Annotated in this window: 50 protein-coding genes and 1 tRNA gene (1 of these 51 running past the window's edge); 29 read left to right on the forward strand and 22 right to left on the reverse strand. The window is 63.6% G+C overall.

What is annotated here, in order from left to right:
* Window positions 1-23 precede the first annotated feature (23 nt).
* The 8 genes from hutC (at window position 24) to JAB1_RS21215 (ending at window position 10589) form a co-directional block, all read left to right on the forward strand.
* On the forward strand, window positions 24-743 hold the full coding sequence (hutC, locus tag JAB1_RS21180) for a histidine utilization repressor (protein ID WP_070254615.1): 720 nt from the start codon (window positions 24-26) through the stop codon (window positions 741-743).
* 330 nt (window positions 744-1073) lie between these two features.
* Window positions 1074-4397, forward strand: coding sequence for a PAS domain-containing hybrid sensor histidine kinase/response regulator (locus tag JAB1_RS21185; RefSeq protein ID WP_070281653.1), 3324 nt, complete (start codon window positions 1074-1076; stop codon window positions 4395-4397).
* 70 nt (window positions 4398-4467) lie between these two features.
* Entirely contained in the window at window positions 4468-4926 is a 459-nt protein-coding gene (locus JAB1_RS21190; protein ID WP_070281875.1) for a response regulator, read from the forward strand.
* Between the two features lie 312 nt (window positions 4927-5238).
* Window positions 5239-5565, forward strand: a complete 327-nt coding sequence (trxA, locus tag JAB1_RS21195; RefSeq protein WP_034780502.1) for a thioredoxin TrxA — start codon at window positions 5239-5241, stop codon at window positions 5563-5565.
* A 155-nt stretch (window positions 5566-5720) separates the two neighbouring features.
* Window positions 5721-6983 carry a transcription termination factor Rho gene (gene rho, locus JAB1_RS21200; protein ID WP_034746249.1) on the forward strand — a complete coding sequence of 421 codons (1263 nt, stop codon included), beginning with the start codon at window positions 5721-5723 and terminating at the stop codon, window positions 6981-6983.
* Window positions 6984-7261: 278 nt separating this feature from the next.
* Entirely contained in the window at window positions 7262-7531 is a 270-nt protein-coding gene (locus JAB1_RS21205) for a type B 50S ribosomal protein L31 (protein WP_034746247.1), read from the forward strand.
* A 154-nt stretch (window positions 7532-7685) separates the two neighbouring features.
* Window positions 7686-9410, forward strand: a complete 1725-nt coding sequence (locus JAB1_RS21210; RefSeq protein ID WP_034780504.1) for a glycosyl transferase — start codon at window positions 7686-7688, stop codon at window positions 9408-9410.
* 198 nt (window positions 9411-9608) lie between these two features.
* Entirely contained in the window at window positions 9609-10589 is a 981-nt protein-coding gene (locus JAB1_RS21215; RefSeq protein WP_070281654.1) for a choice-of-anchor A family protein, read from the forward strand.
* 74 nt (window positions 10590-10663) lie between these two features.
* Here the strand turns inward: JAB1_RS21215 and JAB1_RS21220 are convergent, their stop codons facing one another.
* Window positions 10664-12343 carry an AMP-binding protein gene (locus JAB1_RS21220; RefSeq protein WP_070281655.1) on the reverse strand — a complete coding sequence of 560 codons (1680 nt, stop codon included), beginning with the start codon at window positions 12341-12343 and terminating at the stop codon, window positions 10664-10666.
* A 133-nt stretch (window positions 12344-12476) separates the two neighbouring features.
* Here JAB1_RS21220 and JAB1_RS21225 point away from each other — a divergent pair, with 133 nt between their 5' ends.
* The 3 genes from JAB1_RS21225 (at window position 12477) to JAB1_RS21235 (ending at window position 16671) form a co-directional block, all read left to right on the forward strand.
* Complete coding sequence (locus JAB1_RS21225) at window positions 12477-14840, forward strand: DNA polymerase II (RefSeq protein ID WP_070281656.1); 2364 nt, start codon at window positions 12477-12479, stop codon at window positions 14838-14840.
* Window positions 14841-15113: 273 nt separating this feature from the next.
* A complete protein-coding gene (locus JAB1_RS21230; RefSeq protein ID WP_034780514.1) occupies window positions 15114-16430 on the forward strand; it encodes a hypothetical protein in 1317 nt (438 codons plus the stop codon).
* Window positions 16431-16584: 154 nt separating this feature from the next.
* Window positions 16585-16671, forward strand: a tRNA-Leu gene (locus tag JAB1_RS21235).
* Between the two features lie 63 nt (window positions 16672-16734).
* Here JAB1_RS21235 and JAB1_RS21240 read toward each other — a convergent pair.
* The 3 genes from JAB1_RS21240 to JAB1_RS21250 form a co-directional block, all read right to left on the reverse strand.
* The gene (locus tag JAB1_RS21240) at window positions 16735-17310 is read right to left on the reverse strand and encodes a GNAT family N-acetyltransferase (protein ID WP_070281657.1); all 576 of its coding nucleotides are present in this window, start codon (window positions 17308-17310) and stop codon (window positions 16735-16737) included.
* Between the two features lie 16 nt (window positions 17311-17326).
* A complete protein-coding gene (locus JAB1_RS21245) occupies window positions 17327-17905 on the reverse strand; it encodes an NnrU family protein (protein ID WP_070281658.1) in 579 nt (192 codons plus the stop codon).
* A gap of 68 nt (window positions 17906-17973) precedes the next feature.
* Window positions 17974-18366, reverse strand: coding sequence for an Imm10 family immunity protein (locus JAB1_RS21250; RefSeq protein ID WP_052140012.1), 393 nt, complete (start codon window positions 18364-18366; stop codon window positions 17974-17976).
* Window positions 18367-18513: 147 nt separating this feature from the next.
* Between JAB1_RS21250 and JAB1_RS21255 the strand changes: the two genes are divergently transcribed.
* The 3 genes from JAB1_RS21255 (at window position 18514) to JAB1_RS21265 (ending at window position 20249) form a co-directional block, all read left to right on the forward strand.
* Entirely contained in the window at window positions 18514-18930 is a 417-nt protein-coding gene (locus tag JAB1_RS21255) for a GNAT family N-acetyltransferase (RefSeq protein ID WP_070254836.1), read from the forward strand.
* 31 nt (window positions 18931-18961) lie between these two features.
* Window positions 18962-19684, forward strand: a complete 723-nt coding sequence (locus JAB1_RS21260) for a M56 family metallopeptidase (protein WP_175445089.1) — start codon at window positions 18962-18964, stop codon at window positions 19682-19684.
* A 64-nt stretch (window positions 19685-19748) separates the two neighbouring features.
* Entirely contained in the window at window positions 19749-20249 is a 501-nt protein-coding gene (locus JAB1_RS21265) for a hypothetical protein (RefSeq protein ID WP_034780522.1), read from the forward strand.
* Between the two features lie 3 nt (window positions 20250-20252).
* Here JAB1_RS21265 and JAB1_RS21270 read toward each other — a convergent pair whose 3' ends face one another.
* Window positions 20253-21059 (reverse strand): class I SAM-dependent methyltransferase, encoded by an 807-nt coding sequence (locus JAB1_RS21270; protein ID WP_092607514.1) that lies wholly within the window; start codon window positions 21057-21059, stop codon window positions 20253-20255.
* A gap of 290 nt (window positions 21060-21349) precedes the next feature.
* Between JAB1_RS21270 and JAB1_RS21275 the strand changes: the two genes are divergently transcribed.
* The 4 genes from JAB1_RS21275 (at window position 21350) to JAB1_RS21290 (ending at window position 27801) form a co-directional block, all read left to right on the forward strand.
* Window positions 21350-24703, forward strand: coding sequence for an MHYT domain-containing protein (locus JAB1_RS21275; RefSeq protein WP_070281661.1), 3354 nt, complete (start codon window positions 21350-21352; stop codon window positions 24701-24703).
* On the forward strand, window positions 24700-25713 hold the full coding sequence (locus JAB1_RS21280) for an HD domain-containing phosphohydrolase (RefSeq protein ID WP_070281662.1): 1014 nt from the start codon (window positions 24700-24702) through the stop codon (window positions 25711-25713). The genes JAB1_RS21275 and JAB1_RS21280 overlap by 4 nt, the downstream gene beginning before the upstream one ends.
* A 312-nt stretch (window positions 25714-26025) precedes the next feature.
* The gene (locus tag JAB1_RS21285) at window positions 26026-26862 is read left to right on the forward strand and encodes a universal stress protein (protein ID WP_034780539.1); all 837 of its coding nucleotides are present in this window, start codon (window positions 26026-26028) and stop codon (window positions 26860-26862) included.
* A gap of 69 nt (window positions 26863-26931) precedes the next feature.
* The gene (locus tag JAB1_RS21290; RefSeq protein ID WP_139144108.1) at window positions 26932-27801 is read left to right on the forward strand and encodes a hypothetical protein; all 870 of its coding nucleotides are present in this window, start codon (window positions 26932-26934) and stop codon (window positions 27799-27801) included.
* A 53-nt stretch (window positions 27802-27854) separates the two neighbouring features.
* Here the strand turns inward: JAB1_RS21290 and JAB1_RS21295 are convergent, their stop codons facing one another.
* The 4 genes from JAB1_RS21295 to JAB1_RS21310 form a co-directional block, all read right to left on the reverse strand.
* Entirely contained in the window at window positions 27855-30173 is a 2319-nt protein-coding gene (locus JAB1_RS21295) for an NADP-dependent malic enzyme (RefSeq protein ID WP_034780543.1), read from the reverse strand.
* A gap of 192 nt (window positions 30174-30365) precedes the next feature.
* Complete coding sequence (locus JAB1_RS21300; protein WP_217494309.1) at window positions 30366-30725, reverse strand: hypothetical protein; 360 nt, start codon at window positions 30723-30725, stop codon at window positions 30366-30368.
* Window positions 30718-31311, reverse strand: coding sequence for an SMI1/KNR4 family protein (locus JAB1_RS21305; RefSeq protein WP_070281663.1), 594 nt, complete (start codon window positions 31309-31311; stop codon window positions 30718-30720). Before JAB1_RS21305 ends, JAB1_RS21300 begins: the two co-directional genes overlap by 8 nt.
* Window positions 31312-31355: 44 nt before the next feature.
* Window positions 31356-32564 (reverse strand): MFS transporter, encoded by a 1209-nt coding sequence (locus JAB1_RS21310; RefSeq protein WP_070281664.1) that lies wholly within the window; start codon window positions 32562-32564, stop codon window positions 31356-31358.
* 121 nt (window positions 32565-32685) lie between these two features.
* On the opposite strand from JAB1_RS21310, the gene JAB1_RS21315 reads away from it, so the two are divergent.
* Window positions 32686-33207, forward strand: coding sequence for a MarR family transcriptional regulator (locus JAB1_RS21315; protein ID WP_070281665.1), 522 nt, complete (start codon window positions 32686-32688; stop codon window positions 33205-33207).
* A 2-nt stretch (window positions 33208-33209) separates the two neighbouring features.
* Here the strand turns inward: JAB1_RS21315 and JAB1_RS21320 are convergent, their stop codons facing one another.
* Complete coding sequence (locus tag JAB1_RS21320; protein ID WP_139144626.1) at window positions 33210-33776, reverse strand: hypothetical protein; 567 nt, start codon at window positions 33774-33776, stop codon at window positions 33210-33212.
* 116 nt (window positions 33777-33892) lie between these two features.
* On the opposite strand from JAB1_RS21320, the gene thiL reads away from it, so the two are divergent.
* Window positions 33893-34873, forward strand: a complete 981-nt coding sequence (gene thiL, locus JAB1_RS21325) for a thiamine-phosphate kinase (protein WP_070281667.1) — start codon at window positions 33893-33895, stop codon at window positions 34871-34873.
* 19 nt (window positions 34874-34892) lie between these two features.
* Here thiL and JAB1_RS21330 read toward each other — a convergent pair whose 3' ends face one another.
* The 3 genes from JAB1_RS21330 to JAB1_RS21340 are packed head-to-tail and all read right to left on the reverse strand — an operon-like array spanning window position 34893 to window position 40018.
* On the reverse strand, window positions 34893-37469 hold the full coding sequence (locus JAB1_RS21330) for an EAL domain-containing protein (RefSeq protein WP_034780557.1): 2577 nt from the start codon (window positions 37467-37469) through the stop codon (window positions 34893-34895).
* Window positions 37466-39496 carry an ATP-binding protein gene (locus tag JAB1_RS21335; RefSeq protein ID WP_034780560.1) on the reverse strand — a complete coding sequence of 677 codons (2031 nt, stop codon included), beginning with the start codon at window positions 39494-39496 and terminating at the stop codon, window positions 37466-37468. Before JAB1_RS21335 ends, JAB1_RS21330 begins: the two co-directional genes overlap by 4 nt.
* Window positions 39497-40018, reverse strand: a complete 522-nt coding sequence (locus tag JAB1_RS21340; RefSeq protein ID WP_034780562.1) for a YfiR family protein — start codon at window positions 40016-40018, stop codon at window positions 39497-39499.
* Between the two features lie 320 nt (window positions 40019-40338).
* On the opposite strand from JAB1_RS21340, the gene JAB1_RS21345 reads away from it, so the two are divergent.
* The gene (locus tag JAB1_RS21345; protein WP_070281668.1) at window positions 40339-40821 is read left to right on the forward strand and encodes a CinA family protein; all 483 of its coding nucleotides are present in this window, start codon (window positions 40339-40341) and stop codon (window positions 40819-40821) included.
* Here the strand turns inward: JAB1_RS21345 and JAB1_RS21350 are convergent.
* A complete protein-coding gene (locus JAB1_RS21350; RefSeq protein WP_034780832.1) occupies window positions 40811-42583 on the reverse strand; it encodes a GGDEF domain-containing protein in 1773 nt (590 codons plus the stop codon). The two genes, JAB1_RS21345 and JAB1_RS21350, sit on opposite strands and share 11 nt — an antisense overlap.
* A 212-nt stretch (window positions 42584-42795) precedes the next feature.
* Between JAB1_RS21350 and JAB1_RS21355 the strand changes: the two genes are divergently transcribed.
* The 3 genes from JAB1_RS21355 (at window position 42796) to JAB1_RS21365 (ending at window position 46764) form a co-directional block, all read left to right on the forward strand.
* Complete coding sequence (locus JAB1_RS21355; protein ID WP_034780566.1) at window positions 42796-43524, forward strand: hypothetical protein; 729 nt, start codon at window positions 42796-42798, stop codon at window positions 43522-43524.
* Window positions 43525-43878, forward strand: coding sequence for a hypothetical protein (locus JAB1_RS21360; RefSeq protein WP_070281669.1), 354 nt, complete (start codon window positions 43525-43527; stop codon window positions 43876-43878). It abuts the gene before it with no gap.
* 66 nt (window positions 43879-43944) lie between these two features.
* Window positions 43945-46764: a pitrilysin family protein gene (locus JAB1_RS21365; protein WP_070281670.1), complete on the forward strand. Its 2820-nt coding sequence runs from the start codon at window positions 43945-43947 to the stop codon at window positions 46762-46764.
* Window positions 46765-46766: 2 nt separating this feature from the next.
* Here JAB1_RS21365 and JAB1_RS21370 read toward each other — a convergent pair whose 3' ends face one another.
* Window positions 46767-47168, reverse strand: a complete 402-nt coding sequence (locus JAB1_RS21370) for a DUF2809 domain-containing protein (RefSeq protein ID WP_052140015.1) — start codon at window positions 47166-47168, stop codon at window positions 46767-46769.
* A 100-nt stretch (window positions 47169-47268) separates the two neighbouring features.
* Window positions 47269-48174, reverse strand: coding sequence for a LysR family transcriptional regulator (locus JAB1_RS21375; protein WP_070281671.1), 906 nt, complete (start codon window positions 48172-48174; stop codon window positions 47269-47271).
* 99 nt (window positions 48175-48273) lie between these two features.
* Between JAB1_RS21375 and JAB1_RS21380 the strand changes: the two genes are divergently transcribed.
* Window positions 48274-49566, forward strand: a complete 1293-nt coding sequence (locus JAB1_RS21380) for an SGNH/GDSL hydrolase family protein (RefSeq protein WP_254672180.1) — start codon at window positions 48274-48276, stop codon at window positions 49564-49566.
* Here the strand turns inward: JAB1_RS21380 and cysK are convergent.
* Complete coding sequence (gene cysK, locus JAB1_RS21385) at window positions 49527-50459, reverse strand: cysteine synthase A (protein WP_034780574.1); 933 nt, start codon at window positions 50457-50459, stop codon at window positions 49527-49529. The two genes, JAB1_RS21380 and cysK, sit on opposite strands and share 40 nt — an antisense overlap.
* Before the next feature lie 84 nt (window positions 50460-50543).
* Window positions 50544-51008, reverse strand: a complete 465-nt coding sequence (locus tag JAB1_RS21390; protein ID WP_034780576.1) for an FKBP-type peptidyl-prolyl cis-trans isomerase — start codon at window positions 51006-51008, stop codon at window positions 50544-50546.
* A gap of 96 nt (window positions 51009-51104) precedes the next feature.
* Here JAB1_RS21390 and thpR point away from each other — a divergent pair, with 96 nt between their 5' ends.
* Window positions 51105-51623: an RNA 2',3'-cyclic phosphodiesterase gene (gene thpR, locus JAB1_RS21395; protein ID WP_070254640.1), complete on the forward strand. Its 519-nt coding sequence runs from the start codon at window positions 51105-51107 to the stop codon at window positions 51621-51623.
* Here thpR and tcdA read toward each other — a convergent pair.
* Complete coding sequence (gene tcdA / locus JAB1_RS21400; protein ID WP_070281673.1) at window positions 51620-52480, reverse strand: tRNA cyclic N6-threonylcarbamoyladenosine(37) synthase TcdA; 861 nt, start codon at window positions 52478-52480, stop codon at window positions 51620-51622. The two genes, thpR and tcdA, sit on opposite strands and share 4 nt — an antisense overlap.
* Before the next feature lie 112 nt (window positions 52481-52592).
* On the opposite strand from tcdA, the gene pdxH reads away from it, so the two are divergent.
* Together pdxH and JAB1_RS21410 are read left to right on the forward strand one after the other, a co-directional pair.
* The gene (gene pdxH / locus JAB1_RS28900) at window positions 52593-53801 is read left to right on the forward strand and encodes a pyridoxamine 5'-phosphate oxidase (protein ID WP_071653385.1); all 1209 of its coding nucleotides are present in this window, start codon (window positions 52593-52595) and stop codon (window positions 53799-53801) included.
* Window positions 53802-53928: 127 nt separating this feature from the next.
* The gene (locus JAB1_RS21410) at window positions 53929-55164 is read left to right on the forward strand and encodes a cyclopropane-fatty-acyl-phospholipid synthase family protein (RefSeq protein WP_070281878.1); all 1236 of its coding nucleotides are present in this window, start codon (window positions 53929-53931) and stop codon (window positions 55162-55164) included.
* A 15-nt stretch (window positions 55165-55179) separates the two neighbouring features.
* On the opposite strand, the gene msrA is transcribed toward JAB1_RS21410, so the two are convergent.
* Window positions 55180-55713, reverse strand: coding sequence for a peptide-methionine (S)-S-oxide reductase MsrA (gene msrA, locus JAB1_RS21415; RefSeq protein WP_070281674.1), 534 nt, complete (start codon window positions 55711-55713; stop codon window positions 55180-55182).
* A 176-nt stretch (window positions 55714-55889) separates the two neighbouring features.
* Here msrA and JAB1_RS21420 point away from each other — a divergent pair, with 176 nt between their 5' ends.
* Window positions 55890-56396 (forward strand): flavin reductase family protein, encoded by a 507-nt coding sequence (locus tag JAB1_RS21420; protein ID WP_034780584.1) that lies wholly within the window; start codon window positions 55890-55892, stop codon window positions 56394-56396.
* 39 nt (window positions 56397-56435) lie between these two features.
* Here JAB1_RS21420 and JAB1_RS21425 read toward each other — a convergent pair whose 3' ends face one another.
* Together JAB1_RS21425 and JAB1_RS21430 are read right to left on the reverse strand one after the other, a co-directional pair.
* The gene (locus JAB1_RS21425; protein ID WP_070281675.1) at window positions 56436-57122 is read right to left on the reverse strand and encodes an OmpW family outer membrane protein; all 687 of its coding nucleotides are present in this window, start codon (window positions 57120-57122) and stop codon (window positions 56436-56438) included.
* 99 nt (window positions 57123-57221) lie between these two features.
* Window positions 57222-57671: the final stretch of an SGNH/GDSL hydrolase family protein gene (locus JAB1_RS21430; RefSeq protein ID WP_070281676.1), read on the reverse strand. 942 nt of this gene lie beyond the right edge of the window; the window shows 450 of its 1392 coding nt (coding positions 943-1392); its start codon lies off the right edge, out of view; the stop codon is at window positions 57222-57224.

Here is a 57671-nt window from a genome sequence, read left to right on the forward strand (position 1 = left end):
GCCCGTGCCCCGGAGAAACCGCATTGGACGACCACAATACACAAGAAAATACGCCCATTTTCCAGCGCATCAAGGATTTTCTGCTGGCCGGCATCGCCGCCGGACGCTGGAAGGAAGGCGACGTGATTCCTTCCGAGCAAGCGCTGGTGAAGCAATTCGGCGTCTCGCGCATGACGGTCAACCGCGCCGTGCGCGAACTGACCAGCGAGCAGGTGCTGACGCGGCGCCAGGGATCCGGCACCTATGTGGCGCAGCAAAAGTACCAGGCGACCTTGTTGGAAATCAAGAGTATCGCCGATGAAGTGCGCGCGCGCGGACATATCCACCGCAGCAGCTTGCAATTGCTGGAACGCACCAAGGCGTCCGACCTGCTGGCCAAGCAATTTGGATTGCCGCCGGAACACCCGCTGTTTCATTCGCTGATCGTGCATTTTGAAAACGGCGTGCCGATCCAGGTGGAAGACCGCTGGGTCAATCCCGAGTGCGCGCCCGACTACATGACGCAGGATTTTTCCAGCATCACGCCGAACGAATACCTGATGGCCGCCGCACCCCTGCAAGGCGCCACCTACAGCATCGAAGCGCTGTCGGCGCCGCGCGACATCGCCGAAATGCTGGCCATCGACACCAAACAGCCTTGCCTGGTGCTGCGCCGCCAGACCCGCTCGGGCGGCAAGATCGCCTCGATCGCCACCATGTGGCATCCCGGACACCGCTATCAGTTCGCCGGCAGTTTTAGCTAAGGCTATCGCCTCGATTGAGTAGCACGATTTCGCGCCAACTTTCTCACGAATTCTCACCAAATCGCGAAAAAAACAGCCATTTCGGGGTGAAAAAAATCCCGTTTTGGCCGTTTCTGAAACTAAATACTCCGAGTAAATATTCGATGCTATAGTTGCCGCCAGAAAGCGCCGCAGGCGTTTATTTGAGCGCGCCTCATGTACTGCCAGCCTAGTCCAATCACGCCCCAGAAAGGGATGCATTTGTCGTATTGCAGCCACACGAGTTTCAGCGCACCACGCCCTCGGCGCCCTGCGCTGCGCCGGCTCGCTCATACGATGCTGGCGGCAGGCATGGCGCTTTCGCTGCCGGTGCAGGCGGCGGCGCCCGGCATGGCGCCGGCACTGCTGTGGCCGTATGCTGCCGCCAGTGCCACCGCCCTGGCGGGACTGGCTTGCTGGCAAGCCTGGCGCTTGCGCCAGCAGTTGCGCCGCCAGCCCCAGCCCGCGCATGCCCAGGCCGAACAGGATGCCATGCAAGCCTTGCGCGGCGCCACCATGGCAGGCTGGACTTGGCGGCGCCAGTCCGACCGTCTGCAATTCGCGCCCCAATACCAGGACGTCCTGGGCGACAAGCATGCCCAGCTCGAGCATGCACTGGCCGACTGGCTGGCCGAAGTCCACCGCGATGACCGCGCGCGCCTGAGCCTGGCCTTTCGCCAGCATCTGGACGGCCAGACGCCCGGCACCTTCAATTGCGAATTCCGTTTGCGTCACAGCGACGGCCACTGGCGCTGGCTGCTGGCGCGCGGCGCCGTCCTGTCGCGCGCCTCGGATGGCGCCGCCACGCAGGCCAGCGGCATCGTCTGCGATATCAGCGAGCGCAAGCAGGACGAGCAATCGCGCATGCGCTCGATGCTGGAAGCGGCGCCCGAAGCCATGCTGGTGGCCGACGTCGAGGGCAAGGTGCACTATGCCAACCAGATCGGCGCGCGCTGCTTCGGCTATCCGCTGGCCGAATTGACGGGCATGTCGCTGGAGCAATTGGTACCGGAAAGCACGCCCAGCCAATCCGTGGGCGACCCGCAAGGTAGGCACAGCCTGCCGGGCCGGGTGATGATGGCGCGCCGCCGCGACGGCACGCACTTCCCCGCCAAGGTCAGCCTGTCGCCGCTGCGGATGGCCGGGCAAGTGTTTTCCATCGTCTCGCTGCGCGACATGACGCAGCGGCAACGCGCCGAGGAAGCGCTGCACGCCAGTTCGGAACGCTACCGCCTGATCGTGCAGACGGCCGCCGAAGGCATCTGGATGACGGATGCGAACGGCAAGACCACGTTCGTCAACCCGAAGATGGCGCACATGCTGGGCTACACGGTGCAGGAAATGCTGGGCCGTCCCCTGCTCGACTTCATGGACCGCGACAGCCAGTTGCTGATGCAGCGCCGCCTGGCCAGCCACGGCAGCTTCGCCAGCCAGCCGGACCAGGTCGATTTCCGCTTCTTCCGCAAGGATCAGTCCAGCCTGTGGGGCTTGCTGTCGAGTACCAGCATCCAGTCGGACAATGGCGAACCGGGCGGCACCCTGGCGATGATTACCGACATCACGGAGCGGCGCCAGGCATCGATCGCGCTGTCGAACTCGAGCCAGCGCATGGCGTCCGTGTTCGGCGCCGTGACAAATGGCCTGGTGGTGCAGGACAGCCACGGCCACATATTGGAAAGCAACGCCGCCGCCGAACGCATGCTGGCGGCAAGTCCGGCCGGCAACAGCCTGTGGCAAGCCATCCGCGAAGACGGTTCCGCCTTCGACCAGCGCAGCCATCCCGTGCACATCACCCTGTCGACAGGCGAGGCCATGCGCGACGTGCTGATGGGCGTGCAGCAGCCCGACGGCAGCCTGTCGTGGCTATCCGTGAATACCGAGGCAATCCGCGATGAATACGGCAAGGTGGGCATGGTCGTGGCCAGCCTGACGGACATCACGTATCACAAGCGCAGCGAAAGCGCCTTGCGCGAACTCAATGAACATCTGGAAGAGCGCGTGGCGCAGCGCACGGAGCAGCTGGACCAGGCCAAGCAGGTGGCCGAAGAAGCGAGCCTGGCGAAGGGACAATTCCTGGCCAACATGAGCCATGAAATCCGCACGCCGATGAATGGCGTGATCGGCATGGCGTATCTCGCCCTGAAGACGGACCTGGAACCGCGCCAGCGCGACTACCTGGAAAAAATCCGCTTCGCCGGAGAACACTTGCTGGGCATCATCGACGATATCCTCGACATCTCGAAAATCGAGGCAGGCAAGCTGGAAATCGAGCGCGTCAACTTCAGTTTCGACCATGTGGTGCAAACGCTGATGACGGTGGTCGCGCCACGCGCCGCTGGCAAGAACCTGGAACTGCTGTTCGAGATCGACCCGCAATTGCCCGCCGTGCTGGTGGGCGACCCGCTGCGCCTGGGGCAGGTGCTGATCAACTACGCCAATAACGCCATCAAGTTCAGCGAACAGGGCAGCATTACCGTGAAAGTGCGCAGGGTGGTGGCGGACGCGAAACACTGCCTCGTGCGCTTTGAAGTGTGCGACCACGGCATCGGCCTGTCGCAGGATGAAATGAGCAAGCTCTTCCAGTCCTTCCAGCAGGCCGACACCTCCACCACGCGCGAATATGGCGGCACGGGCCTGGGCCTGGCCATCTGCAAGCAGCTGGCACAGCTGATGGGTGGCGACGTGGGCGTCGACAGCCGTCCCGGCGCCGGCAGCACCTTCTGGTTCACGGCCAACCTGGGCATTTCCGATCAGGCCGCGCCCGCCATGCTTGACAGCATGGTGCAGACGGCGGCCGCCATGCGCGCCAGCGCCGACGCGGCCCTGGTGATGCGCACGCTCAAGCATGCGCGCATCCTGCTGGTGGAAGACAATACGTTCAACCAGCAAGTGGCGCTGGAATTGCTGGAGGAAGCGGGCGCCTCCGTCTGCCTGGCCAACAATGGCGAAGAGGCGCTCGACCTGCTGCGCCAGACGCAGTTCGACTGCGTGCTGATGGACGTGCAGATGCCGCTGATGGATGGCTTGCAGGCAACGCGCCACATCCGCGCCGACCCGCAGCTGGCGCACCTGCGCGTGCTGGCCATGACGGCCACGGCCACCAGCGAAGACCGCGTGCGCTGTCTGGAAGCGGGCATGGACGATTTCATTTCCAAGCCCATCCAGCCGGCCATGATGTACCAGACCATCGCCAGCTGGCTGCCGGCGCACGAAACGCCGCCGCCACCGGCGCGCAGCCGCGCCGCGCCCGCCTTCAAGACCACCCTGGCCGGCGACCCGCAAGTGATCGACCTGTCCATCCTGGCCAAATTGCTGGGCTACAACCCGGAAAAGGTGCGCAAGTTCGCCTTCAAGTTCCTGCAGACCACGCAGGATGGCTTTGGCGACATCGATGCGGCCCTGGCGCGCGGCGACGTGCAGCAGGTGCGCGAACTGGGACACCGCATCAAGTCGTCGGCGCGCACCGTGGGCGCCCTGGGGCTGGCCGAACTGTGCCACAACCTGGAAACCCTGGCGCCGGGCGAACCGGCCGACGAGGCAGAGCGGGCACGGCGCATCGTCACGCGCCTGTGGCCCCTGCTGGAACAGATTACCGAACAAATCATGAATAACACCAGCTTTGCCAATGAAGATTAGCTATCGCCAAATTGGGTTGCGGCAAGGTATCGGCATCGACAGCGATGCATATCAACAGAAAGACATGACGATGAACACTGTATCAAACCAAACAAGCCAGGAACACAACGAAGCAGGCCTGGCGCCATTGCGCGTGCTGCTGCTGGACGACGACGTTTTCATGCTCGACGTGCTCAGCGACATGCTCGAGCAGATGGGCCAGTTCGACATCCGCTGCGAGTCGCACAGCGATCAGGCGCTGGCCACCCTCAAGCAGCACCAGCCCGACCTGCTGATCTGCGACCTGTCCATGCCCGACATCGACGGCATCGAATTCTTGCGCATGGCGGCGGAAAACGGCTTCCGCGGCGGCGTGGTCCTGCTGTCGGGCCTGCATTCGGCCGTACGCCTGGCGGCCGAGCGCCTGGCCATGGCGAATGGCCTGCATATCCTGGGCACCTTCCGCAAGCCGATGGAAAGCGCGGAATTGCAGCTCATGGTGAACTTGCAACTGCAGCACACGGCGCGTCTGGCCAACGTACAAGCCTGATCGAGGGGCCGGCCGGGAGGGCAGGCACGGCGCTGCAGGCCAGCAGGCATGCGGCTTTGCCGCCCTGCGGCCACGCACAGGAGGGATATGCTGGCGATATGCCTCAAGTTTTTCTGCAATAATCGCCACGCTTTGAAAAAATGGGTTATTATTTCAGCCATCCCCGCCTGCATACCTCTGGTCGCACCTTCCAAGACATTGAAGTCGTGCCCATTGTCCCCATCTTCTAACTGCATTCCAGGAAGCATGGATGGCGAACCAGCGTATGGTTAATTCCAGGCATTATTGATCCCACCCTCATTTGAGGAAAATATGAGCGAAAATATCAAACACATTAGCGATGCATCTTTTGAAGCAGACGTCCTGAAATCCGAGTTGCCAGTACTGGTGGACTTCTGGGCAGAATGGTGCGGTCCCTGCAAGGCCATCGCCCCTATCCTGGAAGAAGTGGCCAAGGAATATGCCGGCCGCATCCAGATCGCCAAGATGGACGTGGACGCCAACCAGGCAGTGCCTGCCAAATTCGGCATCCGCGGCATCCCGACCCTGATCCTGTTCAAGGATGGTGTTGCAGCTGCTCAAAAAGTGGGCGCCATGGCCAAGGGCCAGTTGACCGCTTTCGTCGACAGCAACATTTAATGTATGATGGGCAGCGCTGCGCCCGCAGCGCCGCCTGACTGGAACCACCGGGAAGCGGCTTTGCCTCATTCGTGCACAGCCTTCCCGAATAATTAATCAACGCCACGCAGTCCCCTCCCCTACCTTTACATCCCGTCTCGGGACACTCAACACATATGCATTTATCCGAACTAAAGGCCCTACACGTATCCGCCCTGCTTGAGATGGCGATCGGTCTTGACATTGACAACGCAGCCCGCTTGCGCAAACAGGAGCTGATGTTCGCTATCCTGAAAAAACGCGCCAAGTCCGGCGAACAGATTTTTGGCGATGGCGCCCTGGAAGTGCTGCCTGACGGCTTCGGCTTCCTGCGCTCGCCCGACGCCAGCTACATGGCGTCCACCGACGACATTTACATCTCCCCTTCGCAAATCCGCCGCTTCAATCTGCACACCGGCGATTCGATCGAAGGCGAGGTACGGACCCCGAAAGATGGCGAACGCTATTTCGCATTGGTCAAAGTCGACAAGGTCAACGGCGAATCGCCGGAGATGTCGAAACACCGCATCCTGTTTGAAAACCTGACGCCGCTGCACCCGAACGAGCCGCTGCGCCTGGAACGTGAAATGAATGGCCAGGAAAACATCACCGGCCGCATCATCGACCTGATCGCCCCGATCGGCAAAGGCCAGCGCGGCTTGCTGGTGGCATCGCCGAAATCCGGTAAATCCGTGATTCTGCAGCACATCGCCCATGCGATCACGGCAAATCATCCGGACATCACCCTGATCGTGCTGCTGATCGACGAACGTCCGGAAGAAGTTACCGAAATGCAACGTTCGGTCCGCGGCGAAGTCGTCGCCTCGACCTTCGACGAGCCAGCCACGCGCCACGTGCAAGTGGCCGAGATGGTGCTGGAAAAAGCCAAGCGCCTGGTCGAAATGAAAAAAGACGTGGTCATCCTGCTCGACTCGATCACCCGTCTGGCGCGTGCCTACAACACCGTCATCCCTGCCTCGGGCAAGGTGCTGACCGGTGGTGTCGACGCGAATGCGCTGCAACGTCCAAAACGCTTCTTCGGCGCCGCGCGCAATATCGAAGAAGGCGGCTCGCTGACCATCATCGCCACGGCGCTGATCGAAACGGGCTCGCGCATGGATGACGTGATCTTTGAAGAATTCAAGGGTACCGGCAACATGGAAGTGCATCTGGAACGCCGTCTGGCCGAAAAACGCGTCTACCCGGCAATCAACCTGAACAAATCGGGTACCCGCCGCGAAGAACTGCTGATCAAGCCGAACGAGCTGCAAAAAATCTGGATTTTGCGCAAGTTGCTGTACTCGATGGACGAGATCGAGGCGATGGAGTTCATTCTCGACAAGATGAAAGCCACGAAGAACAACGCCGAGTTCTTCGACATGATGCGTAGAGGCGGCTAAAACCTACTGCGCGGCCACATTTTCGATCTCCGTTGCTCACTGTACTAAAGTACAGTTCCGCTACTCAATCGCAACTGTGACCTGCTCGCTACGGTTTTATCTCGCCTCTCACTTAGGTGCAAGCCGCTCATTGAGCGGCTTTTTTATTGCCTGCGGCCGAAAAGCGCTATATAATCGACGGTTGCATTATTTTAAACCCTGGCAAGTGATCGGCAATCGGGTCAAGAAGCTGGACGACCGACGAAGTGCTGTTTGGCTACCAAACTAGAGAGAAGACCATGAAAGTCGATACCCATCCAGAATACCGCGAAGTTGTTTTCCACGATCTGTCGTGCGATTTCAAATTCGTTACCCGCTCGACCATCCAAACCCGCGAAAAAATCACCCACGACGGTAAAGAATACCCACTGGTGAAGATCGAGGTTTCGGCTGAATCGCACCCATTCTTCACGGGCAAGCACAAAATCGTCGATACCGCTGGTCGCGTCGAGAAGTTCCGTCAGAAGTTCGGTTCGGTTGGTTCGAAAACCGCAGTCGCAGCAGGCTAATTTTTGCCGCTCTGCGGCAAAAAAGGGCAGCTTCGGCTACCAAGAAAAAGGCAGCCACGGCTGCCTTTTTTGTCTTTGGCCGCTTTACTTTATACTCGCGCATACCCGACGCCATTCGTCGCGTCTTGCCATTTTTTTCTGATACCGACTATCGATGAAGCCAGTCCGCCTTCCCGCCGCTGCCACACTCGCGCTGCCACGATGGGCCTTGTTTGCGCTCGGCCTGCTGTACATCCTGCCTGGCCTGATCGGCCGCGAACCGTGGAAGAACGATGACGCCGCCAGTTTCGGCATCATGTGGACCATGGCGCATGGCGGCCTGAACGACTGGCTGTGGCCCAACGTGGCCGGCCTGTCGCTGCCCGACGAAGGCCCGCTGGCCTTCTGGCTGGGCGCCATCTTCATCAAGCTGTTCGGCTGGATCGACGGCGACGTCTTTGGCGCGCGCATGTCGACCATCGGCATCTTCGTCGTCAGCACCCTGTCCGTCTGGTACACCGCCTTCAACCTGGGCCGCCGCAACGATGCCCAGCCGCTGCGCCTGGCCTTCGGCGGCCAGCCCGAGCCGGACGATTTCGGCCGCACCCTGGCCGATGCGGCCGTGCTCATCTACCTGGGCTGCCTGGGACTGCTGCAGCACAGCCACGACATCACGGCCGAAGCGCTGTACGTGTCCCTGATGGCCTATTTGCTCTACCGCGCCGTGCGCTACATGGAAGGCCCATCCGTGCGCAATGCGGCCCTGCTGGGCCTGGCGATGGGCGGCCTGACCCTCGCGCGCGGCTGGATCACGCCGGCAGCGCTGAGCATTGCCCTGCTGCTGTGCACCGTCTTCCTGCGCCTGCCGCTGCTGCGCAGCGTGCGCCACCTGGCGCTGGCCATCCTGATCGGCGCCGCGCTGACCCTCGTCTGGCTGCTGCCGGGCGAATGGCTGCAACCGTATGGCCACTCGCCGCTGCACGCGTGGATGGAATGGAATTGCCGCCAGTTCAGCGCCCCGAGCCTGAAAAGCCTGCAGTATTTCTTGCGTGTCGGCATCTGGTTCTTCTGGCCTGCGTGGCCGTTCGCCGCCTGGGCCGTGTATGCCTGGCGCCGCCAGCACCACGTGCTGCACATCGTCGTGCCGCTGACCTTTGTCGCCATGCTGGCCATCCTGGGCCTGTGCCATCCCGATCCCGACCCGAGCCAGCTGCTGCCGCTGCTGCCGCCGCTGGCCGTGATGGCCGCGTTCGGCTTGCTGACCATGAAACGGGGCGCTATCAACGCCATTGACTGGTTCTCCGTGATGGTGCTGACCATTTGCGCCCTTGCGCTGTGGCTGTTCTGGTTCGCCATCCTGACGGGCTGGCCGCCGAAACTGTCGCATAATGCCCTGAAACTCATGCCAGGCTTCAAGCCCGAACTGGACTTGCTGGCCTTTTTCGTGGCCGCCTGCGCCAGCGCGGGCTGGGTGGCGCTGGTGCACTGGCGCATCTCGCGCCAGCCGGCCGTGCTGTGGCGCGCCGTGGTCCTGTCGTCCGGTGGCCTGATCCTGATCTGGGTGCTGATCATGACCTTGTTCCTGCCGCCGTTGAACTACAGCAAGAGCTACGCCAGCGTGGCGCACCAGATTTCCGTCCACCTGCCGCCAGGCAGCAAGTGCATCAACAGCAACGTCGGCGCCGCACAGCGCGCCTCGTTCGCCTACTTCGGCCACTTGCCGTTTGCCAGCGTGGGGCAGCAGCAATGCGATGTGTTCCTGTTGCAAGACAGCATCAAGGTGCCTGACAGCAAGGAACAACTGCCCGAGCACCATGGCGCGGACTGGATCAAGCTGTGGGAGGGGCGCCGTCCCACGGATGACGTTGAACGTTTCCGCCTGTACCAGCGCGTCAGGTAAGCAGCAAAAAACCGGGCCAGCCCCGGTTTTTTTATGTCCGCAAAACAATCACTATCACCAGGAAAAGTGTTGCTTTTAAATATAGTTAATTACCTAAATTGAACTAGAATTGTTTTTTAGATTATAATGATGGCCTGCGCGATGGCGGTGTCTTGCTTTCCCGCCCTATTCGTCCCCCAATTCACTATGAGATTGTCCATGAAATTATTTACTGCCCGTACCTTGCCGCTCATCAGCGCCGCCCTGTTCGCCTTCTCTTTCAGCGCTTCGGCCCAGGCAACCGTGATTGACCTCGGCGTCGCCAATGGCTACTCGGCCTTCATCTTCGGCAACATCGGCAGCAGCGGCGCCAGCGGCTTCACCAGCGTCGGTGGCAGCATCGCCGCCGGCGGCAATATCTATCTGGACAACTACAACGTCGGCACGAACAAAAAGCCAGGCAGCGCGGCCAACGCGATCGTTGCTGGCGGCAACCTGAACACGGGCTGGGGCACCATCGGTGGTTCCGCCGTGTATGGCGTCAGCAATCCCAACGCCACCTTGACAGCGCCACAATGGTTCCCAACCGGCAGCATCAGCAAAGGCAACGCTTCCACCCTGGACTTCGCGGGTACCAAGCAACAACTGACGACCCTGTCGGGCGACGTGGCCAAGCTGCAATCGAACGGCACCGTGCTTTCGCAAAACAATGGCTTCAAGCTGGTGGGCGACATCAACGCCGACGTGAATATTTTCAACATCGATGCGTCGAACCTGCATAACCTGACCCTGGACCTGTCCTCGCTGAAAAGCACGGCCAGCATCATCATCAACGGCACGGCCACCAACATCACCTTGAGCGGCGGCTTCGACAATTTCGGCAGCTTCGCCGACCGCACGCTGCTGAACTTCGCCAATGCCACTACCACCAGCCTGAACAACGTCGGCATCAACGGCAGCATCCTGGCGCCGAACAGCGCGTTTTCCGGTTCGGGCAGCATGAACGGCACCCTGGTCGCCAATTCGGTCAGCTCGATCAATTACGGCCACGTGTCGATGAACGGCTCCGGCTTCAACACGGTCAGCGTGTCGGCCGTGCCGGAACCAGGCACCTACGCCATGCTGCTGGCCGGCCTGGGCTTGCTCGCCTTTGTACGCCGCCGCACGCCAGCGCGCGCACCGCAAGCCGCGATGGCCTGAGCTTTACGCTGAATCAATAAAAAACACCGGGCCGCGCGAGCTTCCCGGTGTTTTTTTATGGGCTGGCGAAAGACTTAATCCGCGCTCAGCCCCAGATCCGTCGCCACCTGCTTGCGCAATAGGTATTTCTGGATCTTGCCCGTCACCGTCATGGGGAATTCCTCGACGAAGCGCACGTAGCGGGGAATCTTGTAATAGGCGATCTGCCCATCGCAAAAGGCGCGGATGTCCTCGCTGGTAGCCTGCGTGCCCGGACGCAGGATGATGCAGGCGCACAACTCTTCGCCATACTTGGCGTCCGGCACGCCCACGCATTGCACGTCGAGCACGCTAGGGTGGCGGTACAGGAATTCTTCGACTTCGCGCGGATAGATGTTTTCGCCGCCACGGATGACCATGTCCTTCGAGCGGCCGACGATGCTGCAAAAGCCGTTGTCGTCGATCACGGCCAGGTCGCCCGTGTGCATCCAGCGCGCCGCATCGATGGCCTCACTGGTTTTTTCCGGGTCGCCCCAGTAGCCCTGCATCACGGAATAGCCGCGCGTGAGCAATTCGCCCTTTTCGCCGCGCGGCACGATGCGCCCTTCCGCATCGATGATTTTCACTTCCAGGTGCGGGTGAACCCTGCCGATGGACGACACGCGCATTTCGCGCGGGTCCTCAATCGCCGTCTGGAAACTGACGGGCGACGTTTCCGTCATGCCATATGCAATCGTGATTTCCGCCATGTGCATCAGCTCGATGACCCGCGTCATGACTTCCATCGGACACGGCGAACCGGCCATGATGCCGGTGCGCAAATTCGACAGGTCGTATTGCTTGAAATCAGGATGGTCGAGGATGGCGATGAACATGGTCGGCACGCCATGCAGCCCCGTGCAGCGCTCGGCCTGCACGGTTTCCAGCACGGCTTTCGGATCGAACCCTTCACCGGGAAACACCATGGCCGCGCCATGCGTGACGCAGGCCAGGTTGCCCAGCACCATGCCGAAGCAGTGGTACAGGGGCACGGGAATGCACAAGCGGTCCTGTTGCGTCAGGCGCATGGCTTCGCCGATGAAAAAGCCGTTGTTGAGGATATTGTGGTGCGTCAGGGTGGCGCCCTTCGGCGCGCCCGTGGTGCCGGACGTGAACTGAATGTTCACGGCATCGTCAAACTGCAAGGTAGCGCTCACTTCGTCCAGGTGCGTCAGGTCGGCGTCGGCAATGCCCTCCATCAAGGCGTCGAAGTTGTGCATTCCGGGTGTCGCGGCCGTGCCCAGGCGGATCACGTGGCGCAATTGCGGCAGGCGCGGCGACTCCAGGGCGCCGGCGCGCGAACGGGCGATTTCCGGCACCACGTCTTGCACGATGGCCAGGTAGTCGCTGGACTTGAAGCTGGGCGACAGGATCAGCGCGCTGCATTGCACCTTGTCGAGCACGTATTCGAGTTCCGAACGCCGGTAGGCGGGGTTGATGTTGACCATGATCAAGCCGGCTTTCGCCGTGGCAAACTGGGTCAGCACCCATTCGGCGCAATTCTGCGACCAGATGCCGACCCGGTCGCCCGGCTGCAAGCCCAGCTTCAGCAAGCCGGCGGCCAGGCGGTGCACGCGCTGCTGGAATTCCAGATACGTCCAGCGCACGTTCTGGTGCGCCACGATCAGGGCATCCTGCTGGCCATGGCGGGCGGCGATGCCGTCCAGGTAGGCGCCTATCGTTTCGCCGATCAACGGCGTCTCGTGGGCGCCGTGTACATAACTGATTGCTTGCATGCTGTCTCCAGGGTGTGTGGCGCGGCGCGCTCTTGTTATCGTCTTCGATGCAGAAAATTATAGCCGCAACCGCCCCCGCCCTGCGTCAGCTTGCTGTAATGTGCAGGCCAGCACATCCGACACTCACGGCACCATGACAGGCAATACGCAGCACCCGCCCGAACAGGGCTTCATCCTGACCCGCCACTGGCGCGATACCAGCGCCGGCACGGAAGTCGATTTCTGGCTGGCAACAGATGCCGGGCCCCGCCACGTGCGCCTGCCCGTGCAGACGGCCGTCGCCTTCCTTCCCATGGAGCAGCAGGAACAGGCGCAACAGCTGTTGCGTGGCGAGCGCCATGCGGAACTGCGTCCCCTGTCGCTGTGCGATTTCCACCACCGTCCCGTGCTGGGGCTGTACTGCAAGCAATACCGGCATTTGCTGAAGCTGGAAAAGCAGCTGCGCGCGCACGGCATCGACGTGTACGAAGCCGATATCCGCCCGCCCGAGCGCTATCTGATGGAACGCTTCATCACGGCGCCGGTAACGTTCAGCGGAGAAACACTGCAGGAAGTGCAGCTGAAACCGGCGCCCGGCTACCGCCCCGCATTAAAACTGGTGTCGCTCGATATCGAGACGACGGCCCATGGCGAGCTGTATTCGCTGGCCCTGGAAGGCTGCGGCCAGCGCCAGGTGTACATGCTGGGGCCGCCAAACGGCGGCGATGACGCCATGGACTTCGACCTCGAATACTGCGACAGCCGCGCACAGATACTCGAGCGCCTGAACACATGGATGGAGCGCCACGATCCGGACGCCATCATCGGCTGGAACCTGGTGCAGTTCGATTTGCGCGTGCTGCGCCAGCACGCCGAGCGCTATCAGGTGCCCCTGAAACTGGGACGCGGCGGCGCCGTGATGGAATGGCGCGAACATGGCGGCAAGCAAGAGCACTATTTTGCGGCCGCCGCGGGCCGGCTGATCATCGACGGCATCGAAGCCCTGAAGTCGGCGACGTGGAATTTTTCCTCGTTCAGCCTGGAAAACGTGGCGCAGACGCTGCTGGGTGAAGGCAAGTCCATCGACAATCCCTACCAGCGCATGGCCGAGATCGACCGGCGTTTCCGCGAAGACAAACCGGCGCTGGCCCGCTACAACCTCAAGGATTGCGAGCTGGTCACGCGCATCTTCGCCAAGACCGAGCTGCTGACCTTCCTGCTGGAACGGGCCAGCGTGACGGGCCTGGCGGCCGACCGCAGCGGTGGCTCCGTGGCCGCGTTCGAACACCTGTACTTGCCGCTGATGCACCGGCAAGGTTACGTGGCGCCCAACCTGGGCGATATCTCCGGCGACAACAGTCCGGGCGGCTTCGTCATGGATTCCCAATCAGGCCTGTACGACTCCGTGCTGGTGCTCGACTATAAAAGCCTGTACCCGTCCATCATCCGCACGTTCCTGATCGACCCCGTGGGCCTGGTGGTGGGCACCAGCGGCGACGAGGCCGATACCGTGCCCGGCTACCGTGGCGCGCAGTTTTCAAGGGTCAAACATTGCCTGCCCGCCATCGTGCAACAGGTGTGGCAAGGGCGCGAGACGGCCAAGCGCGAGCGCAACGCGCCATTATCGCAAGCATTAAAAATCATCATGAACGCGTTCTATGGCGTATTGGGCTCGAGCGGCTGCCGCTTTTTCGACCCGCGCCTGGCCTCCTCGATCACCTTGCGCGGCCACGACATCATGCACCGCACGCGCGAGCTGATCACGGAACAGGGTTATCAGGTCATCTATGGCGACACGGATTCCACCTTCGTGTGGCTGAAAACGGCGCATACGGATGAAGAAGCGGGCAAGATCGGCCGCGCCCTGGTGGCGCACGTGAATACGTGGTGGGATGCCCACTTGCGCGCAGAGTTCGGCCTGGAGAATGCGCTGGAACTGGAATTCGAGACGCATTACCGGCGCTTCCTGATGCCCACCATCAGGGGCTCGGAAGAAGGTAGCAAGAAGCGCTATGCGGGCCTGGTGGGCAAGCCCGACGGCAGCGAACAGATGGTCTACAAGGGCCTGGAAACCGTGCGCAGCGACTGGACGCCGCTGGCGCAGCAATTCCAGCAAGCCTTGTACCTGCGCATCTTCCAGCGCGCCGCCTACCAGGACTATGTGCGCGACTACGTGGCGCGCACCGTGCGCGGCGAATTCGACGCTCTATTGGTCTACCGCAAGCGTCTGCGCCGCCCGCTCGACGACTACCAGCGCAACGTGCCGCCCCATGTGCGCGCGGCACGCACGGCCGACGCCTACAACCTGGCGCAGGGCCGGCCGCTGCAATATCAGAACGGCGGCTGGATCAGCTATGTCATCACGGTGGCCGGCCCGGAACCGCTGGAAACGCAGCGCTCGCCCATCGATTACCACCATTACCTGACGCGCCAGCTGCAGCCGGTGGCCGACGCGATCCTGCCCTTCCTGGGCGACGATTTTTCGCGCCTTGTATCGGGCCAGCAGGATTTGTTTTAAATCAATTTTACTGACCGGCATGACCAAGCTGAGGTAATATCGGCGCCTGCCGGGCTTATCTGCCCCTGTTTGCAGGCGCTGTGCGCCGCGGCAGCGTAAAATACGCCATGGCGAAAGAATAAGAGCTGTACCCAAGAAGAAGATGCCGCTCCAGACGAGAATCGTTCGCAAGAAGATTGTCGCCACTGAAAGGGCGCATAATTTATCACTATGTTGAACCAGTACGCCGGACTGCCCATCGTCCGCCGGCTAATTTTTGAATGAATTGATACCATGACCGAGATCACGTCCTTAAGAGACATCCCGCAAAAAAATATCTTCCGCAAGGGCGACACCTTTGTGCTGTTCGGCGAGCTGTTCGGCCGCGGCTATGTAAATGGCTTGCTGGACGAAGCGCGCAAGGCGGGCATGAATATCGTCGGCATGACGGTCGGCCGCCGCGATGAAAACATGGCGCTGCGTCCGTTGAACGCGGAAGAGCTGGCGGAAGCCGAAGCCAATCTGGGCGGCCGCATCATCAATGTGCCGCTGATGGCCGGTTTCGACCTCGACGCGCCAGCGGGCGAGCCGACCCCGACAGCCCTGCTGGCCGACATGACCCTGAAAAGCTGGCAAGAAGACAAGCTGGACTGGGCGCAGATCGAACGCTGCCGCGAAGCCGGCATCGCCCGCTTCAGCGCTTCCGTGGCGAAAGCCATGGCCGAGCTGGACAGCCTGATTCCTGACGGCAGCAATGTGTATTTCGCCCACACCATGGCTGGCGGCATTCCGAAAGTCAAAGTCTTCCTGGCGATTGCCAACCGCATCTACAAAGGCCGCGGCGAGCGCTTCATGTCCTCGCGCGCCCTGCTCGACAGCGACCTGGGTAAATTGATCCTGATGAACTTCGACGAAGTCACGGCCAACACCCTGCAGCACCTGATCGACGGCAGCGCCGCCATCCGCGCCCGCATCGAGCAAACGGGCGGCCAGGTGCGCTACAGCGCCTACGGCTACCACGGCACGGAGATCTTGATCGACGGCAAGTACCAGTGGCAAACCTACAGCAACTACACCCAGGGCCTGGCCAAGATGCGCCTGGAAAACGTGGCCAAGGCCGCGTGGGACAAAGGCATCAAGGCCACCGTCTTCAACTGCCCGGAAATCCGCACGAACTCGTCCGATATTTTCGTCGGCGTGGAACTGTCCCTGTTCCCCCTGCTCGACGCGCTGAAAAAAGAAGGCGGCGCAGCCTGGGCCGAAGAGCAGTGGAAAATCTGCCAGGGCTTGCTGGAAGACGGCGTCTCGCTGCAAGACTTGCTCGACCGTATCGCCGCCTACAATGGCGACGCCACCAGCGTGCAGTTCCGCAACTTCGCTGCCTGGCCGATGGACAACACGCCAGAGCTGGCCGACGTCATGATCGGCACCTCGGACGACATCACCAAGCTGCACAAGGACCGCAAGGAACTGATCACCGACCACCTGAGCTCGCTGGTCCTGGAAGGCACGGGCCCGCTGATGTTCCACGCCATGTCGGAACCGCAAGCGCCCGTCGTCTGGCTCAACCACGACATCATCGCGCGCCAGCTGAACTCCGTGCATAACTGATACCGGCCCAGCCGCTGTCCGACAACGCCGTCCCGGGCCCGCGCCCCGGACGGCGTTTTTCATGCAAAGCCAGCATCCGATTAATGGGCTAAACCGTATGCCAAGCGAAAAACTTGCCGTATCGCGATAAATCAGTGATAATGCGTCTCGCGTTGCCGGGATGGCGGAATAGGTAGACGCACGGGACTCAAAATCCCGCGCTGGAAACAGCGTGCCGGTTCGATTCCGGCTCCCGGCACCACAGAACACTTTAGTTGTAGCTGATCAAACCTGCCCATCGCCAGATGCTGCGGGTTTTTTTATGTCAGCGCCCCAGCCTGCGCTCCAGCCCCGCCTTCACTCCATCCCACTCCGTATCAATCATGCTGAAACGCACGGAGTTGCGCTTGCGCCCGTCCGGCATGATGCGCTCGTGGCGCACGATGCCTTCCTGTAGCGCGCCCAGGCGCACAATGGCGGCGCGCGATTTGGCGTTCAGTTCGTCGGTCGTGAATTGCACACGCACGGCCTGCATGGCTTCGAAGGCATGCGTCAGCAGCAGCAATTTTGCTTCCGTGTTCACGCCCGAACGCTGCACGGAGGCGGCCAGCCAGGTGTGGCCGATTTCCATCTTGCGGTTGATACGGTCGATCTTCCAGAAGCGCGTGCTGCCGACGATGGCACCCGTGGACTTTTGCACGATGACGAAGGGCATGACCGTGCCGGCGCGCCGCCCTTCCAGGGCCGTGGCGATGTAGGCGGCCATGGTGGCGGGGCCGGGCACCACGGTCACGGTCATGTTCCACAGTTCGCCATCGGCGGCCGCCTGCAGCAGCTGTGGCCCGTGCTCCGGTTGCAGCGGCAGCAGCTCGACCAGTTGGCCGCGCAGGGCGATCTCCATCGCTTGCTCCTTCCGGCTATCCAAACGGCCGCACGCCAAACAGCACGCCATGCAGCCAGAACGCCAGCAGCAGCCACAGCACGCAACCCGCGCCGGTGGCGATCAGGGTGCCTGCCATGGTGCCGCCCTGATAGGCCACCCCGGCCGCGCGGTCGCGCTGCACGGCGGCATACAGATCGACTGACGACCAGACGAGGAAGCCGCCGAACAGCAGCACGTCGGCCACGTTGCCGTTGGCCAGCAGATGCGCGACGGCCCACAGTTGCGTGCCCAGCAGCATGGGGTGGTGCACCCAGGTCTTGATATGGTTGCGCGGCACATTGGCCGCCGCCAGTAAAATCAGCGAGAACAGCATCAGCAGGGCACTGATGTGGCGCAAGCCCATGGGCGGCGTCCACAGCACCTGCGGTTGCTGGCGCGCCAGGCCATAGCCCCAGATGATCAGGCCCAGCCCGGCGAACGCCACGAGGGAATACAGCCCCTTCCAGCGCTTTTCGCCGAGGCGCGCCAGCTGGGCGCTGCGCCAGTCATCGGCCACGATGCGCACCGAATGCAAGCCCAGGAACAGCAACAAACCGAGTATCAGCACCGTCATCGTCCACTCCCCAGTCCATATCCTCTATCCAGCATACGCGGCGCCATGGCCGCTGCCTTCCGCGCAGATCAACGTTCTTCGCGATAGTAGTCGCAACCCTCGAACGTAGTGCGCAGCGCCTGCTGCAGCTGGGCATAGCGCTCCGGCGTCAAATTGAAACGCACGTCGATCTGGCCATCGTCATCCATCTGCATGGCTGCCTCGGCATCCATCTGCACGGACAGGCGGTTCGGATGCAGGATCACGGCGTGCATGTGGCCATACCAGGCAAATTCCTGGCCGCAGTATTCGATATACGGTTCGTCCATGCCCATGGCCACGTCCTGCTCGTCATACTCGTCGGCGCGCTGCAGCATCAGGTAGACGGGCTCGCCTTTGCCGGCTGGCGCGGCCAGGGTGGTGATCAGGGCGTCGTCTTCATTGATGACGGACAACTCGGTGGCGGTAAATCCTGCGGACATGGCGTGCTTTCAACAATTCAAGGGATGCCGCCACCATAGCGCAAAAGCGGCATGGGCAACATAGCGCGCGGCGAAAAAAGCCTGCCGTCACGAAAATCCATCGCCGCCTATAATTACCGCTCCAAACTATTTCTACAGGAGACCGCCTTGACCGCAGCATCGCCCTACACCATCCGCCTGGCCATTCCCGCCAGCGCCACCTACCAGCACCTGCGCGTCGCCGCCGGCCTGAGCGCGAAAACCACGGAGGCGGCCGCCAGGGGCTTGCCGAATTCCCTGTTTGCCGTGCAAGTGCTGCTGGGCGACGAGGTGGTGGGCATGGGCCGCATCATCGGCGATGGCGGCTGCTTCTTCCAGGTGGTCGATATCGCCGTGCTGCCGGCCCACCAGGGCAAGGGCTTGGGCAAGCTGATCATGCGTGAAATCCGCCAGTTCATCGATAGCGACGTGCCGGAAAGCGCGTATGTCAGCCTGATCGCCGATGGCCAGGCGCAAGACCTGTACGCGCAATTCGGTTTCAAGCACACGGCGCCCGCCTCGGTCGGCATGGCGCTGAAGCGCTAGGCGCCCGATGCCGGCCTGGCTCGTATGCAGCATGGCATTCGCGCTGCTGTTGAGCGCTGCGGCCTGGCAGGCCGAGCGCACGCTGCAGCGGCGCGGCCGCACGACGCGCTGGCTGTGGCTGGCGGCCATCGCCGCGTCCGTCCTCCTGCCCTTGGCGTGGCTGCCCGGCGTGCTGGCGGCCATGCCGGCGGAACAGGCGCAGCTGAAACTGGGCTGGTTCATGCTATCGAGCGGCATGCTGCTGCTGTTGGCGCTGCGCAGCGTCTGGCTGCTGTCGCACCAGCGGCGCTGGCAAAAAGCCACCTTGCTGGGCACGCCCGTCTTCCTGAGCGGCGGCATCGGTCCCTGCGTGGCGGGGCTGCTGCAGCCCCGCATCGTGATGCCCGTCTGGCTGCAACTGATTCCGCCGCCACAGCAGACGCTGCTGCTGGCGCACGCACAATGCCGGCTGGCCGCGCGCGACCCGCTGCTGCTGGCCATGACATACGCCTTGATCGTGCTCATGCCATGGAACCTGCCCCTGTGGTGGCAGCTGCACCGGCTGCGCTTTGCCATCGAAGTCGATTGCGACGCGCGCATGCTGGCGCACGGCCACGCGCTGCGCGACTATGCCTTCGTCCTGCGCCGGCACGGCCAGTATTATTCGGGACTGACGGGCGCCTCGCCCATCGTGCTGAACGACCCGCTAGCGCTGCGCAGGCGGCGCCATCTGATGGCCAGATTTACCCGGAACCGGGCGGCGAACTTGCTATAGTAGCGGCAACGCCGCGCAATGCGCCCGCGCTCCCGGCTCCCCCATCAGAAATCAGAGAGATACCATGCTTTACCTGCTTGCCATCGTGATCGTCATCGCCCTGCTGTACTACGTCTTCAGCGGTCGCACGCCCGCCAAACCGCTGCACAAGCCGCTCATGTCGGTGCGCCAGTACGTGCCGGCGATTCCTGCGGGCGCACCCGCGCATCACTGGACCGATGAGGGGCGCTTTGCGTCGGAAGTGGAAAACGAATCGATGTACCAGCCCGCCATCGCCAAACTGGCCGGCGAGCATGGTCCCGGCAATGCGGAAGAAAAATGCCTGGCCCTGCTCGTCTGCGACGATGCCAATCCGTTCCAGGACAAGGCCATCGCCGTCTTCATCGATGGCCAGCTGGTCGGCTACCTGTCGCACAACGACGCGCTGCGCCTGCGCCGCAACCTGGGCCGCATGGACCTGGTGGGCCAGCTGACCTCGTGCGACGCCGTCATCCGCGGCGGCGGACTGTGGAATGGCAAGCGCTTGTCGTACGCCGTCTGGCTGGACTTGCAGCCCTACAACTAACACCTATGCCGTGCGCGCCTGCCTGACGGCGCGCGTGGCGATAAAGCTGGGCAGATACTTTTCAATTTCAAAGCGCGGGTGGGGATGCATTTCCTCGTGGTATCCCGCCAGCACGAAGCCCGCCGCCAGCTGGCCGCCGATCTGGCTATCCAGGCCATGGCCGAAGATCAGTGCCTCGCCCCTCTCCATGCGCGCCGCCAGCGCGTCCGGTGGCATATCCTCCACATCCGAATACGGCAGCACGAAACGGGGCCGTATCAAGCCCTGTTTTGCCCATTGCGGGTCACGGTCGCCGATGAACACGGCCGGGTTGAAAAAGCTGCTCAAGAGCACGCCGCCGTCCGCCAGCACGCGCGCGCATTCGCGCCACACGGGGGCAATGTCCGGCACGTACTGGTTCGACACGGGATGGACGATGACATCGAAACTGGCATCGGCAAAGCAGGCCAGGTCGCGCATGTCGCCCTGCACGGTGGCCAGCTGCAAGCCGTCGCGTTCGGCCACCATGCGATCTTTCGCCAGTTGCTGCTCAGACAGGTCGAAGACGGTCACCTGCGCGCCGGCAGCCGCCAGCACGGGCGCCTGTTGCCCGCCGGCGCCGGCCAGGCACAGGATGCGCTTGCCTTGCACGGCGTCCAGCCAGCCGGCCGGCAGAGGTCCGGGCGTCAGGTGGATTTGCCACTGCCCGGCGCGTGCCGCCGCGATGGTGGCGCTGTCGACGGGCTGCGACCATGGACTGTTCTGTGCAGCCTGGGCATCCCAGGCTTGCTGATTATGCCGCAAGAAGTTGTTACCTAAAGGCATCGTCATCCTTTCAGAAAAAAGCAGGACGCGAATGTAGCATGACACCAGGCACGACGTCGCACTTTGCAAAAAAACCACATAATTCCTGTGCGCAACTTCCTCGCCAGCACCACCATTCCACGGGCACGGCAAGGTGGGCGGCCTACTTTCGCGCATGGGCACGGCTTGCACGACAGGGAAAATAATTACAATTAAGATATTTGTTTCCTGAAATCTGGTAAGGTAATCCGCATCGATCACCCGCAGTGGCGGCAGGCGCACACGCCAGCGCCAAACGCGTCACCTGTTTGCCTACGATGATACCTGCCAGCGTCCAGCACCTGTTCCACGTTCCCGCCGATCCGGCCCAGCTGCATCACGGCGTGCATGCGCCGGGACTGGTGCTGCTGTCGCTGGTGATCGCCATTTTCACGTCGTGGATGGCTTTCCAGATGACGGCGTACAGCCGCGCGCAGGCGAGCATCAGCCGCCGCTTGCACCTGCTGTGCCTGCTGGCCGGCAGCCTGGCCCTGGGCTGCGGCGTGTGGGCCATGCATTTCATCGGCATGCTGGCCTTCGAGCTGGGCACCAGCGTCGCCTACGATCCGGGCCTGACCTTGCTGTCCATCGTGCCCAGCGTGGCGGCCTCGTTCGTCGCCCTGGCCACCATCAGCCGGCGCACCGTCACGGCGCCGCTGCTGCTGCGCAGCGGCTTGCTGGTGGGCCTGGGCATCGGCGCCATGCATTACACGGGCATGCACGCCATGCGCATGGGCTTGTCGCTGCGCTACGAACCACTGCTGTTCGCGCTCTCGCTCGTCGTTGCCGTGGCGCTGGCCACCCTGGCCCTGTGGATACGCTTCGGCTTGCGCGGCTGGAGCAGCCGCATAGCCGCAGCGCAGCGCACGCTGATCAGCGCCTGCGTCATGGGTTGCGCGATTACCGGGATGCATTACATGGGCATGCAGGCGGCCCGCTTCGTGGGAACGATTCCCCCAGGCAATGATGCCGATGCCAACCGGCCCATGCTGGTGATCAGCGTGACCCTGCTGACCATCGCCCTGACGATCCTGGTCGCCTCGGCCGTGGGCATCTTGCGCTACCGCGAACTGTTTCGCCACCTGAACCAGAGCGAACACTGGACACGTTCGCTGCTGATGAGCACGGTCGACGGCGTCATCACCATCGACCGCCACGGCAGCATCGTCGACTTCAACGGCGCCGCCGAGCGCATCCTCGGCTGGCGCTCGGCGGAAATCGTCGGCCGCCACGTCAGCGTGCTGGTCAGCGACGTGCGCCAGTCGGAACAGAACGGCCTGCTGTACTACCTGCGCACGGGCGAAGGCGATGCGTCCCACGCCAGCGAGGAAATCGTCTACCTGCGCAAGGATGGCGCCCCCGTGGCCGTGCAGCGCTCGATGGCCAGCGCGCGCCTGGCCGACCAGGATTTATATGTGCTGTTCATTACGGACATCAGCGAACGGCGCGCCATGCTGGCTGCCCTGCGCGAAAGCGAGCAGCAGTTGCGCTCGCTGATCGGCAATATTCCCGGCATCGCCTTTCGCTGCACCACGGCGGAAAACCAGCCCATGCTGTTCATCAGCGAGGGCGTGGAAGCCGTCACCGGCTATCCGCCCGCAGACTTTCTCGGCGCCGTGCCGCGCCGCACCATCACGGGCCTGATCGCCAGCGAAGAGCGCGCCTACGTCATCGATGTCTTCAACCACAGCGTCGCCAGCGGCGAGCCCTACCTGCTTGAATACCGGCTGCTGCATGCCGACGGCACGGCGCGCTGGCTGTGGGAGCGGGGCACCGTGGTGCACGATGCGGCAGGCGCCGTGCGCTGGGTCGACGGCGTCATCCTCGACATCAGCGAACGGCGGCAAATGGAGGAAGACTTGCGCATGGCCAAGGAAAAAGCGGAGCTGGCGGCCGCCACGCGGGCCAGCTTTGTCGCCAACATGAGCCATGAAATCCGCACGCCGATGAATTCCATCCTCGGTTTCACGGATGTGCTGCTGGACTCGCCACTGGCACCCGAGCAGCGGCGCCACCTCGATACCGTGCGCCAGTCCGGCCGCTCACTATTGCGCCTGCTCAACGAAGTGCTCGATACGGCCAAGCTGGACAAGGGTGCCATGGCGCTGGAATTGCGCGACTACAGCCTGCTGGCGCTGGTCGATGAACTGGCATCCTCGTATGGCATCCATGCACGCGCCAAGGGCTTGCGCATGGAGGTGCAGTACGACCCGCAACTGCCGGCCGTGCTGCATGGCGACGAATTACGCATGCGGCAAGTGCTGGGCAACCTGCTCGACAACGCCATCAAGTTCACGCCCGGCGGCGCCGTCAGCCTGGCGGCCCGCTTCGAGGATGGCCAGCTGCACCTGCTGGTGCAGGACAGCGGCATCGGCATCCCCGCGGAACGGCGCGACGCCATCTTTGAACCGTTCGTGCAAGCGGACGCCTCGACCACGCGGCGCTTTGGCGGCACGGGCCTGGGCACCACCATCAGCCGGCAACTGGTGACCCTGATGCAGGGGCGCATCTGGGCCGATGCCGCCTTGCCGCACGGCAGCGTGTTCCACGTCATGCTGCCCTTGCTGCCGGCACGCCAGGCGGCGCTGCCCGCCAGCGAACGCCGCAGCGTGCGCCTGCCGCCCCTGCGCGTGCTGGCCGCCGACGACGTGCCGCAAAACCTGGAACTGCTGAGCTTACTATTGGGCAAGCGCGGCCATACGGTGGTGACGGCCGGCGATGGCGCGCAAGCCTTGCAGCTGGCGCAGCAGGACGACTTCGACATTCTGCTGCTGGACTTGCAGATGCCGCGCATGGATGGCCTGGCCGCCACACAAGCCATCCGTGCCGCCGCCCTGCGCGATGGCCGCCCGCGCGTGCCCGTGATCGCCATGACGGCCAGCGTGCTCGATGCGCACCGCAAGGCGGCGCGGGCGGCCGGCATGGACGGTTTCGCCACCAAGCCTGTCGATTGGCAGGCGCTGTCGCAGGAAATCGCCCGCGTGCTGGGCCTGGCGGCAGAAGCGGGCGACGATGGCGGCGAACCGGCGGCGCCCGCTGGCGGACGGGTGCTGCACCATACGGGCGCCCTGCAGCGCTGGGCCGGCAACGACAGTGCCTACCACGCGGCGCTGGCCCGTTTCGCACGCGAGCATCCCCGCTTGCCGCCTGCCCTGCTGGCCGCCATCGAGGCGCGCGATCACGCGGCGCTCTTGCCGCAGAGTCACCAGCTGCGCGGCGTGGCAGCCAATCTCGGCCTGGAACAGCTGGCCGCCAGCCTGGCGGCGCTGGAGCAGTGCTGCGCCAGCCCCGGCTCCGCCACGGCCCAGCAGCTCGACGAGATGCTGGGCAAGCTGCTGACGCAATGGCCGGCGGCCGTGGCCGCCATCGCCCGGCTGGCGCCGACTGCATTGCCGGCGGCAACGGCGGCTGCCTTCGACGCGCCCGCCGCCCGGCAAGCGGCCAGCTCCCTGCTGCACGCCTTGCGGCGCGGCGAACTCGATGACGCGGCGCAAGCACAGTTGCAGCACGCCATGGGCGCGCAAGCGGACGCGCTGGCGCCGCTGCGGCATGCCATCGACGATTTCGATTTCCCCCTCGCGCAGTCGCTCTTGCACGACTTGCTGCACGCCTTCGCACCGGAGTCCCCATGAATGCACCAGCCAGGCCCGTGATTCTCGTCGTCGACGATGAGGCGGCCAATTTGCAATTGCTGCGCCAGATATTGCAGAACGACTACGCGCTGCTATTCGCCAAGGATGGCGCGCGGGCACTGGAATTGGCGCAGCAGGAACGCCCGGCCCTGATCCTGCTCGACGTGATGATGCCGGGCATGAGCGGCCACGACGCCTGCCGCCAGCTGAAAGCCGCGCCACTGACGGCCGCCATTCCCGTCATTTTCGTCACGGCCCTGAACGACATGCGCGACGAACTCAGTGGTTTTGAAGCGGGCGCCGTCGATTACATCACCAAGCCGCTCAGTCCCGCCATCGTGCGCGCCCGCGTGCGCACGCACCTGTCGCTGGTGCGCATCGACGAGCTGAAGGAAACGCGGCTGCAGATCGTCCAGCGCCTGGGCCTCGCGGCCGAATACAAGGACAATGAAACGGGCCTGCACGTGATCCGCATGAGCCATTACGCGCGCCTGCTGGGCGTGGCCGCCGGCATGGACGAGACCGCCGCTGACGACCTGCTGCACGCGGCGCCCATGCACGACGTGGGCAAGATCGGCATACCCGACCGCATCCTGCAAAAGCCGGGCAAGCTCGACGCGGATGAATGGGCCATCATGCAGACGCACGCGCGCATCGGCGGCGACATCATCGGCGAACATGCCGAAGGCGGCATGCTGGCGCTGGCGCGCCAGATCGCCCTGTCGCACCATGAAAAATGGGATGGCAGCGGCTACCCGAACGGCTTGGCGGGCGAAGCGATTCCCCTGGCGGGGCGCATCGTCGCCGTGGCCGACGTCTTCGACGCGCTGACCTCGGTGCGCCCGTACAAGCGCGCGTGGTCGGTACTGGACGCCGTGGGCTATCTGCAAGCGCAACAAGGCAGCCATTTCGATGCGCGGCTGGTCGGGCTGTTTGTGCAGGAACTGCCCGCCATCGACGCCATCCGGCTGCGCTGGGCGGAGAAAGAGGAACACCACACGCCCGCTTGAAGAATGAACTCCCGCCACGCCCAGCGTTGTTGCGTCACACAGGGAAGTGCCGGACAGATGGCGCCGGCGCCGATGCAGACCACTGGAAAGGCAAGGAGTTCAATGTCATTATGGCTGGCGACGGGCCAAACATTTTGATGCACATCAAATGGATCAGCATTTCCTGGCTGTGGACTTGCGGATGGCCATGGCCCGTGTTTTTTTGACCCACATCAAGCCCAGCATAAGAAAACCGCCCGCCGGCAAGGCAATGCTGGACTTGCCCGTGTTGCCGTTCTAGCCTTGTTGCCATCCTGACTAGCGAATGACAACATGGCCTATAAATCCATCCTCGTCCACGCCGACCTGTCGCGCCATGCGCCGCAGCGCATCGCCATCGCGGCACGGCTGGCGCACGCGCACCAGGCGCACCTGATCGGCGCCGCCATGACGGGCCTGTCGCGCTTTTACGTGGAAAACAACCGCGGCATGCGCGGCAGCGCCGTGGCGGCGCAGATCAACGCCCTGCATGGGCAGGCGGAACAGGCCCTCGACCAGTTTGAAACGCTGGCGCGCCAGGCCGGCACCGTCTCGCTGGAACGGCGCCTGATCGAAGACGATGAGGATGGCGGCATGGCCGTCAGCGCCCGCTACAGCGACTTGACGGTGCTGAGCCAGCACGACGACAGCGAAGCGCTGCCCGGCGCCATGAGCGACCTGGTGCCCTACGTGATGCTGAACGCGGCCCGTCCCGTACTGATCGTGCCGCGCAGCGGCAAGTTCACGCAGATCGACAACACCGTCGTGGTGGCCTGGGATGGCAGCATGGAAGCCACGCGCGCCATCGGCCACGCCCTGCCCCTCTTGCGCGCGGCGCGCCTGGTGGTGCTGGCCCTGCTGCACCCGCCGGCCGGCCATGCACAGCCGGCCCGCCATCCGGGCGCCGACATCGCCGCCTACCTGAGCCGCCATGGCGTGCCCGTCGAAGTGCGTCCGGCCATCGCCACGGGCGACATCGGCGCGGCGCTGCTGGCCATGGCCGCCGAAGTGCATGCGGACCTGCTGGTGATGGGCGGCTACGGCCACGCGCGCTTCCGCGAAATTTTACTCGGCGGCGTGACGGAAACGATCTTGCGCCAGATGACCTTGCCGGTGCTGATGGCGCACTGAAACCAAGCGCGCTCCATGTCGTTGCACGATGGGTATACTTGCCTGTTTATCCATATCAAAGCAATGTACATGAACCAACAACTCGTCAATTGGGGCAATAGCCTGGCGCCATTCGGCGGCGAACTGCTGTGGACCGCCCTGCCGTGGATGCTGCTGTGCAGCGCGGCCGGCTTCGTGCTGGCGCTCGGCATCTGCTACCAGCTGGCCAGAAAATGCCTGCTGGTGCGCCGTCCCCGCGCCTGGCATGTGGCCGCCAAGCTCAGCTATGTGCTGATCCTGCTCGCGCTGCCGCTCCTCGGTGCCGGCTTTGGCGCCGTGCACAGCGTGCACCGCGTGGTCAACCAGGCCCTCGAGCGCGACTTGCAGCCCGTGGTCGAAGCACAGATGCCGGCGCTGCGCGTCTACCTGGAACAGCAGGTCAAGCTGATCGCCCCGGGCCAGCCCATCAGCGTGCGCAGCCTGCTCGAACCATTCGTGCAAGGCATGTATTACCAGCCCACGTCCAGCAGCTACTGGGAACGCAGCAAGGCGCGCTGGATCAATGAATTCATTCTGCGCCGCGGCAGCGTGCTGCTGACGCAGGTGCTGCAGGAACAGCTGATCGCCAGGGTCGGCCTGCTCGGCGAAGCGCTCAAGGGCGCCAACTTCCGTGGCCAGGCGACGGGCGAACTGGCCGCGCTGGGCACCGATCTGGCCGTGCGCCTGACCACCGATGTGGCGCGCCATGCCGACTTCAGCAAACTCGACAAGTCAGTGCCGATGATTTTCATCGACGCCATCAAACGGCAAGCCGGCGCCTATTTCAATTCGCTCAAGATCACGCTGGGCCTGTTCGCGCTGGCGGCGCTGCTGCTGGTATGGGGCGAGATCATGCTGTACCGCCATTACTACCTGCGCCGCCATCCGCCCGCCGCCGCCCTGCCCGTGCCGCCCATGTAAAAAAAGCCGCGCCTCCTTGCGGATGGCGCGGCTTTCAGGCGGCAGCTAAAAGCTTAGGCTTTGCGTTGCGCTACCGCGTCAACGACGCACAGCGCCGTCATGTTGACGATACGGCGCACGGTGGCCGATGGCGTCAGGATGTGCACGGGCTTGGCGCAACCGAGCAGGATCGGACCGACGGCGATGCCGTTGCCGGCCGCCGTCTTCACCAGGTTGTAGGCGATGTTGGCCGATTCGATGTTCGGCATGACGAGCAGGTTGGCGTCGTTCTTCAGTGCCGAATTGGGCATGATTTTTTGACGCAGCTTGCTGTCCAGGGCCGTATCGCCGTGCATTTCGCCGTCGATTTCCAGGTCCGGCGCGCGCTCCTTGATGATGGCCAGGGCGGCGCGCATCTTTTGCGCCGAAGCGCTGTCGCTGGAACCGAAGTTCGAGTGCGACAGCAGGGCCGCGCGCGGCGACAGACCGAAACGGGTCATCTCTTCGGCGGCCATGATGGTGATCTCGGCCAGCTGCTCGGCGTCCGGGTTTTCATTGACGTGCGTGTCGACCATCACCAACTGGCGTTCCGGCATGATCAAGACGTTCATGGCGGCATACACGTTGCTGCCGGCGCGCTTGCCCAGCACCTGGTCGATGTATTTCAGATGCAGCTGGGTGGTGCCGAAGGTGCCGCAGATCATGCCGTCGGCGTCGCCCTTGTGGATCATCATCGAACCGATCAGGGTGTGGCGGCGGCGCATTTCCAGCTTCGCGTATTCCTCGGTGACGCCCTTGCGGCTCGTCATCGCGTAATACGTGTTCCAGTAATCGCGATAGCGCTCGTCGAAGTCCGGGTTGATGACGTCGAAGTCGACGCCCTGCTTCAGGCGCAGGCCAAACTTCTGGATGCGCGCTTCGAGCACGGGCGGACGGCCGACCAGGATAGGACGCGCCAGTTTTTCATCGACCACCACTTGCACGGCGCGCAGCACGCGCTCTTCTTCGCCTTCGGCGTAGACGATGCGTTTGAGTTCGGCCGGCGTGGATTTGGCCATCAGGAACAGCGGCTTCATGAAGGTGCCGCTGCGGTAGACGAATTGCTGCAGGCTGTCCGCGTACGCTTGCAAGTCCTTGATCGGACGCGTGGCGACGCCGGAATCCTCGGCCGCCTTGGCGACCGCTGGCGCGATCTTGATCAGCAAACGCGGATCGAACGGCATCGGGATCAGGTATTCAGGACCGAACGACAGGTTGCTGATGCCGTAGGTGGTAGCGACGATGTCCGACTGCTCGGCATGCGCCAGGTCGGCGATCGCGTGCACGACGGCGATTTCCATTTCGCGCGTGATCGTCGTCGCGCCGCAATCGAGGGCGCCGCGGAAGATGTACGGGAAGCACAGCACGTTGTTGACCTGGTTAGGATAGTCCGAACGGCCCGTGGCGATGATGGCGTCGCTGCGCACGGCCTTGACTTCTTCCGGCAGGATTTCCGGGTTCGGGTTGGCCAGCGCCAGGATCAATGGATTCGGCGCCATCTTGCGCACCATGTCCTGTTTCAGCACGCCGCCGGCGGAGACGCCGAGGAAAATGTCGGCATCCGGGATGATCTCGCCCAGGGTGCGCAGCGGCGTATCTTGCGCGAAGCGTTCCTTGTCCGGGTCCATCAGTTCCGTGCGGCCCTTGTAGACGACGCCGGCCAGGTCGGTGACGTAGATATTTTTCAGCGGGAAGCCCAGATCGACGATCAGGTCCAGGCAGGCCAGCGCCGCGGCGCCAGCGCCCGACACGACCAGCTTGCAATCTTCGATTTTCTTGCCGACGGCTTTCAAGCCGTTCAGGATGGCCGCGCCGACGATGATGGCCGTGCCGTGCTGATCGTCATGGAAGACGGGAATCTTCATGCGGTCGCGCAGCTGGCGTTCGATGTAGAAGCACTCGGGGGCCTTGATGTCTTCCAGGTTCACGCCGCCGAAGGTCGGTTCCAGCGAAGCGATGATGTCGACCAGCTTGTCCGGGTCCATCTCGTTGATTTCGATGTCGAAGACGTCGATGCCGGCGAATTTCTTGAACAGCACGCCCTTGCCTTCCATCACCGGCTTGGCGGCCAGCGGGCCGATATTGCCCAGTCCCAGCACGGCCGTGCCGTTGGTGATGACGGCCACCAGGTTGCCGCGCGCCGTATATTTATAGGCATTCGCCGGATCGATGACGATTTCTTCGCACGGTGCCGCCACGCCTGGCGAGTAGGCCAGTGCCAGGTCGCGCTGATTGGTCAGTTGTTTGGTGGGCGTCACGCTGATTTTGCCGGGGCGCGGGCACTCGTGATACTCGAGTGCGGCCAAGCGCAATTGTTGACGCAATTCTTCTTTTTTATCAGATGACGAATCCATGCTGTGCTGCCTTCCTGTTTGGTCGATCGGGTGTTCCGGATTTTATCAGACCGATTCTTTCAATTAGCTAGGTATTTTCCGCTAGCCACAGTCTGATATCACGAAAACGCATAACCTAGCATTGTAAGGCCGTCCGGCGGCACAAACGTCCTGAACAGGAAAAACTATCAAACTTTAGATTTCAATTAGTTTTTACGATGGAACATCGGCGGCGCGCCACAGCGGCAGCGCGGCGACGGCGCGCTCGATATCGCCCATGTCATCCGCGCCCAGGCTGCTGTCGAACGGCGCGGACAAAATGCTGCGCATCAGCGCCAGGCGCGTCGTCGCCTGCTGCGCGTCGATGAAACGCGTCGTCTCCGCGCAATACTGCGCGCGGCGCTGGGCATCGGCGCCATCATCGTCGCCGTCGGGATAATAATGGCGGCCGATGTGATGCAGCGACTGCAGCAGGAATTCGATCTCGCGCAGGATGCGCAGCGCATCCTCGCCGGACAGCACGATGCGGCGGTTGGCGGGCAGCAGGGAGGGCGGCGTGGCTGGACTATTCAAAATTTTCTTCGATCAGGAATGCATAGTCGTCATCGATCAGCATTTGCAGATAAGTGTCGAAGCTGTCGGCGATGACCTTGTAGTTGTCGGGGTCGTGCAGGAAGCGCACGATCTGTCCAACCTTGCCGGACGCCGTGGGCGTGAAATCGACATACAGCCGCGAAGAACCGCCATTGTTCATGCAATGCGAAAAACACAGGCGCTGGCCCTGCTTGATGCCGGCGTCGATGCGGACGTCGACGATGCCGGGATCCTGTTCCAGGTAATGGCCATAGATATCGGCGATGCTGCGCTGGTTCGCTAGCCCGTCCTGCAGGATCTGTTCGACGGAACTCAGGTAATACGGATACTCGAACACGTCCGAGCCCAGCATGTACACCAGCACCGTGCCGCCGGCATACTCCTGATAATAGGTGCCGTTGTACGTGCCCAGCAAGCGCAGCAGGCTGTCCGGGCACAGCGGATACGTCTGGCGCAAGCTGGCCAGTTGTGCCGCGCTGGCGCCGCTGGCCATCGCCAGGTCCACGAACGGTTCTGGTGGCAATGCATTGAGCACGCCTTCGAGGTAGCGGTCGACGATATCCATACGTGGCTGGTTCCTGATTTGACGGGTGGGCGCAATATAGCAGCTCAGGATACGCGGCCGGCGCACGGCTGGACCAGTGTCCCGCCCGGCGCGAAGCGCACCGCGATCAGCAGCAGGAGCACGACGCCGCCGGCCATCACCATCCACGCCTGGGCCAGGCTGGACGAGTGCTGGCGGATCAGGCCGGCGATGAACGGCATGCTGCTGGCGATGATGTAGCCGCCGCCCTGCACAAAGCCCAGCAACGCGCCAGCGCCGGCCGGGTCACGCACGTGGTCCATGCTGACGATCAGCGACAGGGGAAACAGGGAACCGATGCCGCAGCCCAGTAATATCACGGCGGGCAGCGCCAGTTGCGCGGGCGCCACGATCAGGCAAGCCAGGCCGGCCAGCACTGACAACAATACGGCCAGCAACAGGATGCGGCGGTCCGGGAAGCGGTGGATGATGCTGGAAATCACCAGCCCCGCCAGCACTTCCACCAGGGTCAGGCCGCCGAGCAGCAAGCCGCTGTCAGCCGCGCTCCAGCCCAGTTCCGTATAAAACGGCGGCAGCCAGGCCAGCACCAGGGTGTACGCACCCGTGCCGATGCCAAAGAACACCATCAGCAGCCAGGCACGGCCACTGCCCACGGGCAGGCTGGCGCCCGCGCCGCCGGACACCTCCACGCGCGCGGCCGATGCGCGGCGCCACAGCAGCGCGGCGGCCACGGCAGGCAGCGCCCACAGGGCCAGCAGCGCACTCCAGCCCCAGCTTTGCGCCAACGGTGAAGCGGACGCGGCGGCAATGGCCGCGCCGCCCATGATGCCCGTCGTATAAAAGCCCATCAGCTGGCCTGCCCGCTCGGGGAAATGGCGCTTGATGAAGGCTGGCAGCAGCGCCTGCACCAGCGCGATGCCCAGGCCGCCCAGGGCCGCCGTGGCGATCAGGCCGCCGCTGCCATGCAAGGGCCAGCGCAGCGCGCAGGCGGCAGCGATGATGGCGATGCCGAGACTGATGCCGAGCGCCACGCCCAGCCGGCGCTGCAGCTGCGCGCCCGCCAGCGCGCACACGCCCATGGCGAACACGGGCACGGTGGTCAGCAAGCCCGCGTCGGCATTGCTGATGCCCGTGCTGGCCTGGATACTGTCAAGCAAGGGGCCGATGGCCGCCAGGATGGGCCGCAGATTCAGACCCAGCAAGATGATGGCGGCCACCAGCAGGGCCGAAGACATTGAAGAAGAAAGGGGAGCGGCAGGTCGTGCGGAGGGCATGGGATAGTCCTTGCCTCGCTGGGAGGCACATGGTTTAATGCGTCATCAGAATATGACTCGATGAAAAGTATCTTAGCATAAAGATAGAAATCTATCTTGATGTCGAGATAAATGAATACCCATGACAACTACCCCGCAAGAACACACGCGCGCGCAATTTGCCGCAGCACAATGGCAGCGCGAACTGCCGCAGATGGATACCAGTGCCATGCAACTGGTGGGCCAGCTGGGCACGGTGGCGCAGCTGATGGCGCGCGACTGGCTCAATCCGCTGTTCGCCGAACACGGCTTGCAACCGGGCGAATTCGACGTGCTGGCGACCTTGCGCCGCTCGGGAGCGCCCTACAGCCTGATGCCGACGGCCCTGTACGAAGCGGCCATGCTGTCCTCGGGCGGCATGACCAACCGCATCGACCGGCTGGAAGCGGCCGGCCTGATCGAACGCCAGAAGCATCCGACGGACCGGCGCGGCGTGCTGGTGGCCCTGACACAAAGGGGATTGGACCTGATTGAAAAGCTGGTGCTGCTGCACGTGGAGAACGAGCGCGCCATGCTCTCGGCTTTGAATTCGGACGAGCAGCGCCAGCTCGACCAGTTGCTGGCCAAGCTGCTGCACGGCATGGCGCAGGCGAAGAAAGTTTAAGTTTAGGAAAGCAGGCGCGCCAGCTCGCGCAGCGCCGCATGGCCGCGCCGGGCTTTGCGCTGCAATTCTTCCGGCGCACAGTGTCCATACATGGCCTGGACGTGGCCCTCGCTGGCGGCGCGCAGGTCGAGTTCGCCCGCACCGGGATTGGGCAACTGCCCCTCGACAAGGGTCAGGAAATAATGGCGGGGCGCGCCATGCAGGTTGGTCGCGAACTGCAGCACCAGGCCGCTGTCGAACAGCAGCGCACCGCTGCACGCCCCTGTCTCCAGCAGCAGGCGATACGGCGGCAAGGGCCGCCGTATCGCGCGCAGCACGCTGGCCAGGCGTACTTGATAACCGAGTTCCAATCCATTCGCATGCAAGCGGCCGCCTTGCAGATACACCTTGAACGATGTTTGCACGGCCCGGTTGGCGCGGCGGAACCAGCGCTCATCCTCATACAGGCACAGCTGGCCGCCATCGCACAGCTCGTAAAATCCGCGCGCCAGCAGTTCCGGCGCCGTGAACGTGGCCAGGCCGACGGCCTGCGGCTCGCGCAGCCAGCCATCGTCAAGATAGGATTGCATCAGGGCGTGGATATCGTGGAAGGGCATAGGGGCAAGATCGGCGGTGGCAAAGGCCTGTATTGTAGGCCAGCCTATAATAGCCGGGCCACACCATCATTCAACGAACAGACCACGCCATGGCCCCACACGACGCGCTTTCCGAATTCGACCTGATCAAACAATATTTCGTGCGCCAGCGTCCCGGCCGCGCCACCCTGGGCATCGGCGACGATTGCGCGCTGATTACGCCCGGCGCCGGCAAGCAGATCGCCATCTCGTCGGACATGCTGGTCGAGGACCGGCACTTCTTTGCCGGCGCCGACGCACGCATGCTCGGCCACAAAAGCCTGGCCGTGAACCTGTCCGACCTGGCCGCCATGGGCGCGCGTCCCGTAGCCTTTACCCTGGCCCTGGCCCTGCCGCAAGCCGAGCGCGCCTGGCTGGCCGGCTTTGCCGAAGGCTTGTTTGCGCTGGCAGACGCATTCGGCTGCGAATTGATCGGCGGCGACACCACCAAGGGCCCTTTGAATATCTGCATCACCGTGTTTGGCGAACTGGTGCCGGGCCAGGCCCTGCGCCGCGGCGCGGCCGTGGCGGGCGACGATATCTGGGTCAGCGGCACCCTGGGCGATGCGCGCCTGGCGCTGGCCGGCTACCGCATGGAGCAGGAACTGGCGCCATCCGACCTGCTGACAGCAAGCGCGCGCATGCACACGCCGACGCCGCGCGTGGCGCTCGGTTGCGCCCTGGCCGAAGCGGGCCTCGCGCATGCGGCCATCGACATCTCGGACGGCCTGGTGGGCGACCTCGGCCACATCTTGAAAGCGTCGCAGGTGGGCGCCACCCTCGACGTCGACGCCTTGCCGGCCGGCCCCGTGCTGGCGCAACAGGCGACCATCGTGCGCCGCCGCTACACGGCCGCCGGCGGCGACGACTATGAACTGTGCTTCACGGCGCCGGCTTCCTCGCGCGACGCCATCGCCACCCTGGCGGCAAGCTGCGGCACGCCCGTCACGCGCGTGGGCAGCATCGAGGCGCAGGCGGGCTTGCGGCTGGTGGATGCGGCCGGGCAGCCGCTCGATTTGGCGCTGAATTCTTTCGACCACTTCAGCGAATAAAAATAAGGAATCCGCCGAATCAGCGCACCGCCATCCGCGCCAGCCCCGGCTGGTTCACCATCCAGTAGTGCTGGAAGGCCAGGCGGATGTTGTCGCGCAACTGGGTGTCGTCCCACGGTTTCGTATAGAAACGGTAGATGGCGCCCCGGTTGATCGAGTCGAGCACGGCTTCGAGGCCCGTGTAGCCGGACAGGATGATGCGGATGGTTTCCGGGTACAGCTCTTTTACTTTACTGAGGAATTCCGTGCCGCTCATGCTGGGCATGCGCTGGTCGCAGACGATCACGTGCACCCTGTGCAGGGCCAGCATTTCAAACCCTTCGGCCGGCGTGCTGGCCGTGAGAATCTGGTAGCCTTCGGGACGGAACAAACGGTGCAGGGACGACAGCACGTTGACGTCGTCGTCGACGATGAGCAGGGTTTGCGCGGGCTGCGCGGCCGGGTCGTGGCCGGGCGGCAGGCCGGCGCCGGCAACGATCATCTGCCCCAGTTCCAGCGCCGGCAGGGCGCGGCTGAAATAAAAGCCCTGGATTTCATCGCAGCGGTTGCGCCGCAGGTATTCCAGCTGCGGGCGCGATTCCACGCCCTCGGCCACCACGCTCAGTTTCAGGCTGTGCGCCATGCTGACGATGGCCAGCGCGATGGCCGCGTCGTTCGGATTGCTGGTGATGTTGCGCACGAAGGCGATGTCAATTTTCAGCTTGTCGATGGGGAAGCGCTGCAGATACGCGAGGCTCGAGTAACCGGTGCCGAAATCGTCGATGGCCACCTTCACGCCGATTTTCTTCAGCTTGCCCAGCACGACGATGGTGCGCTCGGCGTTCGACATCAGCGCCGTTTCCGTCAGTTCCAGTTCCAGCAATTCCGGCGCCACGCCATGCTGCGCCAGCGCGCGCGTCACTTCGCCTTCCAGGTCGCCTTCGGCAAACTGGCGGCTCGACACATTCACGGCCACGTGCACGGGCCCCACTTCGCTGTCGCGCCACTCGGCGATCTGGCGGCAGGCCGCCTGGATCACCCAGGCGCCGACGCGCACGATCAGGCCCGTGTCTTCCAGCACCGGCACGAATTCGGCCGGCGCCACCAGGCCGTAGCCGGGACGGCGCCAGCGCAGCAGCGCTTCCACGCCGCTGATGCGGCCCGTGCGCAAATCCACCTTGGGCTGGTAGTACAGGATGAACTGCTCGTGTTCGAGCGCATGGCGCAGCGCCAGTTCCAGGTCCAGGCGCGCCAGCACCTGCACGTTCATGCCGGCCGTGAAAAAGCGGTAGCCGTCGCGGCCCGCCTGCTTGGCGCCGCCCATGGCCGTATTCGCGTATTTGATGAGGGTTTCCGGGTCGGTGGCGTCGTCCGGGTACATGGCGATGCCGATGCTGGCCGTCAGGGTGGCCGCGTGGCCGCGCAAGTCGAACGGCGCACGCAAGGCTTCGCGCACCTGGTTCGCCACGGCCACGGCTTCCTGCTGGTTGCGGCTCATGGTGAGTATCAGCGCGAATTCGTCGTTGCCCAGGCGTCCCACGGTGTCGCGCAGGCGCACGCATTCGACCAGGCGGTTGCTGAACTGGCGCAGCAGTTCGTCGCCCAGCGCCGCGCCCAGGGTGTCGTTGATGCTTTTGAAGCGGTCGAGCGCGATGAACAGCACCACGATGCGCCAGCTTTTTTCCTGCGCCAGTTCGACGGCCTGGGCCAGGGTCTGGTAAAACAGGCTGCGGTTCGGCAGCCCCGTCAAGCCATCGTAATGGGCCAGGTGCTTCAGGCGCTCCTGCGCCTGGCGCCGTTCGCTGATGTCGCGCGCCACGGCGATCAGCAGCAGGCCGCCCGCACCCTGCCCGCCCGCCACGGGCGCCTGCGCATACCAGTGCCAGCCCAGTTCCACGGGCACCAGGCTCAGGTCGCGCCGCACCAGTTCGCATTCCGTCACTTCCGTGGCCAGGTGGGCCGGGCCGCCCGGCAGCGCGGCCAGCGGCGGGGCCGGCGGCGACGGCAGCAAGGTGCCGGGCGCCAGCGCCAGCAGTTCGCTGCGCGCATAGCCGAGCAGGCGGCATGCACCATCGTTGACGTCGACCAGGGTCATGCCCAGCACGTCGACGAGGAAGATGGCGTCGGTGGTGGCGTCCATGGCGCCGCGAAAGCGCTGCAGTTCCGCCGTGCGCTGGCCCACCGTGCGTTCGAGCAGGGTATTGTAGTGGCGCGCGGCGCGGTGCAGCAGCCGCACTTCGAGCATGTTGCGGATGCGCGTGAGCACTTCGAGCGCGTCAAACGGCTTGCTGATGAAGTCGCGCGCCCCCGCTTCCAGCGCCGCCAGCTTGGCGTCCGGGTCGGCGGCGATCACCAGCACGGGCAAATAGCCTTCCAGTTCCAGCGGGCGCAAGGCATCCATCACGTCGTAGCCGCTCATGCCGGGCATCACCAGGTCGAGGATGATCAGGTCGAACTGGTGGCGCTGGTGCAGGCCGGCCACGGCGCGCGCGTCGAGGGTGCTGGTGATGGCCGTGTAGCCGCCGCTTTGCAGCAGATGCTCGAGCAGGCGCAGATTGACTTCCTGGTCGTCGACGATGAGAATTTTCGCCGCATAGATATCGGCCTGGCTGATCATGGCGCGCCCGTTCCCTTCTGCCGGCGCTGCTGCGCCACGTAGGCCAGGGTGCTGTTGATCGCCTCGGTAAATTCATCGAGGTTGATCGGCTTGGTCAGATAGCGGTAAAAGCCCAGCGCCATGCTGCGCTCCACGTCGCCCGGCATGGCGTTGGCCGTCAGGGCGATGACGGGGATGTGCGCCGTGCGCGGATCGGCGCGCAGCAGTTTCAGCGCATCCGTGCCGTTCACGTTCGGCAGGTTGATGTCCATCAGGATCAGCTGCGGCAAATGCGTGCGCGCCATATCCACGCCCAGGCGGCCATCCGTTGCCGTCAGCAGCTGCAATTGCGGGCAGTAGCGCACGATTTCCTCGACCAGGGTCAGGTTGGCGGGATTGTCTTCCACGTACAGCAAGGTCACGGGGGCGCTGTGTTCGAGCAGCGCCCCGGCCAGGTCCGGCCGCGGCAAGGCCGGGGGCGCGGGCGCGGGCAAGGCATCGACCACGCGCAGTTCGATCCAGAACGTGCTGCCCTCGCCGGGAGCGCTGGTCACGCCGATGCTGCCATCCATCAGCTCCACCAGGCGCTTGGTGACCACCAGGCCGATGCCGCTGCCTTCTTCCGTGCCGCCTTCCTGTCCCAGCCGGTTGAAGGGCTGGAACAGCAGCGCCACCTGTTCGCCGTCGAGGCCCACGCCCGTGTCGCGCACGCTGATGCGCACCCGGCCGCCCGCCTGCGGCGCGCAATCGATGGCCACCTGCCCCTGCTCGCGGTTGTACTTGAGCGCATTCGACAGCAGGTTCAACAGAATCTGCTTGAGGCGCGTGCGGTCGGCCAGCACGTTCAGGGGGCAGGTGTCGGGAAAGGCCATGCCGATGCCGCGCTGGCTGGCCAGCGGCGCGATCATGTCGCGGCATTCCTGCAAGATGGCGTCCAGGCCCACGGGTTCGAGCGACAGGCTGACCGTGCCCGATTCCACCTTGGCCAGGTCGAGGATTTCATTGATCAAGGTCAGCAGGTGGCGCCCCGATTTCAGGATATGCCCGGCAAATTCCTTCTTTTGCTCCAGGGTCGACGGCAGGCGGTCGGAACTGAGGATTTGCGCAAAGCCCAGGATGGCGTTGAGCGGCGTGCGCAATTCATGGCTCATCGACGACAGGAAGGCCGACTTGGCATAGTTGGCGCTGCGCGCCTCTTCCATCGCCATGGCCAGTTCGCCATTCGTCATTTCCAGCTGCATCGTGCGCTCGTGCACGCGCACTTCCAGTTCCTGGTTCAGGCGCATGACTTCCTGCTGCGCCTCGGTGCGCTGTTCGCCTTCGCTGGCCAGCTCGCCGTTCGAGCGCTCCAGCGCCTGCGTGCGCAGCTCGATCTCGGCCAGCATCTTGTTGAAGGAATCGACCAGCTGCGCCACTTCGTCGACGCTGAGCTTGCGCGCGCGGCGCGAATAGTCGCCCGTCTCGATCACTTCACGCGCCACGTCGGCGATATCGAGGATGGGTTGCGTGATGACGAAATCGAGGCGGCGCAGCAGCAGCAAGGCCACCAGCAGCGCCAGCACCGTCACGCTCAGGGCGATGGCCAGGTAATCGGCCGTGCGGCCGGCCAGCTCGTAATCGGCGCGCAAATACACGGTGCCCAGCAGTTCGCCATTGTCGACGATGGGCTTGAACAATTCCACCGAACTGCCCTGGATGCTTTCGCCTTCCTTGCCCGCCTTCGCCGGCAGTTCGCCCACATGCTGGTTCGCGCGGTAGCTGGCAAACAGGCTGCCGTCCGCCTTGTACAGGGCGCCGGCCGTCACGCGCGGGCGGATGCGCATCAGGTTGAGGTTTTCCAGCGCCAGGCGTTCGTCGTCGAAGGCCAGCGCGGCCGAACTCATGTGCCCCAGCAGCTCGGCCTGGGTACTGATGTCGGCCACCAGGTTGCGGTGGTAGGCGCGCAAGTCGTAGACGACGATGGTGCCCAGCGAAATGACGAGCGCCACCAGGGTGGTCAGCAAGACCACCGACATCAGCTTGTGGCGGATGGAACGCAGTCGTATCATCTAGGCGCCTCCCGTCTGCACGCGGTAGGCGGCCAGCAGCATGCGCGCGCTGATGCGGATATGCGCCTGCGCCACGGGTTTCAGGGCCACGTCGAAGCGCACCTTGTCTTCGGCCATCACAAAATTGATCATGCTGCCCATCGCGTAGACCTCATCCGAATCGGATACCGTCAGCAACGCCAGGCCACGGCTGGCGGCCAGCATCTCCTGCAGCGCCGTTTTATCCAGCGCCCCCAGGTACAGCACGTGCAGCCCGGCCAGCGCTTCTCCGCGCCGCACTTTTTTCACTTGCACGGCGCGGCCGTTGACGCTATGCCCGGCCACGCTCTGTTCGAGCTGCTCGGCCAGCGCATCGGCGCCCGCCACGCCGATCACCAGCGGAGAGTCGGGCCGGGCAAAGCTGCCGTCGGGCCATTCGACATAGCCGGCAAACTTGTACAGATACCCGGCCTTGACCTGGCGTTCCAGCTCCCCCGGCACCTGCGCCCGCGCCTCGATACACAGCACGCCCAGGAGCAGCAATAGCCACTCCCAGCGGAGAGGGCGGCGGCCAGCACCGCGCGCGGAGCAGCGCAGGGGGCCAGGATGACGCCACCAGGTCCAGTTCAGAATTACCATGACAACCGAGTAAAGATAATGCTATACGAAGGCGCGGCACCATGCCGCTTGCCTGTTCGAGCGATGCGCACCAGGGTGGCGCAGCGACAGAGCGCCTGCCAGCCCGAAGTGGTAGCAAATGTATAAAAGAGTGTACGCATTTTCGCTGGTACCGGGGAAAGTTTCTTTTACCGTTGGCCATGCTACAGTCTTGCCACCATTTTCACCGCATGCAGGAGTCATCCATGAGCAACGAACTCGTCCCCCTCTCCACCGCGGTCGGCCTGGCCTTGCAGGCGAAGGGCCTGCTGCTGGCCACGGCCGAATCGTGCACGGGCGGCGGCGTGGCGCAGGCCGTCACCGATATTTCAGGCTCGAGCGCCTGGTTCGAACGGGGCTTCGTCACCTATTCCAACGGGGCCAAGACCGGCATGCTGGGCGTGCCCGCCGAGCTGATCGCCGCGCACGGCGCCGTCAGCGAGGAAGTGGCCGCCGCCATGGCGCGGGGCACCCTGGCCCACAGCGAGGCCCAGGTGGCCGTCTCGACCACGGGCATCGCCGGCCCCACGGGCGGCGTGCCGGGCAAGCCCGTCGGCACCGTCTGCTTCGGCTGGGCCATGGACGGGCGCGTGCAAACACAGCGGTTGGTATTCGCGGGCGACCGCCAGGCCGTGCGCGAGCAGGCCGTGGCGCACGCCTTGCGCGAACTATTGCGCTTTATCCAGTAGCGGCGGCGATGCAGGCGCGGTCGCGGCCCGCCTGCTTGGCCGCGTACAGGGCGCTGTCGGCGCGCATCAGCAATTCGTGACGGCCGGCGCCGTGGCGCGGATATTCGGCGATGCCGGCCGAAAAGGTGCAGCCGGACAGGCTGTGCGGCGCCTGCCGGATCAGCAGCTGGCGGTAGCGCGCGGCGATATCGTCGATCTTGTGCGCCGCGATGAGGCTGTCTGCTTCGCGCAACAGCAGGCAGAATTCCTCGCCGCCATAACGGCACACCATGTCGCTGCCACGCAGCTGGCTTTCCACCAGGCGCGCGAACTGGATCAGCACTTCATCGCCAAAGTTATGCCCGTAGGTATCGTTGACGCGCTTGAAAAAATCCAGGTCGATGATGGCGATGGCCACGGGCGCATCCGCATCGGCCTCGTGCAGGATGGCGTTGAGGCAAGTTTCGAAATGGCGGCGGTTGTACAGGCCCGTCAGGTGGTCGCGCATGGCCTGTTCCTTCAGGCTGTCCTGCAGGGAATTGACATGCAGGATCTGGTGCGCCAGTTCCCGGTTCAGGTGCTCGAGCTTGACGTTTTCCGATTCGCGCGCCGCCTGCAGCTCCAGCGCCTTGTCGCGCTCGGCTTTCAGGCTGTGCATTTCCTTTTCCAGGTTGCGCATCAGGCTGCGCGAGGCGCGCGCCGACTTGCTGCTGGCCTCGTAGGCGGCCTGGTATTGCTGCAGGAAACCATACGCCGCCTGCCATTCGCCCAGCTGGGCATTGATGTCGGACAAGCCGCGCAGGATCTGCTGCTGGTGAAACGGATTGCGCGTCCAGCTCAGCAGGCTGTGCGCCTGCGTCAGGGACGCCAGCGCCTGCGCCGTCTGGCCCGCGTGCAAGTCCAGCTTGCCGCGCACCAGCCACGCATGCATCTGCTCTTCCAGGTCCTGGCCCCGGCGCGCATATTCTTCGGCCCGCAACAGCAATTGCAGCGCGCTGTCGGGCTGGCGCAGCAGGATGGCAGCGTGGGCGGCGATACAGAACAAAAAGGCGCGCACGGCCAGGTCTTCTTCCGGCCACTCGTAAAACGGTTCCACCAGCGCCAGCGCCTCGGCCGGCTTGCCCGTGGCCAGCAGGCACATGGCCAGGTTGGCCGAAACGATGGTTTGCTGGTATTTGAGCTTTTGCGTGCCGATGATCTCGAGCGCCTCGACCAGCAGGGGGATGGCGTCTTCATCGTTGCCCAGGTCATGCTGCGACGACGCCAGGTTCGACAGGCTGTTGACCCGGTGCGCGGGGCTGCCGAAACGCTCGGCGATGTCGAGCGCCAGCAGGAAATTGCGCGGGCCGTCCTGCGTATCGCCACGGTTCAGGGCATCGACGCCCAGGCGCGCGTACAGCATGAACTTGTGCAGGGAGTCGGGTATCTGCGCGGCCTGGCTGCGCGCCTGCAGGAAATGCTGCTCGGCATCGGCAAAATCGCCGCGCCGGCTCGCATATGCGCCCTGCAGGGCGGCCACTTCCATGCCCCCTTCCAGGTCGCCGCTTTGCTGGAAATACGCGCCCAGACGCTCGCACGACGGTTCGGCCTCGCCCGCGTAATACGCCAGCCAGCAATGATTGAGTTCCGCATACGCGCCGCCGCGCGCATACTGTTGTCGTTGCGCCGCCGCCAGCGCCATCTGCGCCAGCCGGCGCGCCTGGCGGCGGTTGCCGACCAGGCAAGCCAGGGCTTGCTGATTCAGACGGTCAATGTCGGCTTTATCGAGACTGGAGATCGGCACTGCGTCCTCGTTCACACTCTGGGGTGCATTTTTCACACAAAACTTGCTCTGTATCAATGGTATCCTGATTAACATCATAACCAGATTCGCTGTTCCGCATGGCATATTTGCAAAGGATTGTGGTAAAAATGCCAGTCGTGGCCTGGCCGGGCGCTTGCGCCGCTGTCACGGATCTTTGATTGTCACTGACGCAACAACTTGGAGTAGTCGCAATGCAAAACACGGTACATTTCATCCTGCAGGGCAAGGGCGGCATCGGCAAGACCCTCGTCTCTACCCTGCTGGCCCAGTGGATAGGCGGCAAGGACGACACGCCTTTGCGCTGTTATGACACCGATCAGGAAAACGCCACGTTCTCGCGCTACAAGGCGATGAACGTCAAGCATGTGCCCGTGATGACGGATGCGCGCAACATCGATCCGAAACGCTTCGATGCGCTGATGATCGACATTCTCGAAACGGACGGCAACTGCGTGATCGACAATGGCGCGAACACGTTTTCGCCGCTGATGGGCTACCTGCTGGAAAACGACTGTTTTTCGCTGCTGGAAGAATCGGGCCGCAAGGTCTATATCCACACCATCGTCGGCGGCGGCGACACCCTGCACGACACGGCCACGGGTTTTGTGGCGACAGCCCAATCGACGAAAGTGCCGCTGGTGCTGTGGCAAAACGAACACTTCGGCCTGCTGCAATCGGCGTCCGGCAAGCAGTTTATCGAATCGCAGTCATACGCCGACAACCGCGTACGCGTGAAAGGCAGCATCACCTTGAGCCAGCGCAATCCCGACACCTTCGGCGCGGACGTCAAGAAGATGAACACGGCGCGCCTGACGATGCAGGAAGTGCTGCAGAACGACAAGTTCAACATCATGGAAAAGCAGCGCATCAAGGTCGTCTACCGCGACATCTTCGAACAGCTCGACAAGGTGCAGTGGTAGATGGACCAGCACAAACTGCGCAGCCACGTATTCGACAAGACGGGCATCAAGATCGACGTCGATGACCCGATATTCGCCCTCGTGGCGCTGAACGAAGCCGTGCTGGCGGAAACCGTCGAGCGCCAGCTGGCCCTGCTGGACGCCGCCACGCAAGCGCTGGCGGTGCAGGCGCGCGCGGCGGGCGGCTTGCCTGCGCTGCCGCCAGCCACCCTGGCCAGCCCTGCCGATAATGCAACGGCGCCAACCGTCGGCTTCACGCCGCGCGAATGGCGCCTGCTGGGCGCGGCGGCCATCGTCTCCATTGCCAGCGCGCTGCTGGTGCTGGGCGGCGCGGCCCTGCTTTATAGACTGTAGCACCGTCGCGCTGCGCCAGCCACGAGCGAGCAGCAGCGTCTTCTCCACCTATCCCTGGAAGCATGCATGAAACCAATCAAACTGCTGGCCCTCCCCGCTCTGCTGCTGTCGCTGTACGGCGCCCCGCTGACCCTCGCCCACGCCGCCGATGCGGCCGTCACGACGGGTGCGACTTCCGTGCCGCACATCGCCTATGAAAAATACACCTTGCCCAACGGCCTGGACGTCATTCTCGTGGAAGACCATAAATTGCCCGTCACGGCCGTCAATATCTGGTACCACGTGGGTCCCGCGAATGAAGCGCCGGGGCTGACGGGCTTTGCCCACCTATTCGAGCACATGATGTTTGCCGCCACCAAGCACGTGCCGCGCGGCATGGCCGACCAGTTGCTGGAAGGCGCGGGCGCCACCGACTCGAACGGCAGCACGGATTTCGACCGCACCAATTATTTCGACACGGTACCGTCGAACCAGCTGGAACTGGCCCTGTGGACGCACTCCGACCGCATGGGCTACCTGCTTGACGTGCTCGACCAGACGGCGCTGACGAACCAGCAGGACGTGGTGCGCAACGAGCGCCGCCAGAGCGTGGAGAATGCGCCCTACGGCATCGTGCAGGAAGCCCTGTACCACCAGCTGTTTCCCAAGACCCACCCATATTACGCCAGCGTCATCGGTTCGCACGCGGATATCCAGAACGCGAAACTGGCCGACATCAAGGATTTCTTCACCAAATACTATGGCCCCAACAACGCCAGCCTGGTGATCGCCGGCGACATCGACAAGGCGAAGACCAAGGAACTGGTCAACAAGTATTTTGGCAGCTTCAAGAGCGGCCCGGCCGTGCCAAAACCGAACGTCGTGACGCCGCCCATCACGCAGGAACGCCGCATCGTGGTGCAGGACCGGGTGGAATTGCCGCGCGTCTTCATGGCCTGGCTGACGCCGTCCGCCTACACCAGGGATGACGCGGAACTGTCGATGGCGGCGCACATCCTGGCCGGCGGCAAGTCCAGCCGTTTATATAAATCCCTCGTGTACGACAAGCAGATCGCCCAGGATGTGGGCGCCAGCCAGGGCTCGAACGCCCTCACCTCCATCTTCACCATCGACGCGACGGCGCGCCCGGGCCACCAGCCCGAGGAAATCGAACAAGCCTTGCAAGCGGAGCTGGAGCAATTGCGCGCCAAGGGCCCCACCGAGAAGGAACTGGAGCGGGCGCGCAACAGCATCGAAACCACCATGCTGAGCCAGGTGGAAAAAATGGGCGGACGCGGCGTGGCCAACTTGCTCAACGAATACAACCAGTACCTGGGCGACCCCGGCTACCTGGCCAAGGATATCGAGCGCTACCGCCAGGTGACGGCCGCCGGCGTGCAGCGCGCCGTCGACCAGTACCTGAAAAACCAGTCGCGCGTCGTCGTCTACGGCGTTCCCGGCAAGGCGGATCTGGGCGCGGAAGTGCCGACGCCGGCGCCGGGCAAGGTCAAGCCTGCACCAGGCACGGCCATCAATGCGGACGAGCCATGGCGCAATGCCGTGCCGAAGGCCGGTCCCGCACCGAAGATTGTTTTACCGCAAGGAAAATCGTTCACCCTGGCGAACGGTTTGACCGTGATCCACCACTACAACGGGGCCGTGCCGCTCGTTTCCAGCCAGCTGGTCATCAAAAGCGGCTCGGGCGCCAATCCGCTGGCGCAGCCGGGCTTGTCGAGCTTTACGGCGCAATTGCTGCAGGAAGGCACGGCCACGCGCAGCGCACCGCAGATCGCCGACGATGTGGCGCAGCTGGGCGCCCTGCTGAGCACTGGTTCCGACACGGATGCCTCGTTTGCCCAGTTGACATCGCTCAAGGCCACGTTCCCGCAAGCGCTGGACGTGCTGGCCGACGTGGTGCTGCACCCGCAATTCCCGCAAGCGGAAGTCGAGCGCCAGCGCGCCAGCCGCATCGGACAGCTGGCGCAGCAGCGTGAAAACGCGGGCGCCGTGGCCGCCCGCGTGGAAGCGGCGGCCCTGTATGGCCCGCAGCATCCGTACGGCTACATCCAGCTGGGCACGGAAGCGGCGCTGAAGGCGGCCAGCCGCGCCGACCTGCAAGGTTTCTGGCAGCAGCATTACCTGCCGAACAATGCGGCCCTGATCGTCTCGGGCGATATCGGCGAGGCGGAATTGAAGGCACTGGCCGAAGCGAAGTTCGGCAGCTGGAAGGCAGGTACGGTGGCGCAGTCCGTGGCCGCAGCACCGCAGACGACGCAGGCAAAATTGATTATGGTCGACAAGCCGGGCGCGCCGCAAACGGCCGTGCGCCTGTCCGCCATCGCCGTGCCGCGCGCCACGCCCGATTACGCGCCGCTGCAAGTGATGAACGCGGCCCTGGGCGGCTTGTTTACCAGCCGCCTGAACACCAACTTGCGCGAAGAAAAGGGGTATACCTATGGCGTGCGCTCGCAATTCCAGTACCGCAATCAGCCTGGACCATTCTCGATTGCCGCCAGCGTGCGCACCGATGTGACGGGCCCGGCCGTATCGGAAACCGTCAGGGAGATCCGCGCCATGATCGCCAAGCCCTTGAGCAGCAAGGAACTGGCGAATGCGCGCAACTCGCAGGTGCTGTCCTTGCCGGGCCAGTTCGACACGAATGCCAGCATCAGCGCCAGCATGGCGAACGCGTATATCTACGGCCTGGGCCTCGACTATTACACGACCCTGCCGCAGCGCTTTGCCAGCGTGACGGACAAGCAGGTGCAGCAGGTGGCGAAAAAATACCTGCAGCCGGAAAAGCTGATCGTCATCGGCGTGGGCGACAAGGCGAAGATCGCTCCGCAATTGTCCAAGCTGAAGCTGGCGCCGGTGGAACTGCGCGACGCGGAGGGTAACGTCAAATAAGGCTAGCGGCGCTTGAACAGCGCCAGCTTGTCGATGATCGCCGCCACGGCCACGCCGGCCGTGTAGGCGATCAAATCACCCCAGCCGAAGGCGGAACCCAGTACCAGGTGCCCCAGCGGATGCGCGCGCAGCGCGACAAGCCACGGCGCCTGGACCAGCTGGCCGAATTCCACGGCAAAGCAGATCAGCAAGGACCACGATGCCAGTTGCCAGGTACGCATGCGCGTGGCGATGATGCCCAGCGCAAAGACAATCATCATGGCCCACAGGGCGTCGCCCGGATACTTGCCGAGCGCGGCGGGGACGAATTGGGGATAGGCGCGCGAGGCCAGGCCCAGCGCGATAACAGCCACGGTTGCGCCCACCTGCAGCAGGCGGCGGCGTTCAGGTTTTACCAGGAACATATTTCCATTCAAAGGCACAATACGGGCCGAACCATTGCGGCCCGTCCGATATTGTACTGCGCGGCCGTGTCCGCCTGTAGCCTAATGCGCCTGGACACGCTCAGTCCAGGTCGACATTCTGCGCCAGGAAATCAAGCAAGACGCGCACGCGCAGCGGCACATGCCCGCCTTGCCCCACGAACACGGCATGCACTTCCTCGCTGTCGCCGGGGTTGCAGTCTTCCAGCAGCGCCAGCAGACGGCCGGCCGCGATATCGGCTCGCACCTGGAAGGCAGCCAGGCGCGCCAGTCCCAAGCCCGCCAGCGCCAGTTGCCGCAAGGCTTCGCCATCGCTCGCCTGCGCATTGCCCGTGACCGGCACGACGATGTCGCCTTCAGGCAAGCGCAGCGGCCAGCCCGAGCGCGCGCGCGCGTAGTTGGCATCGAGCAGATTGTGCGATGCCAGCTCGGCAGGCGTCAACGGCGTGCCGCGCCGCGCCAGGTAGGCTGGCGACGCCACGATCACCATGCGCGTCTGGCCCAGCTTGCGCGCCAGCAAGCTGGAACTTTTCAGGGGACCGGCCCGCACGGCCACATCCGTGCGCTGCTCGAGGATATCGACCACTGCATCCGTGAGTTCGATGTCGAGCGTCACCTCCGGAAAGCGTTCCAGAAACAGCGGCGCCAGCGGCAACAAAAAATGCTGGCCGAACGGCACGTTCGCATTCACGCGTATTTTGCCGCGCGGCACATCCTGCACACCGGCGCAGCGCTCGGCCTCGTCCAGGGCCGCCAGCACGTGCCGGCCCCGTTCATACAGGCCGCAGCCCTCGGCCGTCAGTTGCAGCTGGCGCGTGGAGCGGTTCAACAGGCGCGCGCCCAGGCGCTCCTCCAGCCGCGAGACGAGCTTGCTGACGGCCGAAGGCGTCATGCCGCAGGCGCGCGCGGCGGCGGAAAAGCCGCCCAGTTCCACCACGCGCACAAACACTTCCAGCTCGCCGGAACGGTTCACTTCCAGTCTGGCCATTGTGAATTCAACTCATAAATGTTCTTCGATGAGATAGTCTAGTGCATAAATGGCTTTGCTTTCATCATGCGCACATTCCCCTTGATGAAGCGAGCCGCCATGCAACGATTCTCCCTCCTCCCCGCCGCTCTGCTGAGCCTGGCACTCGGCACGAGCCCTGTCCAGGCCGCCAACGCCGATACCACCTGGCTGGCCAGCTGGACGGCCAGCCCGCAAGCCGTGTGGAGCAGCGACTTCCTGTTCCCCAGCAATGTGCCCGCCGTGCTGCACGGGCAAACCGTGCGTCAGGTGGCGCGCCTCAGCGTGGGCGGCCCGCGCGTGCGCATCGTGCTGTCGAATGCATATGGCAAGGTGCCGCTGCGCATCGGCGAGGCCACCGTGGCCCTGGCCGCATCCGGCTCAGCCATCAAGCCCGGCAGCCTGCGCACGCTGACGTTTGCCGGCCAGCCCTCGGCCAGCGTGGCGCCGGGCGCGCCGATCATCAGCGACCCCGTCGACCTGTCCGTGCCGGACCTGGCCCGGTTGACGGTCAGCATCCATTTGCCGCAAGCCAGTCCCGTCTCCACGTTTCACTGGGATGGACGCGAGACGGCGTGGATCGCCCCGCATGACCAGACGCGGGCCGCGCGCATCGATGATGCACAAGCCGGCGTGCAGACCACCACGGCGCGCCTCTTGCTCAGCGCCATCGAGGTGCAAGCGGCGCCGGGGATGCAAGCCGTGGCCATCCTTGGCGATTCGATTACCGATGGCGCCAGCGCCAGCCTGGGGATGGATGCGCGCTGGCCCGATTTCCTGGCCGCTCGCCTGGCGCCGCAGGGCGTGGCCGTGATGAATGCGGGCATTTCCGGTGCGCGGCTGTTGTCCGATGGAATGGGAGTCAATGCCCTGGCGCGCTTCGAGCGCGACGTGCTGGCGCAACCGGGCGTGCGCTCGGTGGTCGTCTTGTTGGGGATCAATGACATCAGCTGGCCCGGCACGGCGTTTGCGCCACGGGAAAAACGGCCGACATTGGAGGAACTGAGCAGCGGCTACGTCCAGCTGGTGGCCCAGGCCCGCAGCCGCGGCGTGCGCGTGGTCGGCGCCACCCTGACGCCGTTCGCAGGTGCCCTGCCCGGCACGCCCCTGAGCGACTATTACCAGCCAGAAAAAGATGCGCTGCGCCAGCAACTGAATGCGTGGATACGCAACAGCGGCACGTTCGACGCCATACTCGACTTCGATGCCTGGGCGCGCGATCCCGCGCATCCGCTGCGCCTGCTGCCCGCCTACGACTCGGGCGACCACCTGCACCCGGGCGACGCGGGCAACAGGGCGCTGGCGGAAAGGATAGCCCTGCCGCTGCTATTGAATCAGTCGCCGAGGCCCGCGTACAAAGCCGTGCTCAAGTAGCGCTCGCCGAACGACGGGATGATGGTGACGATGGTCTTGCCCGCGTTTTCCGGGCGGCGCGCCACTTGCAGGGCAGCCCACAGGGCGGCGCCCGACGAGATGCCGACCAGCAAGCCTTCGTCGCTGGCGGCCAGGCGCGCCGTGGCAAACGCGTCGTCATTCTTGACGCAAATGATTTCGTCGTAGATGGCCGTGTTCAAAATCTGCGGCACGAAGCCGGCGCCGATGCCCTGGATCGGATGCGGCCCTTTCGTGCCTTTCGACAGCATCGGCGACGCTTCCGGTTCCACGGCGATCATTTGCAGGCCAGGCTTGCGTTCCTTCAGCACTTCGCCGATGCCGGTAATCGTGCCGCCCGTGCCCACGCCGGCGATGACGATGTCCACTTGTCCATCCGTATCGCGCCAGATTTCCTCGGCCGTCGTGGCGCGGTGGATGGCGGGATTGGCGGGATTGTTGAATTGCTGCAGCATCAGGTAGCGCGGGTCGGCTGCCACCAGTTCCTCGGCCTTGCGGATGGCGCCCAGCATGCCTTCGCTGCCGGGCGTGAGCACCAGCTCGGCGCCATAGGCGCGCAGCAGGATGCGCCGCTCGCGGCTCATGGTGTCGGGCATGACGAGGGTGCAGCGGTAGCCGCGCGCGGCGCAGACCATGGCCAGCGCGATGCCCGTGTTGCCGCTGGTGGGCTCGACGATGACGGTATCGGGATGAATCTTGCCTGCGGCTTCCGCGGCGACGATCATGGACAGGCCGATGCGGTCCTTGACGCTGTGCGCGGGATTATAGAATTCGAGTTTGGCCAGGATGGTGGCCACACTGCCGGCGGCGATGCGGTTGATGCGCACCAGGGGGGTGTTGCCGATCAGTTCAGTGACGTCGTTGGCGATGTTCATGGGAGTCTCCACAGCAATTACAGAAGAATCCAGTCTACCGCTTTTTCACGGCAGCGCACGTGGTGCGCTGCCGAAACTGAACAATTACTTCACGTCCAGCAATTCCACGTCGAAGATCAGTGCCGAGTTCGGCGGGATGTCGCCGTTGCCCGCGCCGCGCGGACCATAGGCCAGTTCGCCTGGAATGATCAGGGTGCGCTTGCCGCCCACTTTCATGCCGGCCACGCCCTGGTCCCAGCCCTTGATGACCATGCCCTTGCCGAGCGGGAAGTCAAACGGGCCACGGCCCACGGAACTGTCGAACTTCTTGCCGCGCGAATCTTTCGCCAGGGGACGGTACAGCCAGCCCGTGTAATGCACGGTGACATTACTGCCAGCGGACGCTTCCTTGCCCGTGCCGACCTTGTTGTCGATCAGAATCAATTTATCGGCGACAGGGCCGGGGCTCAGCGAGACGGCGGAGGCGGGAACAGGCGCTGGCGCCTGTGCCTGCGCCAGCGACGCGGCGACGGAGCAGATCAGGGCAAACAAAACGGAGCTACGCGTCATGATGTATTCTTTCAGTGAGTTTCGGTGAGATCCCTGCACCTACGAACCTGGCAGGGAACGCCAATAATAGCAAACCGCCGCAACGATAGGAAAAACTTGTCGCCCGATACCCATTGCCCCCGCCTGTTTTACGCCCTGTGGCCCGATGCGGCCACGCGCGCGGCGCTGGCTGCCTGGCAGGCGCGCCTGGACGGCAAGCCCGTGCGCCCGGACAAGCTGCACCTGACCCTGGCTTTCCTGGGCCAGCGCCCGGCCAGCGAGCTGCCGGCCCTGCTGGACATCCTGGCGCACTTGCCGGCGCGTCCCATGCCCTTGCTGTTCGATCACGCCAGCCACTTCCCCAAGCTGGCGCTGGCCTGGGCCGCCCTGGCGCAGCCCTCGCCCGCCCTGCTGGACGTGCGCGCGGCCTGCATGCACGGCCTGATGGAGCAGGGGCTGGCGCCGCGCTTCGAGCACGACCGCTTTACGCCGCACGTGACACTGGCGCGCCAGGCGCCGCCACCGGCCAGCCAGGACTTCGCGCCCATCGCCTGGCAGGCGGACGAGCTGGTGCTGGTGGAATCGTTCAAAAGCAGCGGTGACTACCGCATCCTGGCCAGCAGGAAATTAACCTAGGCGGCGTCCGGCACTGGCATTGGCGCTGGCACTTCAGCAACTTTGTCCTGGCGCAAGCTTTTCAGCGCATGGGCTGCCGCCACCATGCCGAAGCTGGCCGTCACCACCACGCTGGAACCGAAGCCGGCACAGTTCAGGCCCGTGACGCCGGCGGGCGCACCATCGATGGCGCACGCTTCCGCGCTCTCGGGTGTGCTCAACGGTTCCATGGAAAACACGGCGTCGACATTGAATTTGTTTTTCACGCCACGGGGGAAACCATATTCGGTGCGCAACAGTTTTCGCACACGCTTGAGCAGCGGTTCCTGTTCCGTTTTCGCCAGGTCGCGCACGGCAATCAAGGTCGGGTCCGTCTGCCCGCCCGCGCTGCCGATGGTCAGCATGGGAATGTTGCGCGCGCGGCAATACGCGATCACGGCCGCTTTCGCCTTGGCATTGTCGATGGCGTCGACGAGGTAGTCGAAATCGCACCCGCCCAGCAACTGGTCCAGATTATCAGGGGTAATAAAATCCTCGACCTGCGTGACCTGGCAAAACGGGTTGATCAGTTCGATGCGTTCGGCCAGGGCCGTGATCTTGGCCTTGCCGATGGTGTCGCTCATGGCCTGGATCTGGCGGTTGATATTCGATTCGGCAACATTGTCCAGGTCGATCAGGGTCAGGCGGCCGACGGCGCTGCGCGCCAGCGCTTCGACGATCCAGGAACCGACGCCGCCCACGCCGATCACACACACATGCGCGGCGCGGAAGCGTGCCAACGCGGGGGCGCCGTACAGGCGGGCAATGCCGCCGAAGCGCCGCTCAAAATCGATCTCGGTCAAGTCCATGGAAATTAGTTCATTGGTGGAGGTATGCATGGCGCCATTTTAACGGACACTGCGCTGGCGGATATTCTAAAATAGCCGAATTGACACAGCGACAAGCTGCATTGTCGCCGCTCCCCCACACCGCCCACCACGAGAACACGCCATGACCTCTCCCCTGTTCGACTCCGTTCCCGGCTTTGACCAGCCCATCGCCGTGCTCAAGCATTGCCACGACAAGATCCGCAAGCAGTTGACGACCTTGCAAAACCTGCTGGGCCACCTGGGACAGAATGGCAACACGCCGGAAGCGCAGCAGGCGGCCAAGGCCGTGTTGCAATACTTTAATAAAGCCGCCCATCTGCACCATGACGATGAAGAGCAGGACTTGATGCCCATGCTGCAGGCGACGGCCACGGGCGAGGACGCCGCCTTGCTGGCGACCCTGGTGCCGGAAATCCTGGCCGACCACCAGCGCATGGACCAGGCCTGGCTGACCCTGCGCCCGGAACTGGACGCCATCGCGGCCGGCACGGACTCGCAGTTGTCGCATGATGGCGTGCGCGACTATGCCGCCGCCTACCAGGCCCACATGGCCAAGGAAGAGGGACAACTGGCGCCCATGGCCAAGCGCCTGTTCAGCGCGCAACAGATGGAACAGCTGGGCACGGCCATGCAGCGCCGCCGCGGCATCGCGCCCGATGCGCCAGAAGCCGCCGAAGTGCCGGACGCGGCTGCCGTGCTGGCGGCCATGCGCACCGATTACGTCCAGTCCAGTCTGAGCGAGACGGATGTACTGGCCGATCCCATCGCCCAGTTCCAGAAATGGTTTGCCGAGGCTGTCAACGCGCAGGTGATGGAGCCGAACGCCATGGACTTGTCCACCGTCACTCCTGATGGCAAGCCCAGCTCGCGCATCGTACTGATCAAGCAGTTCGATGAACGGGGCTTTACCTGGTACACGAATTACCACAGCGACAAGGGCCAGCAGCTCGAGCACAATCCAAACGCCGCCCTGCTGTTCTTCTGGCGCGAGCTGGAGCGGCAAGTGCGCATCGAGGGCACGGTGGTGAAGACCACGGCGGCCGAGAGCGACGAGTATTTCAATGTACGTCCCGTGCAAAGCCGGCTGTCGGCGATTGCCTCACAGCAAAGTACACCGATCGCCAGCCGCGCCGAGCTGGAAAGCCATTACGCGGCCGTGGCCGCCGCCATCGGCGACGCGCAGCCGCCGCGTCCGGCCCATTGGGGAGGCTACCGCTTGCAGCCGGAACGCATCGAGTTCTGGCAGGGACGCCGTTCGCGCTTCCACGACCGCATCGTGTTTACGCGCGGTGCTGATGGGCAATGGAGCATGCAGCGCTTGCAACCCTGAGCAGGATAAGCAAGGCGGCGCAAAGCAAGCTGGTCAATATAGGTGTAGGCTATGAGGGTAGAAGTTACTAAATGACATTGTTTCTCAATTTGCGGCCCCAGCTGGGGTTGCTGCATTGGAGGCCATTTTGTTTGTACAAAACCAACTCAAGTCCTGGATCGCCAGCATCCGCAGCAAGACCGCCTTGCCGCTACGCATAGAATTGTGGAATGGCCAGCATGTCGACCTGTCCAGCGAAGCGCCCAGAGTCACCATCCGCCTGCCGACCGTCGCCTCGGCCCGCTATCTGCTGAACCCGTCGCTGGCCAACCTGGGCTCGGCCTACGTGGAAGGCAATATCGAGGTCAAGGGCACGGCGATGGACATGATTTCCATCTGCAATGCCCTGGCCCGCAATACCTTGAAGCCGGAAGGCAAGCTGGCGCGCATCGTGCGCAGCTTTACGCACGACAAGAGCAAGGATGCCGAAGCCATCCGCTACCACTACGACGTGTCGAACGCGTTCTACGAACAGTTTCTCGACCCCGCCCTCGTGTATTCCTGCGCCTATTTCGAACACGGCGATGAAACCCTGGCGCAGGCGCAAGTCAAGAAGATCGACCATATCCTGAAAAAAATCCAGTTGCAGCCGGGCCAGACCCTGCTCGACATCGGCTGCGGTTGGGGTGCCCTCGTCATTCGTGCCGCACAACAATATGGCACCCGCTGCGTGGGCGTGACCCTGTCGGAAAACCAGTACGCGCTGGCGCGCGAGCGCGTGGCGGCGGCCGGCCTGGCCCACCTGATCGACATCCGCCTGCAGGATTACCGCGACGTGACGGGCCAGTTCGACCGCATCACCAGCGTGGGCATGTTCGAGCACGTGGGCCTGAAACACTTACCCGACTACTTTTCCATCATCAACAAGCTGCTCGCACCCGATGGCATGGCGATGAACCACGGCATCACCTCGACCGATCCTGACAATGGCGAAACGCCGTATGGCGGCGGGGAATTCATCGAAAAATATGTGTTTCCGCACGGCGAGCTGGCGCACATCGGCAATGTGCTCAAGACCATGCAGCAAGGGGGACTGGAAGTGCTGGACGTGGAAAACCTGCGGCGCCACTATGCGCGCACCTGCGCCCTGTGGACGGAGAATTTTGAAGCCCACGCCGAGCAGATACGCCCGCTGGCGGGCGAACGGCGCTTCCGCATCTGGCACGTCTACCTGGCTGGCTGTGCCTATGCTTTCGAGCAAGATTTGATCAGCTTGTACCAGATCGTCTGCGTCAAGGCGGGCCGGCGCTCTTCCACCCTGCCCTGGTCGCGCAACTATATGTATGCGCAGGACGCCAAGCCGGCGCCCGTGCTCGCCAGCTGACAGGCACGCTGGGCATCACTTCAGGCGCCCCGCGTACATGGCGCGGAATTTCTCCACCTTGGGCACGACGACCAGGGCGCAATAACCCTGCAAGGGATGCTGCTCGACATAATTCTGGTGGTAATCCTCAGCCGTATAAAAGGTGGCTGCCGGCGCCAGCTGCGTGACGATGGGTGCATCCCACACGCCGGCCATTTCGGCCAGTACCTTGCGCGCCACGCTTTCCTGCCCTGCCGATTGGTAATGGATGACGGAACGGTATTGCGTACCGACATCGTTGCCCTGCCGATTCAGGGTGGTGGGATCGTGCAGCGTAAAAAAGATCTCCAGCAAGTCGTGGTAACTGATGACGGCAGGATCGAATTCCAGCCGCACCACTTCCGCGTGGCCCGTGTCGCCCGTGCATATCTGTTCATACGTGGGGTTGGGCACGCTGCCGCCCGTGTAGCCGGACTCGACGCGCGTCACGCCGCGCACTTCCGCATACACGGCAGCGAGGCACCAAAAACAGCCACCGCCCAATACCGCCACATCCGTCTGCTCATTCATGATGCCCTCCTGCAACGCCTCTGCGACGTATCATTTCACCACTGTAACGTAAAGCGCCATGGCCTGCAGCGTCGCTTGAAACGGCGCGTGAAACACCGCACATAGGGGCATGCTGGCCACGATTGCGCTGGCGCGGCCGATTTTTGGCATAATGTCAGCAAATAGACAGGTCACCCATGAACACACGCTCTCCCCGCGCGCCAGCGCAAGAATTCGATACGACACATTTCCGTCAGGCACTGTCGCAGTTTGCCACCGGCGTGACGGTCATTACGACGCGCCTGGCCGACGGCAGTTTCCGTGGCTTGACGGCCAGTTCCTTCAATTCCGTCTCGCTGTCGCCGCCCCTGGTGCTATGGAGCCTCGGTTCCGTGGCGAACAGCATGCCCATTTTCAGCGGCAACTCGCACTACGTCATCAATGTGCTGGGCGCCGACCAGGCGGAACTGGCGCAGCGCTTTTCACGCCGCACGCCCAATCCCTTCGACGACGTGGAATATGAACTGTCGCGCACGGGCCAGCCCATCCTCAAAGGCGCATCGGCCTGGTTCGAATGCCACAACCGCAGCCGCTACCCGGAAGGCGACCACGTCATTTTCGTGGGCGAAGTGGAACAATGCGCTTTTGCCGCGCAGCCGCCCTTGATCTTCCACAATGGAAAGTTCAATACACCGCCAGCCTGAGCGGGACAAAAAAAAATCCGCCGAGGCGGATTTTTTGTTTTACAGGGTAAAGTTATACCCGATGCTGACACTCACGGCAACCGGGTCGAGCTTGATATCCTGCGTCTGCCCCGTCGAGAATTTCGCCCTGGTTTTCAGGTAGGTCTTGACCACGGCCACGTCGGCAAACCAGCGCTCATTGATGGCCAAGGTGCTGCCGACCACCAGACTGCCAGCCAGCTTGTTGTCCATGCGGTAGGTCACTGGTTTTCCACCCGGATCCAGCAAGGCCGTCATCTGGCCCGAGCCTTTTTCCTTCTGGAAATATGCATACGTCAAGCCCGCGCCCACGTAAGGGCGGATCATCGCATTCGGCTGGAAGAAACGGTACTGGATGAAAGCCGTCGGCGGCAAGGCTTCCGCCGTCCCCAGCTTGCCCGTGCCCTTGATGGAACCGTCACCGATCAAGTCATGCTTGTACGGCACGCCCAGGATCATTTCAGCGGAAACATTGTCCGTGATCATGTAGGCAAAGGTCAGGATGGGCTTGGTATCCGACTTGACGTCGGCCTTGGTGCCCGGCAGTGCCGGCGCGGAAATGTCGCCACTGTCCACGTGCGGCGTGATCTTGTTGAGGCCAGCCTTGGCCATCCAGGTGCCTGCGCTTTGCGCCGAAGCGCCCGTCGCCATGGCCATCGCGGCTGCCGCGGCCAGCACGCGTACAGCGGTATTCAAACGATTCTTCATCTTGTCTCCTGATTCAATATGTGCGAAGTGTTCCGCTTTCGAGTCTTGTCGCTGCCGGCACCGGCCGCGCCTCCCAGGCACGGCCGGTGCGGCCATCCCTTACAGCCAGCCCCGCACGACCATGTCCTTGGCCACATAACGGGCCAGCAACAGGTTATTGAACGGTGTAGGATGCACATCGTCGGCATACGAGTAGTGGCTGACGTCGCCCGCTTTCAGGTTCGAGCCATTGCACACGAGCGAGCTGCCCAGTATGTTTTTCGCTGGCGTCAGGTCGCACGCCGTTTCCGTGACATTGGTCAAGCCATACGGGCCAGGATTGACGCCCTGGTCATGGCTGACGGCAAACACGTCGACCAGCAAGACTTTCGCATTGCCGTTCAAGCCGGCGCTCAGCTCGCCATTGAAGGCGCTGACCATGGCATTGATGAGCGCCTTGGTGTTGGCATCCTTGCTCAAGCCCGATGGCGTACCGGCCACGTCCGGCAGGTTATTGACCACCACATAGTTGGCGCCCTTGGCGATGACCTGGTCCTTGACCAGCGCCAC

Origin of the sequence: Janthinobacterium sp. MP5059B (assembly GCF_001758645.1) — a bacterium.
Taxonomy (GTDB): domain Bacteria; phylum Pseudomonadota; class Gammaproteobacteria; order Burkholderiales; family Burkholderiaceae_D; genus Janthinobacterium; species Janthinobacterium lividum.

Coding starts and splice junctions, on each gene's coding strand:
- JAB1_RS21185 (WP_070281653.1), top strand. CDS start 1,074: ATGGCGCTTTCGCTGCCGGTGCAGGCGGCGGCGCCCGGCATGGCGCCG.
- JAB1_RS21190 (WP_070281875.1), top strand. CDS start 4,468: ATGAACACTGTATCAAACCAAACAAGCCAGGAACACAACGAAGCAGGC.
- trxA (WP_034780502.1), top strand. CDS start 5,239: ATGAGCGAAAATATCAAACACATTAGCGATGCATCTTTTGAAGCAGAC.
- rho (WP_034746249.1), top strand. CDS start 5,721: ATGCATTTATCCGAACTAAAGGCCCTACACGTATCCGCCCTGCTTGAG.
- JAB1_RS21205 (WP_034746247.1), top strand. CDS start 7,262: ATGAAAGTCGATACCCATCCAGAATACCGCGAAGTTGTTTTCCACGAT.
- JAB1_RS21210 (WP_034780504.1), top strand. CDS start 7,686: ATGAAGCCAGTCCGCCTTCCCGCCGCTGCCACACTCGCGCTGCCACGA.
- JAB1_RS21215 (WP_070281654.1), top strand. CDS start 9,609: ATGAAATTATTTACTGCCCGTACCTTGCCGCTCATCAGCGCCGCCCTG.
- JAB1_RS21220 (WP_070281655.1), bottom strand. CDS start 12,343: ATGCAAGCAATCAGTTATGTACACGGCGCCCACGAGACGCCGTTGATC.
- JAB1_RS21225 (WP_070281656.1), top strand. CDS start 12,477: ATGACAGGCAATACGCAGCACCCGCCCGAACAGGGCTTCATCCTGACC.
- JAB1_RS21230 (WP_034780514.1), top strand. CDS start 15,114: ATGACCGAGATCACGTCCTTAAGAGACATCCCGCAAAAAAATATCTTC.
- JAB1_RS21240 (WP_070281657.1), bottom strand. CDS start 17,310: ATGGAGATCGCCCTGCGCGGCCAACTGGTCGAGCTGCTGCCGCTGCAA.
- JAB1_RS21245 (WP_070281658.1), bottom strand. CDS start 17,905: ATGACGGTGCTGATACTCGGTTTGTTGCTGTTCCTGGGCTTGCATTCG.
- JAB1_RS21250 (WP_052140012.1), bottom strand. CDS start 18,366: ATGTCCGCAGGATTTACCGCCACCGAGTTGTCCGTCATCAATGAAGAC.
- JAB1_RS21260 (WP_175445089.1), top strand. CDS start 18,962: ATGGCATTCGCGCTGCTGTTGAGCGCTGCGGCCTGGCAGGCCGAGCGC.
- JAB1_RS21265 (WP_034780522.1), top strand. CDS start 19,749: ATGCTTTACCTGCTTGCCATCGTGATCGTCATCGCCCTGCTGTACTAC.
- JAB1_RS21270 (WP_092607514.1), bottom strand. CDS start 21,059: ATGACGATGCCTTTAGGTAACAACTTCTTGCGGCATAATCAGCAAGCC.
- JAB1_RS21275 (WP_070281661.1), top strand. CDS start 21,350: ATGATACCTGCCAGCGTCCAGCACCTGTTCCACGTTCCCGCCGATCCG.
- JAB1_RS21280 (WP_070281662.1), top strand. CDS start 24,700: ATGAATGCACCAGCCAGGCCCGTGATTCTCGTCGTCGACGATGAGGCG.
- JAB1_RS21285 (WP_034780539.1), top strand. CDS start 26,026: ATGGCCTATAAATCCATCCTCGTCCACGCCGACCTGTCGCGCCATGCG.
- JAB1_RS21290 (WP_139144108.1), top strand. CDS start 26,932: ATGAACCAACAACTCGTCAATTGGGGCAATAGCCTGGCGCCATTCGGC.
- JAB1_RS21295 (WP_034780543.1), bottom strand. CDS start 30,173: ATGGATTCGTCATCTGATAAAAAAGAAGAATTGCGTCAACAATTGCGC.
- JAB1_RS21305 (WP_070281663.1), bottom strand. CDS start 31,311: ATGGATATCGTCGACCGCTACCTCGAAGGCGTGCTCAATGCATTGCCA.
- JAB1_RS21310 (WP_070281664.1), bottom strand. CDS start 32,564: ATGCCCTCCGCACGACCTGCCGCTCCCCTTTCTTCTTCAATGTCTTCG.
- JAB1_RS21315 (WP_070281665.1), top strand. CDS start 32,686: ATGACAACTACCCCGCAAGAACACACGCGCGCGCAATTTGCCGCAGCA.
- JAB1_RS21320 (WP_139144626.1), bottom strand. CDS start 33,776: ATGCAATCCTATCTTGACGATGGCTGGCTGCGCGAGCCGCAGGCCGTC.
- thiL (WP_070281667.1), top strand. CDS start 33,893: ATGGCCCCACACGACGCGCTTTCCGAATTCGACCTGATCAAACAATAT.
- JAB1_RS21330 (WP_034780557.1), bottom strand. CDS start 37,469: ATGATCAGCCAGGCCGATATCTATGCGGCGAAAATTCTCATCGTCGAC.
- JAB1_RS21335 (WP_034780560.1), bottom strand. CDS start 39,496: ATGATACGACTGCGTTCCATCCGCCACAAGCTGATGTCGGTGGTCTTG.
- JAB1_RS21345 (WP_070281668.1), top strand. CDS start 40,339: ATGAGCAACGAACTCGTCCCCCTCTCCACCGCGGTCGGCCTGGCCTTG.
- JAB1_RS21355 (WP_034780566.1), top strand. CDS start 42,796: ATGCAAAACACGGTACATTTCATCCTGCAGGGCAAGGGCGGCATCGGC.
- JAB1_RS21360 (WP_070281669.1), top strand. CDS start 43,525: ATGGACCAGCACAAACTGCGCAGCCACGTATTCGACAAGACGGGCATC.
- JAB1_RS21365 (WP_070281670.1), top strand. CDS start 43,945: ATGAAACCAATCAAACTGCTGGCCCTCCCCGCTCTGCTGCTGTCGCTG.
- JAB1_RS21370 (WP_052140015.1), bottom strand. CDS start 47,168: ATGTTCCTGGTAAAACCTGAACGCCGCCGCCTGCTGCAGGTGGGCGCA.
- JAB1_RS21375 (WP_070281671.1), bottom strand. CDS start 48,174: ATGGCCAGACTGGAAGTGAACCGTTCCGGCGAGCTGGAAGTGTTTGTG.
- JAB1_RS21380 (WP_254672180.1), top strand. CDS start 48,274: ATGCAACGATTCTCCCTCCTCCCCGCCGCTCTGCTGAGCCTGGCACTC.
- cysK (WP_034780574.1), bottom strand. CDS start 50,459: ATGAACATCGCCAACGACGTCACTGAACTGATCGGCAACACCCCCCTG.
- JAB1_RS21390 (WP_034780576.1), bottom strand. CDS start 51,008: ATGACGCGTAGCTCCGTTTTGTTTGCCCTGATCTGCTCCGTCGCCGCG.
- tcdA (WP_070281673.1), bottom strand. CDS start 52,480: ATGCATACCTCCACCAATGAACTAATTTCCATGGACTTGACCGAGATC.
- pdxH (WP_071653385.1), top strand. CDS start 52,593: ATGACCTCTCCCCTGTTCGACTCCGTTCCCGGCTTTGACCAGCCCATC.
- msrA (WP_070281674.1), bottom strand. CDS start 55,713: ATGAATGAGCAGACGGATGTGGCGGTATTGGGCGGTGGCTGTTTTTGG.
- JAB1_RS21420 (WP_034780584.1), top strand. CDS start 55,890: ATGAACACACGCTCTCCCCGCGCGCCAGCGCAAGAATTCGATACGACA.
- JAB1_RS21425 (WP_070281675.1), bottom strand. CDS start 57,122: ATGAAGAATCGTTTGAATACCGCTGTACGCGTGCTGGCCGCGGCAGCC.